This window comes from Citrobacter sp. HN-141 (genome assembly GCF_033341895.1).
Taxonomy (GTDB): domain Bacteria; phylum Pseudomonadota; class Gammaproteobacteria; order Enterobacterales; family Enterobacteriaceae; genus Citrobacter.
This window is the reverse complement of record NZ_JAWPBF010000004.1, coordinates 1-57,671: the sequence shown is the minus strand read 5'-3', so window position 1 is coordinate 57,671 and position 57,671 is coordinate 1. Positions and strand designations below refer to the sequence as shown.

Genomic DNA, 57,671 nt, shown 5'->3' with positions numbered 1-57,671 from the left:
TGGTTTTTATCGACGGTGCCTGCGCCAAAATCCCAGTCGACCTGGCCGGGGCTCAGCAAGTGGGCGACGGAGGCAAAGGGAACGGAAAAGGTATGGATGCTACCGTCTGTCTCTTCAACGGTCACATCAAGATCGCTACCGTTCTGCGCGGCGAAATAATCGCTGATGGCGTACGGCCCCGGTGGTACGGTAACCTGCGTGACGATGCGATCTCGCTGGCGGACGGTAATTTTCGCATTGCTGCTGGCGACGCCGCGAATGGTCGGCACGTAGTTGTTGAACGCCGGATTCATCTGGTTATCGTGGTACAGATGGACGCCGTCTAACGACACCGAATCCAACACGTCGGACGTGGTTCTGACATCGCCCATTTCCAGCTTGCCCTGCAGGGCCGCGATATCGCGCTCGATGAACAGATCGTAGCTGCTGTATTCGCCGCCGTTGTCGTTATCCCAGTTATAGGCGCCGTTGGAACGCAGACGCCACGCGCCCATGTTGATGCCGAACAGCAGACCGGTGTAGAAGGTGTCCTGGGTGCTGCCGTCATTCTCCGCATGCCAGCCGTTGCTGTTATAGGAGAGCATTGCCATCGGGACGCCTTCATCCCAGCGCGACGGCGAGACATAACCTGGCGGGCGGCTAATCAGGTGAATTTGCGGAATGGTGACATCCAACTGCTGGGTGAGCGGATCATAGCGGACATTGCTGTTATCCAGCACCTGCGATAGCACGTAGCAGGTTTCTTCATCATCGGCGATATCAAGCGAGTCGAGGTTGACGTCCATCTGCTCCAGCAGGCTGCGGGTGAAGCAGGGCGTGGCATAGTCGGTGCCATTCTCGTTAAAGGTGACCGCCGTTTTGAGCTTTTCTTTGCCGTTGAGCCATAGGTTGACGTTATAGCGCCCTGGCAGCACCGGGTTACCGCGAGAAAAGCGTTTCAGGTCTAGCTGGCTGCCGGCATCGCCCATCAAAAAGGCGCTGCTGAACTCAACGGCTTCGGGGTCCGTGCTGGCTTCCGGCGCGGGCGTTGACGCACCAGCTACCGCCGCTGGCTCGTCGGCAATGACGTCGGACAGCCAAAACAGACCGACCAGCAATGGCGGTAAATAAAAAGGTCCTGATGAATAGCGCATATATCCCTTTTCCCAAAGATTAATGGGTGGTTTTAACGACCTCGGTGACAGCGCCATAATCGTTCAGACCTGTCCAACTGACTTTGCTGACCGCCGAGGTAGTCAGCTGCGGAACGGCAAAATTCTGCTCGGAAAACGGGCTGAGCATTTTGGCTTTGTAGGTATATTTTTTCTCCCCCACCCAGACGTTGCCGCCGACGATGGATAAATAGTAAGGGGAGGCGTTTTTCAGCGTGATGGCGTTATTGGCAATGCTCCAACTGACGTTATTCAGCGCATCAATAAAACTGCCGGACAAGTTTTTCGGCCGGTAGAAGAATTTAATGCGCGAGCGCAGCGCGAGGTTTAACTTGCTGCTTCCTTCGGCGCTGGTGGTTTTGGGCGGAATTTCTAAGACGTTAAACCAGTAAATTGTTTCCCGGTCCTGCGGTAGGGCCTGGCCGGTCCAGGTAATACGTACGCTCTGGCCTTTTGCCGGGTCAAGGCGGGAAACCGGCGGGGTGACAATAAAGGGTAATTTCATTTTTGCCGGGTCGCCATTTTCATGGCCGTCATCAAGCCAGCATTGCACCAGCAGCGGCGTTTTACCCTGGTTCGTCATTTTGACGGTAATTTCTTTCGCTGATGCGGGATAAATAACCCGGGTTCCCTGTACCACCACGCTGGATAATGCCGGAGTACTGAGCGCACCCGTCGCAAATAGGGTGAAAAATAAATATGAATATTTCATCAATGATTCCTTTCTTTGATTTATTGGAGCGTTTTTTAGAAACAGAAAATCGTTATTGCCAGTCAACGGTCACCGTGGCATCGGCATCGACTAAACCCGGCCCAGGGCTGTCGCCATAGGTGGCATATTCCACGGTATAAGGGAAGGAATACGAACTACAGGTTCCCTTTGTTTCGGCTGCTTCGACATCCTCTGGCGCTGGCTGATATTGCGGACCAATGTGTTCACAAACAACTGAAACGGTGTTAGTTCTCGACGACTCCCAGTCGCTGGGGTCGGTGTCATTTTCGAACTGGACGGCGTTATTGGCGCTGTCTCTAATTAAAAAACCAATATCTTCTGCGCCGTTGGTATTTCGCGCATGATCATTTTTTAAAATCTGCGTCGTGGGGTCTATTTCGCTTCTGGCAGTGAAACGCACAGATAAACGATCGAATCCACCATCCTCATAAATATCCAGAATATTCTGGTAGGAACACTGGAAATTGACTTTGAAAGCTGTTTTGCCGACTCCCGCCTGGGCGGGCTGTAGTTCGCTCAGCGGGACGATCGGCAGTTTTATTACGCTTGTCATAAGGCCCGTGCCGTCTTCAATCCACGTAGCGCAAGCTATGATGGTGACGTCACCAGAAATATCCAGAGCCAGGGTGTCGCTGGTAGGCTGGGAGCGTGCCGGGAAACTGATGCAGAACCACAGCAAAATAAGTAATATGTAGCGCACTCTTATTTCCTTATTCATAGTCGACGTTAAAAACAATGTGCGCATTTATATTCGTATTCATAATTCGAGCGCCGTAACGCACCATACCGACCTGGTAATTAATTTCCGCCTGTGCGCTGTTGCCCTCCTCCGTTGACGAGGTTAGCTCAACCGAGCTGGCGGTGGCGGTGGTAAAGTCAATGTCTTGCTTGTCGTCCTTGTTATAGAGTTTGATGCCGAAATCACCTTGGGTACCGTCACCGTAGCGATTGGTAACTGCCTTAGTCTCGGCATCAACCGTATCGGTGGTGGTAATGGTCACCGTGATCATGGTCCCCGTCATCGAAGCCGAGCATAGCACCGTCAGCCGTAAGTCTGCGGTAGTTAACATCTCTCCCATCGGCGGGACCGTATTTGTGAAAGGGCCATAGCTGTCAGACAGTTGGGTAAAACCAAACCCTACGGTGCCCAGCTTCATTTGTAGCCAGCCATAAGCTGATGTTGTTAAACGGTCTCCTGACAGGGATAAAGTGCAGGCATCCTCCACCACGCGGCCGCTAACCACATAGTCGCGCGAGTTACTTTGCGTGAAAGCGGTATCGCCCCACGTCGGGAGGCTGAAAAGAGCAAGCACCACCGGAATCATTGCTGAGTGCTTCACGCGATATCCCTCATTGATAGGTAGCGATAAACGTCGTTTCGACACGGACGTCGCCCACCTCGGCGGCGCCCAGATTGACGTAGGCAAAGCCAAAATCGAACGTGGCCTGACCCTGATTCAGGGTCAACGTTACGCTGGACTCCTGCGCATTAGGGGTGATGACGGTATGGCTGGCGGGATCGATAATTTGCACGCCGACGTCTTTAGCGCCGCTGGCGTCGGTAATCAGGTTTTTTAGCGCAAGAGTAGCGGGATCGACCGCGCCGTTGGTGGTGAAACGCCCCTCGACGGTTGTAAAGGCGGCCGGGTCATCGCAGGAAACGGTAATGTGCTCGGTGCTGGCGATGTCGCCTGTGCTGGTTCGCATCCGGCCTACCTGGATATCCGGTAAAACGATCTCGCCGTTGTTATCATCATTGATCGCACAGGTGGTTTTATTAATCATACCCGTAACGGTAAATTCGGCGGCAGGGGCAGGTACAATTAATATTAAATAAAGCGCGGGGAATAAAACCGCCTTAATTATTTTCATTATTGCCATCCTTGAGCAACACTTGTGATCAATAACAATCCATCAGTTTCAATATTAAAACGTTCGGGAAAAAGTATATTTCCCGAACAGACGAGCAATTACTGGTAATCGACAACGAAGGTGCTGTTGGCTGCGACCAGGCCCGGCGTTACGCCACTAGCCACTTTCATATAACCGACTTTATAGTCAAATGTATATTTATTATCGCTAGCCGTTAACGGCTTCGCGACTCTATCTGCACTAGTAAAGGTCTGCAGGTTGTCGGCATCATCCTTCACGCCGAAGCCGACGTTCTCCGCACCGGTGGTATCGATGTTTTTCAGCGCCTGAGTGGCAGCATCAACCTCGGTGCCAGAGGCCGCGGTCAGGTAGCCGGTCATCGTGGCAAGCCCTCCATCCGTAATGGCTGTGGTGGCGCCTGAACAGTCGACAGTAATGCTGAACGGTTTCTCATTGATCAAATTGCTGCCTGCCTGTGCTTCAACGGCGCCGGCATCGGTTGAATCTAATGTAACAGTGCTGCCACCATCGACACTAACTGCGCAGAGGTTAGTTAATACTTCACCGGCGAAATGAATATCCGCACTATCCTGATAAGGACCGGCCGCCAGCACGGAGCCTGCAAAAACCAACCCCATAGCAGCTAGTAATACTTTTGCTTTCATTGATTAATCCTTTAATAAATTTAATTTCATCCAGGGCTTAGAGTCCTATCTGAGTACCACAATTTGTGGTGATTGTATTCCTACCAGAGGAGAATACATTAAGATTATATTTCAGGTGAGGATAGACTATCTAGCGAGAAAAAAGCGTCAAGTTTATTTTAGGAAAAAATAAATGCAAAAAATCTATCTATTAAAAATAGATATAAAAATAAATTATACATTTAACATAAATAAGGCAAGATAAGCATTAATCAATCCAATAATTTAATACCCTCTAAATATAAATTGATATTGACACCCGCTTGACGATATTACCGAGCCCTGTAAATAATTCAACTATAATATTTCACCCTGGGCATTCGTACATTTTATTGCGTCAGAATGCCCAGGGCGTGTATTTATCCCCTTCTCGCCAGCGTCGCGCCATCGGCAAAGTAGGCTTTAATCCCTGCCAGAATCGACTCTGCCACTTCCTGCTGGAAGGTCGCAGTCTTCAGCTTACGCTCTTCTTCGACGTTACTGATAAATGCCGTTTCCACGAGGATAGAGGGGATATCCGGCGCTTTCAGCACCGCGAATCCAGCTTGCTCAACCTGGTTCTTATGCAGGTTGTTAATTTTACCCAGCTTATTCAATACCGCTTTACCAAATTTCAGGCTGTCGGCGATGGTCAGCGATTGCACCATATCAAACATGGTGTGGTCGACGTAGCGATCGCCGCTTTTGCTGACGCCACCGATGAGATCCGAGGCGTTCTGGGTTTGTGCCAGATATTTTGCCGCTGTACTGGTCGCGCCTTTGGTTGAGAGTGCAAACACCGACGAACCACTGGGTTGGCGACTGGTAAACGCATCGGCATGAATAGAAACAAACAGGTCAGCGCGCTGTTTCTGGGCTTTCGCCACGCGCACTTTTAACGGAATGAAGATATCTTCATTGCGCGTCATATAGACCTTCATGTTGCCTTCTTTCTCGATAAGCGCTCGCAGGCGACGGGCTATCTGCAATACCACATCTTTTTCACGTGTCTTGTATTTCCCCACGGCACCGGAGTCTTCTCCGCCGTGGCCTGGGTCAAGCATAATAACAATCGGACGATCGCGCCCCGCTTTACCCGGCTGTGGGCCGCTTTGCGCAGGTGGCACCTGTTTATCCAAATCGCCTTTGTTGTAATCTTCCAGCAACGCCAGCAGAGGGTCCTGGACATCCTGCGCATTGGCAGGATAGAGATCCATCACCAGACGTTCTTTGAAGCCTGCAACTGGCGCTAATGCAAAGAGTTGCGGTTTCACATTTTGTTTCAGTTCAAACACCATCCGCACGGTCTGCGGGTCAAACTGCCCGACGCGTGCAGACTTAATGTAGGGATCGTCCGGGCGGATCTGCGTCCCTATGCCCTTGAGCACCGAGTTCAAATTGACGCCTTCAATATCGACAACCACACGCTCAGGATTACTCAGGGCAAACTGTTTGTATTTCAGCAGACGGTTGGATTCCACCGTAACGCGGGTATAACTGGACGCAGGCCAGATACGAACGGCAACGACCTGACTCACGGCAGCCAAACCGACCTGGCTGACGCTTAAAAGCCACATAGCACCCGCACCTTGCAGTAAACGGCGGCGACTGATTGCTGAGTTGGATCCCGACATGCTTCTCCCGAGCAAAAGAAATCTATATTGAGGTAATACGTAAAACGTCCGAATTGACCGGAAACTTTAGCGAATGACGCATAATCTGTCATCTATAAAAGGGTAAACATTGTTTTTATATTCACGGCATTACTGAGAAAAATCTTCGGCAGGGGTAAAAATTACGCTTGCGCATAGCGCCAAAACAGAATAAAAATACACAAATTACGAATAATCATGCAATGAGGGTGTGCCGTGGTGAAGGAGCGTAGAACCGAACTGGTACAGGGATTCCGCCATTCTGTTCCCTATATCAATACCCATCGGGGAAAAACGTTTGTCATTATGCTGGGCGGCGAAGCCATCGAGCATGAAAACTTTTCCAGTATCGTCAATGACATTGGTCTCCTTCATAGCCTCGGCATTCGCCTTGTCGTGGTCTATGGCGCACGGCCGCAGATTGATGCCAATCTGGCCGCGCATCACCATGAACCGGTGTATCACAAAAATACGCGCGTTACCGACGCCAAAACCCTGGAGCTGGTCAAGCAGGCTGCGGGTTTGCTCCAGCTTGATATTACCGCCCACCTGTCGATGAGCCTGAACAATACGCCTTTGCAGGGTGCACACATCAATGTGGTCAGCGGTAATTTTATTATCTCGCAACCGTTGGGTGTGGATGACGGTGTGGATTACTGCCATAGCGGACGTATTCGTCGAATTGATGAAGAAGCGATTCACCGTCAACTGGACAGCGGCGCTATTGTTCTGCTGGGCCCGGTCGCTGTTTCCGTGACCGGTGAGAGCTTTAATCTGACCTCCGAAGAGGTTGCCACCCAGTTGGCGATCAAACTGAAAGCAGAGAAAATGATCGGTTTTTGCTCCTCTCAAGGGGTGACTAACGATCATGGCGATATTGTTTCCGAACTCTTTCCCAACGAAGCGCAAGCGCGTGTTGAGTCACAGGAAGAGAAAGGTGATTACAGCTCCGGTACGGTGCGTTTCCTGCGCGGTGCCGTTAAAGCCTGTCGTAGCGGCGTGCGCCGCTGCCATCTGATCAGCTATCAGGAAGATGGCGCGTTGTTACAAGAACTGTTCTCCCGCGATGGAATCGGTACGCAAATCGTGATGGAAAGCGCCGAGCAGATCCGTCGCGCCACCATTAACGATATTGGCGGCATTCTGGAATTGATTCGTCCTTTGGAGCAGCAAGGTATTCTGGTGCGTCGCTCCCGTGAACAACTGGAAATGGAGATCGACAAGTTCACCATAATTCAGCGCGATAATCTGACCATTGCCTGTGCCGCCCTGTACCCTTTTCCGGAGGAGAAGATTGGTGAAATGGCGTGCGTGGCAGTACATCCGGACTACCGTAGCTCATCCCGCGGTGAAGTTTTGCTGGAGCGGATCGCTGTGCAGGCCAGACAAATGGGGCTCAGCAAGCTGTTCGTGCTGACGACGCGCAGCATTCACTGGTTCCAGGAGCGCGGCTTCACGCCGGTCGATATCGATCTGCTGCCGGAAAGCAAAAAAGAGATGTACAACTATCAGCGGCGGTCAAAAGTATTGATGGCGGATCTGGGATAGTGGTCATTGCCGGATGCGGCATAAATGCCTTATCCGGCCTACCTCGCTGGCACCGTAGGCCTGATAAGAAGCGTTAGCATCGCCATCAGGCACACTGCAGGCCGTCATTAAATAATGCTGACAATCCGCTGCGGCGTTCAGTGCGCGTAGCAATGGCGCTACTCAAAATCCGCTCATCGGCATACAGCGACAAGCGGCGGCGGGCACGGGTCACCGCGGTATAAACCAGCTCGCGGGTAACCACGGGGGAATGCTGGCTGGGTATAATCAACGCCGCATGGTCAAACTCAGAACCCTGAGATTTGTGCACCGTCATCGCCCAGGTCGTTTCATGCTCCGGCAAGCGGCTGGGTTGCACCGACTTAATCGAACCGTCCGGCAGCGCAAACCATACCCTCAGCCCTTGTCCACGATCGAGCGCAATGCCAATATCACCGTTAAATAACCCCAGCGAACTGTCATTGCGCGAAATCATCACCGGCCTTCCCTCATACCAACGACTGTGCGTCGAACGGGGAATTTTACGTTTTTGCACCATCGCCTGCTCAATGCGCTCATTCAATCCGCTAACGCCAAATGGACCTTCGCGCAGTGCGCACAGCAACTGATAATCATTGAAGGCCTGAATAATGGTGTCCGGCGCTGCCCCTTCACGCAGTAAATCCAGGTAGCGACCATACCCCGCCAGCGCTTCATCCAGCATCGCGGCATAATCTTCACTGCTGCGTAACGTGCGTTTTTCGATATCGCTGAATCCCTGCTGGAAAACGGTTTTAACCGCGGTCTTGTCACCCCGATTAATGGCCGCAGCCAGTTGGCCGATGCCAGAATCACTGCCAAAACGGTAACTCTTTTGCAGCAAGCATAAACTGTCACGTAAAGACGCGGCCTGAGTTCCGGCTCCCGCTGGAATGGGACTACCGGTCAGCCGACTGAGTTGTTTGGCACGTTCCGGGGTAAATCCGTCATTCACAAATGCACAAATGTCCCCCAGCACCGCCCCCGCCTCAACGGAGGCAAGCTGGTCACGATCGCCAAGAAAAATCACCCGTCCGTGCGGCGGTAGCGCTTCAATAAGGCGCGACATCATCGGCAAGTCAATCATCGAAGCTTCATCCACCACCAGCACGTCCAGATGCAGTGGATTACCCGCATGGTGGCGCAGACGCTGGCTGCCTGGCTGTGCACCTAACAATCGGTGCAGCGTACTGGCATCATCGGGAATACGTTTCTTTTGCTCATCGGTCAGCGGTAACTCACGCAGTGCAGCCCCCAGCGATGCCGTCAGACGCGCTGCCGCTTTTCCCGTCGGCGCCGCCAGACGGATACGACAACGCTCCCCCTCCGCCATCTGAATCAATGCTGCCAGCAGCCTGGCTACCGTTGTCGTTTTACCGGTGCCTGGTCCCCCGGAGATCACCGATATACGGCGGGTCAACGCCACAGCCGCCGCCACTTTTTGCCAGTTAACGCCCTCCGATGATGGGAAGAGCGCTTCCAGCGTGCGGATCAACCGAGGCTCATCCACCTCAATGGCCTGGTTTACCTCACTGAAAAAACGGGCCACCGTGCGTTCGTTATTCCACATACGGTTCAAATACAGGCGATTGTCATATAACACCAGCGGCGTTGGCTGTTCGCCGTGACTTACCGCAGCGGAGGCCAGCAGACATTCCGCCCAGTCTTCCGGTTCACCGGCCTCGCACAGCCAGGCGCTCAACAGCGGATGGGCATCTTCGCGTAAAGATAGCCGGGAAAGCGGTAAACAAACGTGCCCCTCGCCCGCTTCACGGCTAAGCAGAGCCGCCGCCAGCGTAACGGCTGGGCTGTCGTTTCCGGCAACCGCCAGCGCAAACTGTGCATCCAGAGGACGGAGCTGTTTTTGCTCTACGGCCTCCAGCAATCGTTTCTGGATTGTCATTGCATCTCCTCCAGTACCGCACCGGCAAACATCTCGTCCATCAACGCGATCAATTCTCCGTCTGGTCGGGTGGCGTAAATTCCCTGCTGCGGATCGTCGCCGTCAACGCCGCGCAGGAAAAGATAGATAACGCCGCCAAAATGGCGTTCATAGTCATAATCAGCGATGCGATGGCGCAGATAACGGTGCAGCGCCAGGGTATACAACTGATACTGCAGATCGTAGCGGTGCGCCTGCATGGCTGAGGCCATTGCCTGTTGGGTATACGCAGAACTGTCTTCACCCAGCCAGTTTGACTTGTAGTCGAGCAGGTAATAGCGCCCCTGGTGGCGGAACACCAGGTCAATAAACCCTTTCAGCATGCCGCGTACCTGCATAAAGTCCAGCGGCGGGCAGCCGGCCGAAAGAGGATCGTATTTACGGATCACTGCATCGAGCTGATCGGCCAGCAGCGGTTGCGAAATCGGCAGGTAAAACTCCATCTCCACCTGTTTTTCACGCGCAGAAAGATCGCTCAAACTCACACCGGTTTCATTGAGCGGCGCATGCAAAATAGTATCCAGCCACTGCGTCAGAACGGGCTCCCAGTGCGCGTCATATCCGCCAAGCGCGAGCTTTTCTTGTACCCACACTGGCTCAACCGGCTGGGTGAAATCCAGGTCTTCAAACAAGCTATGCAAAAATGTCCCTGGTGACGCACCGCGAGGAAACTGGTGTGGCGTAAGGCCTGATTCCTCAATGGCTTCACCGACGCCTGCCGCGTCGATATCCAGACGTGGGATCAGATCCTGTGCAATACCATGCCCACGCTGTTGCAGACCGGAATAGCTGGTAACACGCCAACTGTCACCAGGCGTTCGTTGCAGCATTTTTGCATTCAACGTAGAGCTGGCGGGCTGTACAACCTGCCAGCGCTCACCATCCGGTTCATTCGGCGTCAGGCAAGCGATATCCTCACCGCACAGCGCCTCAATAGCGCTACGCAGACCTGCAGCATCCATTGGTTCACCCCGTTGCAACAGGCGACCAAGAGCACTTTGATGCACATCGGTATCCCCTTTTTTATCGCTCCGACGGCGGACCAACGGCGCCACGCCAAGGCTGCAGTGCCAGACCGAGCGGGTAAGCGCGACGTAAAGCAAACGCAAGTCTTCTGCCAGGCGTTCTGCCTCTGCCAGCTCGACGCTTTCGTCCGCTTCGCTGAGATCCAGCACGGCTTCAAACGAACTGCGATCGTGATAGAACGCCTGATCCTGGACGCGGAAATTGGTGATAAATGGCAGCCAGACCAGCGGATATTCCAGCCCTTTTGATTTATGGATAGTGACGATTTTGACCAGATGCTTATCACTTTCCAGCCTGAGCTGCTGGCTGGACGCATTACTGTCGGGCTCCAGAATATGTTGCGATAGCCAGCGTACCAGCGCATGCTCGCTTTCCAGTTGCGATCCCGCTTCCTGGAGCAGTTCGCTGATATGCAAAATGTCGGTCAGACGGCGTTCGCCCCCTGCCGTTGCCAGCAGGTTTTCCGCAATATGGCGAGCGGACATCAACGCGCGCAGCATCGGCATCACGCCGCGTCGATTCCAGATCTGTCGGTAGCTATCAAATTCCTCAACAACCGCATCCCAGGCTTTTTCGTCAGTATTCAGCGCTTCAATATCCTGCGCATTCAATCCCATCATTGAGGTTGCCAGCGCACTACGCAGCGTATTTTCACGCTCCGGCGTCATCACTGCCTGCAGAACCCACAACAGTTCCTGCGCTTCCAGCGTATCAAAGACGCTGTCACGGTTAGAAAGATATACCGATGGGATGGCCAGTTGCGTCAACGCATCGCGTACCAGCGCCGCCTCCTGGCGGCTGCGCACCAGTACGCTGATATCAGATGCGCGTACCGGCCTGGACGTTTTACCGCTGACCAGCAACGCTTCGCCAGAGTGCCCGGCTTTAAGCCAATCGCGAATTTGTGTCGCGCACACCTGGGCCATAAAGCTCTGATAATCCCCCACGCCACAGCTGTCCCCTTCCATCAGCCACATACTCATCGCCGGCTGAGTTTCCCCTTCCAGCACAAACCGTAGCGACTGATTTTTCTCTGCGGATCTCACCGGGCTAAAAGGGATTTCGCGGAACATAAAAGCGTCGCTCATCTGGCTGAACAACGTATTGACACTGTTGACCATGCCTGGGGCCGAACGCCAGTTAGTATCAAGCGTATAGTGCGCGCTGACTTCGCTACGCGCCTTCATGTAGGTAAAAATATCCGCGCCACGAAAGGCGTAAATAGCCTGCTTAGGATCGCCTATCAGCAACAACGCTGTATCCGGTTGATGCTGCCAGATACGACGGAAAATACGGTATTGCTGCGGGTCGGTATCCTGGAATTCATCGATCATCGCCACCGGAAAACGGGTACGAATGGCCGCCGCCAGCGCATCGCCGCTTTCGCTACGCAGCGCCGCGTCCAGGCGACTGAGCATATCGTCAAAACCCAGCTCACCGCGTCGGCGTTTTTCCTGGGCGACCGCCTCGCGGATTTCCGACAATGCCCGGGTGATCACCAGATCGCGGATTGTCAGCGGTTCACTCAGCAATTCATCAATCGCGACAAACAGCGGATGTTGAGGGGTTACACCACCAGCTTTGGTGCGGTCTTCCAGAAAACGCTGAGAGAATTTCTCCAGTGCGTCAGGAAGCTGGTAGCTCCGGGTTTCTTCCTGTGCCCAGGCACTGATCTTTTCGATCCACTTGCCCTGATTACCACGATTAAATTTACGCCGGTCGATCCCGGATGCTTCCAGTAGACCGTCCAGTTCAGCGACGGAATCACGCCATTGTTGCTTAATCTGGTCGATACGCGTCAGAATTTTTTCGTGCCGGGCGGCCAGCGTTTCATCAGCTGGCGGTGGTGCTTTAATCACCGGGGATTCACCCTGCAGGTAGCGATCGATATCCCTTAGCAGCGCCTGTGGACCTTTCCACGTTTCAAAAACAACCTGTGCAATGTCGCGAGACAGCGGGTAACAATGTCGACGCCAGAAGTCTGCGCAGGCCTGATAGCGCAACAGCGATTCATCCTCAATCAACTGCTGTTCAAACAACATGCCTGACTCAAAGGCATTCAGACTGAGCATGCGCTGACAAAAGCCGTGGATGGTAAACACCGCGGCTTCATCCATCTGTCTTTCAGCCAATAACAACCACCATGCGGCCTGCTTTTTATCGGCGATTTCTTCCAACAAACGGGCGTAGAGCGGGTTATCCGTGGTTTCACGCAGGCAGGCGATGCGTAGTTCATGAATGTTGCTACGAATTCGACCTCGCAACTCTTCTGTCGCAGCTTCTGTAAAAGTAACCACAAGCAGCTCTTCGACAGTCAGAGGACGAGGAAAGGCGGCAGAGCCGCCCAGTCCTAGCAGTAAACGTAAATACAGGGCGGCGATGGTAAAGGTCTTACCGGTGCCTGCAGAGGCTTCAATCAGACGCTCACCCGTCAGGGGCAAGCGTAGGGGATCAAGGGGCTCAGCGGCATCATTCATTCTTATCACTCATCAGGGGTAAGGTTTGCTGCAACGCGCTGACGGTCTGCCACACTTTCCAGCCTTCCGGGTGCACATATTCTGCTTTCCCATTCTGGCTACCGGAAACCTGTGACAGTATCGCCATGCCTTGCGGCTCAACCACCGCCTGATGGAAGAAGTCGGCAAGCTTTTGCGGCGTCAGCAGTTTAATCTGAGCCACGATTTTATCACGTGAATCGAAGCGCATATTGCCGCGATCGAAATCTTTGCTTAACTGAGAGGCTTCGGCCCCCAAAGTTTGCGGAGCCTGCAGCATTTGCGCGATGATCGCCTGCTGAATTTGTGCGAACTCATCAGCATTCATCGCCCGCAGCTTCGCTTCCGCCGTCGGGAAAAATGCCTTATAGCGTTCCCAGAGATAGGACGGTTGCTTGTCGCTGCTTTGCAACAGGAAGCCCATTCCCCACTGGCGGCCAACGCTCATTGGGAAAGCAAAGACGGCATAACCTAATTGCTCTTCAGTACGCAGTTGATTATAGAACCACGGTTGAACAATCTGTCCTAGCATCGCGCTGTAAGCCGAGCTGGTGTACTCGTCATAGCCGGTGGGTACAAACACCGCCGCCAGCGCTGAATCCGTACTACTGCCCGCTTTTTCAAAGATGACAGACTGCTGCTTGTCTACCACAACATCTTTGTTTCGGCACCACTGTGAGCCGTTCGCGCCAAGCTGCTTCTGGATATCCCGAGCCATGGTTTTCGCCTGAGTTTCACTCATATTGCCGATCACCAGGAATTCGGGACGCGCACCGGCTTTTAAGGTGTCACGGTAGGCCATCACGTCTTTCAACGTAATAGATGGCAACAGCTCACGACGTTCATCACGTGAGAAGTACGGTACCTGAGACAGCATCTGAACCGGCATGATCGCCTGATCGTAAGCTTTGCCTTTCTCCGCAGAGTCCATCATCTGGGCGTACCAGGATTTCGCCTGTTCCAGCTGTTCATCTGTTGAGGTGTAACTGAAATAACCGCCCAGCAACGCCTGGAAAAGCTGCGGCAAACGTTGGGTGTAGCCGTTAGCGTTAAGCATTAACCCGTTGTTAGCATTGGTAGAGAAACCAATTCCACCAACAGATGCCTGGTTACTTAACTGGTCGAGTGCAATACCCGCCAGATAATCGTTCAGGGCGAATAAGACCTGGTTTCTGGCGCTGTCCATCGCTTTCGGGTTACGCAGTATCACGCTGACATCAACCTTTGGCTCGCTGGCAAAATATTGACTCGGGGCATACACCACGCGTAAATCAGGCTCATCAACGATCAGCTCCGGATGAGCATATTTTTTATCCGTCTTAATCAGCGTGAAATCATCTGGAATATACGGGTTCAGCTCCGGCAACGACAGCGCAATGCCCTGCGCTTTTTGCTGCCAGTCGGCGAATGTTTTCTCACTGATTTTATCTACCTGATAAGGCGCATCGACAAAATAAGCGGTTTTATTGTGTGGCTCTTTCTCACTGATATACCAGATACGCGCATTCTGCGGCGTCATCATTGCCAGGCGTTGCTCAACGGCTTTGCCATCGTACCGGTCGGCAATATTCACTGCATCGAGCGTATGCTCGACAGGCACGCGGATCATGGTATCGGCCAGCCATTCCACATAGTCCATATCACGAGTGATGGAGGGGTAACGGAAGTCGAGATCCAGCACGTGCGCCAGCTCGTCAAAATAGCGTTTATCGACACCTTTTTCACGTAACAAATTGATATAACTAAATATTGCGGCGACAACTTCATCTCGATTTGCCAGCCCTTTGTCGGTTAACGTCGCGGAAATCGCTAACACACCGCTGTTGCCATTAACGACAGGATCGGAGTCCGCACGAATGCCCTCAACTAATCCCTGCTTTTGCAACCAGTCAGACAACGTTCCCGGGCTACGATTACCAATCAGGTAGGTCACCAGCTCATCGGTTTTGCTGCGAAACTGTGCGCTGTTGTTATCGATACGAAACTCAACGCGCAGCACTTTACGCGGCATTGCCGGAACATAGTGGATGATGACGCCCTTTTGCGCGTCAGTGACAACCGGGACGGTTATTTCCGGTTTTTCGATATTTCTGTTCGGTACGCGTCCAAAGGTGTCAGCCGCTATTTTCGCCAACTCTGGCAACGGTTTATTGCTGTAAATCACCGCCTTCATCAGGTTAGCTGAGTAGTACTTTTCATGGAATGTCTGTAACGCTTTCAACACCGGGTTGCCCGGCTTATCGCTCAACGTTTCCAGATTTCCGCCGGAGAAACGCGAGCCTGGGTGCGCCGGGTTTATAGTCTCCGCGCTCACCTGCGCCATACGCATACCATCGCGGGTACGCGCCAGCGTCAGCTCAGAATTAACGGCATTTCGCTCGCGATCGGCATATTTTTTATCCAGCAACGGATCGGCAATCGCATCGGCCAGGCGATCCACCGCCCCGACCAGCGCGTCATTTTCAACTTCAAGATAGAAAGCGGTGCGGTAAGGCGCAGTGCTGGCATTGTGGCTACCACCGTGCATTTTCAGGAACTCGGCCAGGCTGTCCGGCTGTGGATATTTTTTCGACCCCATCAGACACATGTGTTCAAGGTAATGCGCCAGCCCCTGGTGATCGTCCGGATCTTCCAGCGAGCCGACTGGCACCACCAGTGCAGAGAGAGATTTCACGGCCTGAGGATCGGATACCAGCAACACGACCATACCATTATCAAGGCGCACGGCCTGATACTGGCGGGTATCTTTATCGCTTTTACGGATGGTTTCAGCTAAAGGCTGCCAACCAGTATCTGCCTGACTTACGGGCGCCCAAAAGGCGACGAACAACAGTAATGCGCTGAACCAGGTGCTGCGGGGCATTCACAAACCTCATCATTAACGTATTCACCTGTTCACTGCAAACAACGCATTTAGCGTGGTCTGAACAGGGCAAGACTCTGTGCTGAACGCGTCAGCCTCTTCTCTTTGTAAGAATCAGTCCGTGACAGAAAGCGCATCATAGTGGAAGCCATCAAATTGCGCAATTTTTATACAATCGTCACGACTGATTAAATCGAAAAATCGGTAACAGATAACGCTGAGACTGTAAAACAATAGTCTCCAGAGTTTCAGGCTCCAGTTGACGCCACAGGCGTTGATACCAAATATCGTCACCTTCACCACGTACCATCATATTGCCTTCATAGGCTTGCAAAAACTTACTGCGCGCTTTTTGCAACGTATCATCGTCATCTAACATGGCATCATTTACGGCGTCATAACAGGTTTTTATCCACGCCCCACCACTTTCCGGTAATACCAGTAGCGGTGACGACATGCCTTCCCGATATCCCTCAATAAGTTGCGACAGATACTGTAATGCCTGCTCTGCCTCCAGTGGCGGGAAACGCCACTCGCCGTCTTTGCGTAAGAACAACCGGCTTTCTCCCGCGCCGCCACTGGCACAATAGACAAGATGTTCCAGCCAAAGTTGCACTCCCTGCGAAACGCTTATCAGAGATGGGCGCCAGCGCAACAATCCGTCTTCCTGTACCTGCGGGAGCCAACCCGTTATTTGTACGCCATTACAGGTCAGGTCGATTTCCATGCTTTGACCAGGCTGACGACAGGCAATAATGCGCTCAGCCAACGACTGCATCTCCTGGTGTTGTGTATCCCAGAGAATTTCACCAAATGCACCATAGGGAAGCGACCCCGCCGCACGGAAGCGGCGGAACAAACGTTCTGCATCGTGTTCTTCGACTAGCGTATTAAGCAACTGCTGATTAAGCTGATAGCGGCTAAGCCCTTCAAGGATAAAGGGTTCAGTTTCCGGGATCTCGCTCTCTTCAGAGCGGAAATTTACCCTCAGGCGCATCTGGAAAAACGCCCGTACCGGATGAGCCCAAAAGCGTTGCAGCGTTTCCAGCGTCAGGGTTTCAGGCATTTCAAAGGGAAGAGGCTGGACAAAATCCGTGTGCGCTTTGCCTGACAGGCTTGCCGCTGGCAACCACTCGCGGGCATAACTTTGCTGCTCACCTGGCAGATAGTTTTGTGCATCAAAGGGCATACGTGTATGTAAACGGGTAATGTGCGCTTTTACTTTCGCTTCACTTTGATCGCTTGTGAGTAATTCATCGCCCGGCAAATAGTGGCTTTGCCCAATGTAATCCATAAGTTCCTGCACCAGCACCGACGGGAAGCGCTCACTGTTATCCTGAATTGAGCGGCCGATGTAGCTGATATAGAGCGTTTGCTGCGCCGAAATCAGCGCTTCCAGGAACAGATAGCGGTCATCATCACGGCGGCTTCGGTCACCACGCCTCGGTTTTTGGCTCATCAGATCAAAGCCCAGCGGCGCAAGCTGGCGCGGATAAACGCCATCGTTCATCCCAAGCAGACACACCACCTTAAAAGGAATGGAGCGCATCGGCATCAGCGTACAGATATTGACAGGCCCAGCCAGGAAACGCTGGCTGATTCGTTCCTGATCGAGTCGCTGTGCCAGCTCATCACGCAACAACGAAAGCGGTATGGCACCGTCATACTCGGCTCCCAACCCTTCGCCAATAATGGCCTGCCACTGCTGTTCAATCAGCGTCATCGCGGCTTCGGTATCAGCATCCGGCAGGAAGAAATCATTCAGCATTTCGCGACAAACAGGTAGCCACGCCTCCAACGGGCGCTCTACTGCCAGCTCCCGGCGCCAGAGATTAAGCTGCATCAGCAGCGAGGCCAAATGCCCGACTAACTCGGCAATCAAACCACTGGACTCATCATAGGGCAATACCGACTGCCACTCACCCTGTGCGCTTTCCATCGCATAGCCCAGCAGCATACGTGTTAAACCAAATTGCCAGGTATGCTGGCCAGTTGGAGGAAGCGCGAGTTCGCGCACGTTGTCGTCGTCAATGCCCCAGCGAATCCCGGATTCATTGACCCACAAACGAAGATAGCGCAACCCTTCTTCATTGATGTTGAAACGCGCAGCCAGCACAGGCACATCCAGTAATGCCAGCACATCCTCCGAGACAAAGCGGCTGTCCGGTAGCGAAAGCAGGCTAATAAACGCCTGTAAGACAGGATGAGACTGACGCGCCCGACGATCAGAAATAGCATACGGCAGGTAACGATCGGCCGGGGCACTGCCAAAGACAGCCTGAATAAATGGGCTGTAGCTGTCGATATCCGCCACCATCACGATGATGTCGCGCGGCGTCAGCGTTGGGTCCGCTTCCAGCATTGCCAGCAATCGGTCGTGGAGTATTTCCACTTCGCGCTGTGGGCTATGGCAGACATGGAAAGACACGCTGGTATCATTTGGCTCAAGCAACCGTTTATTGTCGCTACGTGAATACTCCTCCAGACTGACTCCCGCCACAGCCCGACTGTCCAGCTCAAGAATATCTGACTGAATATTATGCAAAAGGTTATCAGGGGTGATATCGACAAACGCATCCAGCTCCTGGCTGTTTTCCAGTTCCGAAAGCAGATATATGTAGTCACGTCCGAGTTTTCCCCATGAGGCCAACATCGGATTCCCCACATCCTGCTCGCCATCGCTGTTAAACAGTCCTTCAGCATTCTGACTATCGCGAAACAGCGGTAAATGTCGTTCTTCAAAGCTATGCCGACGCTGACGCGCCAACAGTTTAGCCAGATAAGCGGGGTCTTTAATATCTCCCCAGTAGTAACGACAGGGATTGGTAAAAAGCAGATGAATATCAATGTGCTTACCCAGCGCTTGTAATGCCTGCAGATACACGGGCGGTAGCGCGGAGATACCACAGATAAAGACGCGCGAGGGCAAGCCTTGTGGGCAGTCAGACGTACTTTCCAGAGTCTGAATAAACCGCTGGTATAAATTGGCACGATGCCAGCGTGGCTGTCCCAGTTCAGCCGTGTATTCCACCAGCGCTTTCCACAATGGCGCTTGCCAGGCCTGAGCGTCTCCTAATCCTTCCACCAACTGCCCCGCCTCCCACTGCGTCAGCCATTCAGGACGGTAGACTAAATACTGGTCGAACAAATCCGCGGCGCGTGATGAAAGCTGAAACAGCTTACGTTTGTCTGTGTCGTCGGTGAGATAGTGGCGTAGCAGTGCGAAATCATCGTTATCCAGCAATTGGGGTAGCAGCGTCATCAGCTTCCAGCTCATGCTCTGTTTGCTGAATGCGCTCTCTTTTGGGATATCCGGCAATACGCGCACAAACATATCCCAGATAAAACTCGCTGGCAGCGGGAAATCAATGTTAGCGGCAATACCAAACTTCTGTGCCAGAGTCATTTGCAACCACTGCGCCATACCGGTGCTTTGAACCAGGATCATCTCGGGTTCAAAGGGGTCGTCCAGCCGCTGGCGCTCAACGATATATTCCATCAACGCTTCCAGCACATCCAGACGATTGGAGTGGTAGACCCTTAACATAGCGACTCCTGACTACTGACGATTTGGGCAGTGCAGTCGTGTCATCTGACCCTGCCTGCCCAGAGGGGAAGTAATTTTAACATTGATGCTGACACATCCCGCTACCGTTGTCTGCATTCGGTTAATTTGCCAGTTTAAAGGTGGTGAAAACACATGCAACTGCGTTTGCTGCCAGGCGTGATGCCACAGTTGTTGGTACTGGCTTCTGACTAAAAAACTCTTCATTAGCGCCCGCTGATACCCAGATAGGGCGGTCACGATCATTACCATCAGCACCATTGCCAGCATCACTTCCGGCAGGCTAAAACCACGCTGTCTGTTCAGGGTATCAGACATAGCGCCAGCTCCTTTAACGGACAGAAATCGCTCCAGCCATGCGCTGAGAATTCGATAGTACCCTCGATAATCATCCCCTGACGCCATAGCGATATACCTTCATATTGCGCAATAAGTAGCACAAGATCGTCGTCGAACACACGCAGGCAGACTGCCGCCCCCTGCGTGGAATAGCGTCGACACTGGGTTGCCATCTGCAAGCTCCAGGGCTGCATACGAGCCCATTCCATGGCGGATTGCACCACTGCCTGATGTTGTAGCGACTGGCTTTCTGTTGCCACCCGCGACGCAAAACTCGCCTCCTGTCGGCTCACGCCTTGCAGCAACAGACTGCCGAGTACCAGGAGTAAAAGTACCATTGCAAGCGATGAAACACCTCGCTCGCGGTTCACAGGTTGAACCCTGTGACGCCATAGAATGCCTCAATGACCTTTTGAGGATCGGCGTTGCTTCTCCCGCGCAGGTGCAACGAAAGCACTGGCGCAAATCCGCTGATATTCAGGCGTTCCACCTGAAATACCTCAATCTGAATAGAATCCGGATCGGTCATTTTATCCCAACCTTTTCCCACGCAGGTTGTCGCGCCACGCAAGGTTTCCAGCACCTTATCTTGAACACGAAACCCAACGGCATCGGCCTCCTTTGCCAGAATATCTTCCCAGACACCGTTGCTGTTGGCATCCCAGCGTGCAATGACACAGTCTCCCGCGGCTGATATCATCAGCCCTTCTCCGATACAGTTTCCCCGACAATAGCCAGCCCGCTGGAGATGCTTCGCCACGGTATAGATCCGCTGCCAGAGCTCATCTTCAAGCACCAGCTGACGAGTGTTATGCAAAATCTCGCGCTGCAGCGCAGGTAAAAATCGCGCAGCGCTGAGGAGTAAAATGCTGCTTATCACCATAGCGATAAGCACCTCAAACAGTGAAAAGCCACGTTCACTTACCGACATTGATCCGCCTCACCGCGTTCGCAAAGCCTGATTCGTCCCCAACCAGACACCACCACACGCCATTCACCTGCAGCATTCTTCAGGTAGATATGCCCGGCCCATGCGGTATTACGTAGGCCGAAAAAAGCCAGTGACGGTGTTATCTCTGCCATCTCGACATCAGCCCAGAGTGGCGTAAATATCAACGGTGAAACAGGCTGACACGACGTTTGTGACGCCGCTGAACTTGCCAGACACCATGTTCCCCCTTCGCGGAGCACGTTGATGACGTGATCACGATTGCGCCAGTTAGCATCTTCACGCAATTGCAGCAGGTAATCCCGCACCTGGCTGGCTGTTTGCCATAACCGCTGCTGCTGTTGCCAGCGCTGCCAACCGTACAACCCCGATGCGCCAAGCGCCGCGACAATCAGCATTGCAATCAGGGTTTCGAGAAGCGTGTAGCCTTGTTGTTTTTTCATGCCGTCAGTATGGCGTGAGAGAAATTAATAACGAGGGGGAAATTCAGCTTCTTCGGCAAGCTACGGAGAATATTTATCGCATTGCATCACGTTACAAAATTTCAGGAATCAGCGCCGCAGAATGGAATGTAAGGCAAAAAAAACCGACGCGTAAGGCGCCGGTTGTGACAGGATTAGCCCCGATCAGATAGCGACCGGTGCTTTAATGCCTGGGTGCGGATCGTAACCCTCAATGTCGAAATCGTCGAAACGATAGTCGAAAATTGAATCGGGTTTACGTTTGATAACCAGCTTCGGCAGCGCGCGCGGTTCACGGCTAAGCTGCAGATGTGTTTGATCCATATGGTTGCTGTACAGGTGCGTGTCGCCGCCTGTCCAGACAAAATCACCGACTTCAAGATCGCACTGCTGCGCCATCATGTGAACCAGCAAGGCATAACTGGCAATGTTAAACGGCAAGCCGAGGAACACATCGCATGAACGCTGATACAGCTGGCAAGAGAGTTTGCCATCCGCCACGTAGAACTGGAAAAACGCATGACACGGCGCCAGCGCCATTTTATCCAGTTCGCCGACGTTCCACGCGGAAACGATAATACGACGGGAATCCGGGTCGTTTTTCAACTGGTTCAGCACCGTCGTGATCTGGTCAATATGACGGCCATCCGGTGTTGGCCATGCACGCCACTGTTTGCCGTACACCGGACCTAAATTACCGTTCTCATCAGCCCATTCATCCCAGATTGAGACGTTGTTTTCATGCAGGTAGGCAACGTTGGTGTCGCCCTGCAAAAACCACAACAGCTCATGGATGATCGAGCGTAAATGGCAGCGTTTAGTCGTAACCAGAGGAAACCCTTCCTGCAGATTAAAACGCATCTGATGGCCAAAAATGGAAAGCGTTCCGGTTCCGGTACGGTCGTTTTTCTGTGTGCCTTCATCCAGCACTTTTTGCATCAGTTCTAAATACTGTTTCATGGTTCCTCAGGAAACGTGTTGCTGCGGGCTGCGACGATACGCCCAAACCATCATAATAATACCTGCGACAATCATCGGGATAGACAGGATCTGCCCCATGCTGATGTACTGAACCCATGTGCCGGTAAACTGCGCATCCGGCTGGCGGAAGAATTCGACGATAATACGAAACGCGCCATAGCCAATCAGGAACAGACCGGAAACCGAGCCCATCGGACGAGGTTTGCGAATAAACAGGTTAAGAATGATAAACAGCACAACCCCTTCCAGCGCCATCTCATAAAGCTGTGAGGCATGGCGAGGCAAAGAGCCGTATGTGTCAAAAATAGACTGCCACTGCGGGTTGGTTTGCAGCAATAAAATATCTTCAGTGCGGGAGCCTGGGAACAACATGGCATACTTGAAGTTCGGGTCGACGCGCCCCCACAGTTCACCGTTAATAAAGTTACCCAGACGGCCTGCGCCCAAACCAAACGGAATCAGTGGAGCAATAAAATCAGAGACCTGGAAGAATGTACGCTTGGTGCGTTTGGCGAAGATAATCATCACCAGAATCACCCCGATAAGCCCGCCATGGAAGGACATGCCCCCATCCCAGACGCGGAACAGATACAACGGGTTATCAAGGAACAGCGGGAAGTTATAGAACAGCACGTAGCCAATACGCCCGCCGAGGAAGACCCCGAGGAAGCCTGCATAAAGTAAGTTTTCTACTTCGTTTTTGGTCCAGCCACTGCCCGGGCGATTAGCCCGGCGCGTTGCCAGCCACATCGCGAAAATAAACCCCACCAGATACATCATGCCGTACCAGTGAAGCGCGACGGGTCCAATTGAGAAAATGACCGGATCGAAATCCGGAAAATGCAGATAGCTACTGGTCATCTGTCACCACAAGTTCTTGTTATTTCGCTGAAGTCAGACAGCAATTGATAAGCGCGCCTGCATAATGCAGGCGCTCCAAAGGTGCGAATGATAGCACAAGGGGATCGCAGCGGATGCCGGGAAGATGTAAAAGATCTGTATAGCTAATCTTTACCCCCGTATTGCCTGATGGCGCTACGCTTATCAGGCCTACAATCCTCCGCGAATCAATCCTCCCATGCCACGGCGCTCCATAAAGGCCGCCACCTGATGGCGTACTTCCGTCGCCAGTTGCGCTTCCAGGCTGCGCTGCGCCAGCGTTTGCGCTTCGTCAAAATCGATATGGCGCAGCAGGTATTTCACACGTGCTACAGAACGCCCGTTCATCGATAAATGACGGAAACCAAGCCCAATAAGGATGGTCACGCACATCGGGTCACCCGCCATTTCACCACACAAGCGCAAATCGATGCCGCTTTTCTCCGCCTCCTGCGCAATCATGGCCAGCGCACGTAACATCCCCGGATGCAGGCTGTCATAAATACTGGCAACGCGCGTGTTGTTCCGATCGACAGCCAAAATATACTGGGTCAGATCGTTGGTCCCAACCGAGATAAAATCGATCCTGTTTGCCAAATGCGGCAGCATAAACACCATCGACGGGACTTCCAGCATGATGCCAATGCGTGGTTTTGGGATCTCGTAGCCGATCATCTCTTCCACTTCGCGTCCGGCACGTTCTATCAGGCGTCGCGCTTCATCCACTTCATCAATACTGGTCACCATCGGCAGTAAAATGCTCAGGTTTCCGGTTGCCGCATTCGCACGCAGCATGGCGCGAACCTGGATCAAAAAGATCTCCGGTTGATCGAGCGTTATGCGGATCCCTCGCCAGCCAAGGCATGGATTCTCTTCGCTGATGGGCATGTACGGCAGTTGTTTATCGGCCCCGACATCCAGCGTACGCAGAGTTACGGGCTTATCGTTAAACATCTGCAGCATGCCCTGATACTGCGCAACCTGCTCTTCTTCAGATGGAAAGCCGCTTTGCAGCATGAACGGAATTTCAGTACGATACAGCCCGATACCGTCAATTCGGCTACCCAGCTTCTCTTCATGTTCCGGACTTAGCCCCGCGTTGAGCATCACCTTCACGCGCTCGCCGCTTTTCAACTGTGCCGGTTGATTAACATCATCTTCCGCCAGACGGCTCAGTTCGATCTCTTCACTAATGAGACGCTGGTATTCCTGGATTAATACCGGCTCCGGATCAACCAACAGTTCGCCACGATAGCCATCCACCACCAACGTGCGGCGGTGCAACACAGACGGCTGGATATCAGCCCCCATTACGGTCGGGATCCCCAGCGCACGGACCATAATCGCCGCGTGAGAGTTGGCGGCACCATCCCTGACGACAACCCCTACCAACCGGTCCTGGGGAAGTTCCGCCAGCGTAGTGGCAGACAGCTCATCCGCCACCAGCACGAAACGTTCCGGCCAGGCATTCGGTCCCTGAACAGAGTCATCAAGATGGAACAGCAAACGCTGCCCCAACGCGCGCAAATCCCCGGCGCGTTCTTTAAGATAGTTATCGCTTAGCGCGGCAAACTGTTCGGCAAACTTCTCAATGATCGTTTTAACCGCCCACTCGGCCACCGAGCCGTTATCCACTTCCGCGAACAACTCGCGGCGCAGACGGGTATCGGAGAGCAGGTGCGAATAGAGATCAAAAATTGCCGCCGTCTCTTTCTGTGCCCCGGCAGCAAAACGCTTACTGTAGCGGCGAAATTCATTCGCAGCTTCTTCCAGTGCGCCCGTCAGACGTTCACGCTCAAGCACCGGATCCAACGTTGAAGCCTGATACACCTGCTCCATCAGCGGCAGCGTGGCATCCTGCCAGCCTTCAGCGATTGCCACACCGGGAGCGGCAGGCAACGCACGGATACGCGTTTGCCGGTATTGCCCAAATAGCGCGGTTAACTGCGACTGAGACAGAATAGCGGCCATTTGTGTGGCAAGCGTGACCAGAAAAGATTCTTCGCTTTCGTCGTACTGCCGCAACTCACGTTGCTGTACCACCAGGACGCCTAATAACTGGCGTCGCTGGATGATCGGTACGCCTAAGAACGCACGAAAACGTTCTTCTTTCACCGAAGGAATATACTTAAAGCTGGGGTGTTTTTGCGCATCGGCGAGGTTGATAGGTTCCGCCAGCCTGCCAACCAGGCCAACGATCCCTTCATCAAACGCCAGTGCAACAGTGCGACCGCGTGGTTTTTTAAGCCCTCGGGTCGCCATCAGGTAATAGCAGCGTCGGTCGTGATCGGCCAGGTAGACCGAGCAGACCTCTGTATCCATCGCAAGACAGATGTCAGTAACCAGAATATTCAACGCCTCATTGAGACGTGGGGCACTGGCCACCTTTTCGACTATTTCGCGCAGGCGGGTGAGCATAATTTGCGTAGCTTAACCTCTTTTACGTCTGTACGCAGGTGCGCTTTGCGGCTTAGGAGTGCTCTCCTGAAGCGCCATCACAACACTTGCGAATTCTTTCATCACCCTGCGATAGACATCGCGTTTAAATGACACCACCTGTCGAACCGGATACCAGTAACTCACCCAGCGCCAGCCGTCGAACTCAGGTGTACTGCTGGTTTGCATATTGATTTCAGCATCACTGCTGACCAACTGCAGAAGAAACCATTTTTGTTTCTGGCCGATACAAACTGGCTTTGTGTCCCAACGCACCAAACGTTTCGGTAACTTGTAACGCAACCAGTTACGAGTAGAAGCAAGGATCCGCACATCTTTACGACTCAGACCGACTTCTTCAAAGAGTTCCCGGTACATCGCCTGCTCTGCTGTCTCTCCTGCATTTATCCCGCCTTGCGGGAATTGCCAGGAGTGCTGACCAAATCGCCGGGCCCACATGACCTGCCCCTGGCGGTTACAAATTACTATCCCTACATTCGGGCGGTAGCCATCGTCATCAATCACCGGACTACCTCAACATAAACCTTATATACAAACGATTGTTTCACACTCCAGAGGGGCGGTAAACCATTCTGTTAAGGGGGCGATATTCTAATAACAATTGAATAACTCACAGCAAAGGGCCGAGTTATAAACAGAAGATACGCTACATAGGCGATTTTATTCACCTTTTCTGTGGATATAGTTGTGAAGAAGTACGGAATTACTATGGGAAAACCCGGAACAGTCTGAATAGGACATCCGTCACACTCCAAAAATAGTCTTATATATTCATTAAGTTAAAAGCAACAACTGTAGCTAAACATGCAGAAATGTGATGTGCATCACGCATACGTTCTTCGAGCTGATGAAAGATCGACCAGCGTTGGTTTTATCCACAGATTATGCCAATAAGTTAGGCACAATTTGTGTGAAAATTCGATTTTCGTCGCACGTCAAGGCTGTAAATTGAAACAGTAGTGGGGGTTTTTCACAGTTATCCCATCTTTCTGTGGATAACATGGTGTAAGATCCTGTTCATTGTCAGTGACCAGAATTGGAAAACCCCGTTTTCTGTTGCGCAACACTCTACATCAAAATATAAAAACCACTATAAATCATGCAATTGGATAAAGCATGTGGAAAAAGATAAACTCTGTCCACACGGTATAAAATCATTGCTCATTTTTTAACCCAAGGGTAAACCTGATGCCAGAACTCCATCCATTGCTTTCTCCTCCTGAATCCGAAGCCCAGTTGCTGCACCAGGCACGGCAACTTTCGGGCTACACGTTGGGAGAACTGGCGGCGATGGCAGGACTCGTTGCGCCAAAAGATCTGAAGCGGGACAAAGGCTGGATTGGCGTGCTGCTGGAAATCTGGCTTGGGGCCAGTGCGGGCAGTAAACCGGAGCAGGATTTCGCCGCGCTGGGCGTGGAGTTAAAAACGATCCCTGTGGATAGCCTTGGCAGACCGTTGGAAACGACCTTTGTCTGCGTGGCACCGTTAACCGGCAATACCGGCGTGACCTGGGAAACCAGCCATGTTCGACACAAGCTTAAACGCGTATTGTGGATACCCGTAGAAGGTGAACGCAGCATCCCTGTGGCTGAACGGCGCGTTGGTTCTCCGCTGTTGTGGAGTCCGAACGAAGAGGAAGATCGACAGTTGCGTCTGGACTGGGAAGAGTTAATGGACATGATTGTGTTAGGGCACGTCGAACGTATCACCGCCCGTCATGGTGAAGTTTTACAACTACGCCCAAAAGCCGCCAACGCCCGGGCACTTACCGAAGCAATCGGTGCCCATGGTGAACCGATCCTGACTCTGCCACGCGGGTTTTATCTGAAAAAGAACTTCACCCGCGCACTGCTGGAACGGCATTTTCTATTCCAGGCTCAATAACACACCCTGACCTTTCGCCCGTCGCGTTACGCGCCTATAATTACCGCTTCTTTTTTTTGGCAGGACTTTGTTCGATGTTATTTGCATGGATAACCGATCCTAACGCCTGGCTAGCGCTCGGTACGCTGACGCTGCTGGAGATCGTTCTCGGGATCGACAATATTATTTTCCTTTCTCTGGTTGTAGCAAAACTCCCAACAGCACAACGCAATCATGCCCGACGAATCGGGCTGGCGGCAGCGATGGTGATGCGCCTGGCGCTGCTGGCATCCATCGCCTGGGTAACGCGGCTCACTAATCCGTTATTCGAGCTGTTTGGCGAGGCGATTTCAGCGCGCGATCTGATCCTTCTGCTCGGCGGATTGTTCCTGATCTGGAAAGCGAGTAAAGAGATCCACGAGTCCATTGAGGGCGAAGAGGAAGGGCTGAAAACCCGCGTCTCTTCTTTCCTCGGCGCGATTGTGCAGATCATGTTGTTGGATATTATCTTCAGTCTGGACTCAGTAATCACCGCAGTAGGCTTGTCCGATCATCTGTTTATTATGATGGCAGCCGTCGTGATTGCCGTGGGTGTAATGATGTTTGCAGCCCGCCCAATCGGTGAGTTTGTTGATCGTCACCCTTCGGTAAAAATGCTGGCACTCTCTTTCCTGATACTGGTTGGCTTCACGCTAATCCTGGAAAGCTTCGATGTCCATGTGCCGAAAGGATACATTTACTTCGCGATGTTCTTCTCTATCGCGGTAGAGACCCTGAATCTGTGGCGCAATAAAAAAAATCCGCTCTGACAGATACTATCGCTCCCCGCATGGGGAGCGAATACTCCCCGCACACCTTCCCTCTCTCACAGATTAAGATTTTACTGCTTTCGCCCTGCACAACTTCGCGTTATTACTAAACTAGTGTCAGACGCAGGCCATGTGAGGATAAGCAGATGAAAAAATGGGCAGTTTTAATTTCCGCCGTCGGGCTGGCTTTTGCCGTTTCCGGATGCAGCAGTGATTATGTGATGGCAACAAAAGATGGTCGAATGATCCTGACCGATGGTAAACCAGAAATTGACGATGATACCGGTCTGGTGAGTTATCACGATCAGCAAGGCAATGCGATGCAAATTAACCGCGACGAAGTCTCTCAAATCATTGAGCGTTGATGGTTAAGGTCAGCCGCGCTGCTGGCCTTAACGATTTTGCTTCCCTTTTTCCCTTCCCTCAGCCATTTTTATAATCCTTATGTCGTGATTATAAAAAGGAAACGGCTATGCAATATCACCGTATACCCCACAGCTCGCTGGAAGTCAGTACACTGGGGCTGGGCACAATGACGTTTGGTGAACAAAACAGCGAAGCCGACGCACATGCACAGCTCGACTATGCCGTTGCACAAGGCATAAATTTAATCGACGTTGCCGAGATGTATCCGGTACCGCCTCGCCCAGAAACCCAGGGACTCACCGAAACTTACGTGGGCAACTGGCTCGCCAAGCACGGCAGCCGCGAAAAACTGATCGTTGCCTCTAAAATCAGCGGCCCGGCGCGTAACAATGACAGCGGTATTCGACCGAATCAGGCGCTGGATCGTAAAAACATCCGTGAAGCGCTGCACGACAGTCTGAAAAGACTGCAGACCGATTATCTCGATCTCTATCAGGTCCACTGGCCGCAGCGTCCGACAAACTGCTTTGGTAAGTTGGGATATAGCTGGACGGACTCCGCGCCGGTCGTTTCCCTGCTGGATACGCTGGACGCGCTGGCAGAGTTTCAGCGTGCAGGTAAGATTCGTTACATCGGTGTTTCCAACGAAACGGCTTTTGGCGTAATGCGTTACCTGCACCTGGCAGACAAACATGACCTGCCGCGTATCGCCACTATCCAGAACCCGTACAGCCTGCTGAACCGCAGCTTTGAAGTTGGACTGGCCGAAGTGAGCCAGTATGAAGGCGTTGAGCTCCTGGCCTACTCGTGCCTTGGTTTTGGCACCTTAACCGGTAAATACCTGAACGGTGCGAAACCTGCCGGCGCGCGCAATACGCTGTTTAGCCGTTTTACGCGCTACAGCAGCGAGCAAACGCAAAAAGCGGTAGCTGCCTATGTGGATATCGCCAAACGCCATAACCTCGATCCTGCGCAGATGGCGCTGGCCTTTGTTCGTCGTCAGCCGTTTGTCGCCAGCACACTGCTGGGCGCAACGACGATGGAGCAGCTAAAAACCAACGTTGAAAGCCTGCATCTGCAGTTGAGCGAAGAAGTACTGGCGGAGATTGAAGCGGTGCATCAGGTGTATACCTATCCTGCACCGTAATTTTTAGTGCCTGATGGCGCTGCATTTATCAGGCCTACAAATTGTTCTTCCTGTAGGCCGGATAAGACGCTTGCGTCGCCATCCGGCAATGTTACCGGCGGCGCTGCCAGATCCACAGCGCCGTAATCGCCAGGGCAAACAGCGCACCAAATCCAACGCCGATGGCTACCGCAGGAATACCCACCAACACCGCCAGTGAGTAGATACCGAGCATCAGCAACATCGCGCTGTTTTCACCCAGGTTTTGCACCGCAATAGCGTTGCCCGCCCCCACGCTTTTTTTGCCTCGCTCCTGTAACAACGCATTCAGTGGTACGACAAAAAAACCGCCCAACACGCCGATAAGCATCAGTAAGGCATAGGCTGGCAACAGCGCATGCTGAAGCGAGAAAATCAGGACGACTACGCCTATCAGTATCCCCGCAGGCATACAGCGCGACACCGTTTCCAGCGTCACCAGTTTTGCTGCCGCCCCGGCACCCACAACAATCCCGATAGCCACCATAGCGTTGAGATAGGTCGGCGTGGCGTTATCGGTAATGCCCAGCGCCACCGGCACCCACAGCACCAGCAGAAAACGCAGCGTGACGCCCGCGCCCCAAAACAGGCTGGTTCCTACCAACGAGAAACGTGTTTCGCCGTTGCGCCACAGCGAAGAGGCGGCACAGAAGAAACTGCGCGTCATTTTCCCCAGATGCCACGACTGACCGGGGCGAGCCGCGGCCAGTTTCGGGATATACAGGTTAGCCACCACGGCACCAGCATAGGCCAGGGCGCAGGCGGAAAGCGCAGCAATGACATGCCAGTCGGCCAGCACACCGCCAGCAACAGAACCCAGCAAGATAGCGGCAATGGTTGACGCCTCCATCAGGCCATTCGCTTTCACCAGTTTGTCGCCAGTCGTCAGCTCACCCAGGATGCCATACTTGGCCGGAGAATACGCCGCTGCGCCAATACCCACCAGCGTATACCCGAGAAATGGGTTAACGCCGAAACAGATACTCGCCGCCCCCAGCAGCTTGAGACCGTTGGCGAACATCATCACTCTGCCTTTCGCAAAGCTATCCGCGACCTGCCCGACAAAAGGGGCAAACAGAATGTAAGCGCCCACAAACACCATTTGCAGGATTGGCTGACTCCAGTCCGGGTAGAACTGCGCCTTGAGCAAAGCCAGGGTAGCAAACAACAATGCGTTATCGCCAAACGCGGACAAAAACTGCGCGGCGATAACGGACATCATCCCTTTGGACCAGATTGAAGTGCTAGTGTGTACTGACTCACGCATGTTGTTTTTCCGGTTCATCAACCCAGCTTTTCAGTGTGACAAAATCTGGCTTACCGCTGCCGAGCAGAGGGAGTTGTTTCAGGTGGCGGATATCACGCGGTACGGCAAGCTCTGGAATGCCGTGGATGCGCGCATACTGGAGTAATTTTTCACGGGTCAGCTCGCCGTCGGTAGTAAACAGCACCAGCGCTTCCCCTTTATTGGCATCGCTCTTGATAGCCGTGGCATGCATTTTGTCAGCAGATACCGCCAGCGCCAGCTGTTCAACCATCTCCAGTGACACCATCTCACCGGCGATTTTAGCAAAGCGCTTGGCACGCCCCTGAATCTGTACAAAGCCATTTTCATCAAAGCGCACGACATCACCGGTGTCGTACCAGCCGTGTTCTATCTGACCCTGGGCATTTTCTGCGGTCGGGACTTCCAGTACACCCGGCTTTTCGACGCGCAGATAGCCGCTCATTATATTAGGGCCTTTCAGCTGTAAACGCCCGCCATCCTCAATACCAGGAACGGCCAACAGTCGGGCATCCATACCAGGCAGAATGCGCCCTACCGTTCCCGATTTCGCCGCCATCGGTACGTTAATCGACACCACCGGCGCACACTCCGTCACGCCATAACCTTCAAGGACGCGCAGACCAAATTTCTCCTGCCACAACTGTTTCGTGCTGTCTTGCAGCTTTTCGGCTCCGGCAACAACATAGCGCAGACGGTGGAAATCGTACGGGTGAGCAAACCGCGCATAATTGCCGAGGAACGTTGAGGTACCAAACAACACGGTGCAGTTACGGTCATATACCAGCTCAGGAACGACGCGGTAATGCAGCGGACTGGGGTACAAAAACACTTCAGCGCCGGTTAGCAACGGCGTGAATAACCCTACCGTCAGGCCAAAAGAGTGAAATAGCGGCAATGCTGACATAAAGCGATCGTCGGCGGTGAAATCGGCAATCGTCTTAATCTGCTCGACGTTCGCCAGAATGCTCTTATGGCTGTGAACGACACCTTTCGGGTGGCCTTCTGATCCCGAGGTAAAGAGGATCACCGCGGCCTCTTCCGGCTGCTGTTTCACCTGTGCCAGATGCGGCGCCAGCAGGTGTGAGAAAATCCACAGCTTATCGCTAAACGTCACATCGGCCTTCAAGTCTTCCAGATACACCCAGCGCACTTGCGTGAGTTGTTCCGGTAAATGCCAGAGCTTGCCCTTATCGAGAAACTGCCGGGAGGTAAAAATGGTTTTGATTTCTGACGCGGTAATGGCGCTGGTTAACCCCTTCACACCCGCCGTATAGTTCATCATGGCCGGGATACGTCGACGCGCAATGGCGCCAAAAATAACCGCCGCGCTGATACCCGCATTTGGCAGCATCAGGCCGATTCTTTCACCCTCGGTGCTGTATTTTTCCAGAATACGTGCGACAAACAGCGTTTTCGTCAGCAGTTTGCGATAGCTGTCCGGCGTGAAATTAATATCTTCAATGCAGTTTTTGCCTGCGCCAAACCGGTATTTTGCCGCCAGCAGAGACTCGTATAACGTTTCACGCGGGCGGACGGCCATACGCGCTTCCATCATAATCTGGTGCAGCATTTCACCGGCAATTTTGCGACGATCGCGTGCGCGCGGCGCTTCCGGCATCGGCAATGCCGTTGGCGGTAGGATATGGATGCTGATTTGCGGGAAGAATCGCTGTTTAACCAGACCTTTCAGACGGCTGAAATGGGTCAGTTCCGCGCCTTCAATACGCACAGGCACCACCGTCGCCTTTGATTTTGCGGCAACGAACCCGGCGCCGTCGTAGATTTTCATCAGTGAACCGGTGGTCGAAATACGCCCTTCCGGGAAGATAACCACCGGACGGCCCTGCTCGACCAGACGTACCAGATGTTTAATCGACATCGGTTTGGTTGGGTCTAGCGGTACGAAATCAATCAGTGGAGTGAGCCAGCGCATATACCATTGCTGACTAATAGAGGTGTAAACGGCAAACACAGGGCGAATCGGTAAAAAGAGCGCCAGCAGGATACCATCGATAAATGAGACATGGTTAGGCGTGATTAAGACGCGTTCTCCCCGTAGCACGCTGACATCGCCCGTGACGCGAACACGAAAAAGCACGCGAAACAGGTTACGAAAAAAGCCAAATAGCATCTCAACTCCCTGTACCATTAATTATATGAACATCAATGATGGGAGATTATACGAGTTGGGGAATGGGCGCGACAGATAACGGGTAAATAGAGTCCGAAAAAAAACCTGCGCATCCGCGCAGGTCGGTGCAAGAGACAGGTACGAAGTGCGTACCGAATAATCTCACCAATCAATACCTCTGGGATCTTGATTGTGGCCGTCACTGCGCCGTTCCGCCAGTTGGAAAACGCAAAGGAATGAACCCAAGTGCAACGAGTTGTGTAAATTATCGGTTACTGTTACAGGTACGCTGGACGCAAAAAAAACCTGCGCATCTGCGCAGGCTGGTGTAAATTTTGTGATCAACCCGAAAGTTGATTTCACCTATCAATACCTCTGGGATCTCAACTCTATCAATCCGCTCTCTCCCCTCACCAGCGAACAATCGCAACAGCACATCGCAAAGTGTAAGCAAAGGTTTTCATTTTCTATTTTCTGTCTTACTTCGCTCGTGTCCGCTCACATTTGCGACGTCCTGACGGGCAATCTGCTTGAACAGACAGCCGTTTTCCGTAACACTGGCGGGATGTAAGCGTTTACCCACAACAGGTACTATCATGGCGACCATAAAGGATGTAGCCCGACTAGCTGGTGTATCAGTCGCCACCGTTTCTCGAGTGATCAATGACTCCCCCAAAGCCAGCGAAGCATCGCGTCTGGCTGTAATGAGTGCAATGGAATCACTCAGCTACCACCCCAACGCCAATGCGCGTGCGCTGGCACAACAATCGACTGAAACCGTCGGTCTGGTAGTCGGTGATGTGTCCGATCCGTTCTTTGGGGCAATGGTTAAAGCTGTCGAGCAGGTGGCCTATAACACCGGTAACTTTTTACTGATTGGCAACGGCTACCATAACGAGCAAAAGGAACGTCAGGCGATTGAGCAGCTTATTCGCCACCGCTGTGCAGCCCTCGTGGTCCACGCTAAAATTATCCCGGATGCCGAGCTGACATCATTGATGAAACAGATCCCCGGTATGGTACTGATCAACCGAATCTTACCGGGATTCGAACAACGCTGCGTTGCGTTGGACGACCGTTACGGTGCCTGGCTGGCAACCCGTCATCTTATTCAGCAGGGCCATACGCGCATCGGTTATCTGTGTTCCAACCACAGCATTTCAGATGCGGAAGACCGTTTGCAAGGCTATTACGACGCGCTGGCGGAAAGCAATATTCCGGTAAACGATCGACTGGTCACGTTTGGCGAGCCCGATGAAAGCGGCGGCGAGCAGGCAATGACTGAGCTGCTCGGTCGCGGCAAAAACTTCACGGCTATCGCCTGCTATAACGACTCAATGGCGGCGGGCGCTATGGGTGTGTTAAACGATAATGGCATTGATGTACCAGGCGAAATCTCGCTGATTGGCTTTGATGATGTACTGGTTTCACGCTACGTGCGTCCGCGGCTGACGACGGTACGTTACCCTATCGTGACGATGGCAACCCAGGCCGCCGAACTGGCGCTGGCGCTGGCCGAAAAACGCCCGGTCCCGGAAATCACTCACGTATTTAACCCAACGCTGGTACGTCGGCATTCCGTTTCGGCGCTGACTGAGCCGGGAAATTCTTCGTCAAACGATTAATCAGGATTGCGTCATGACAACGATGTTAGACGTTTCACGACATGCTGGCGTATCGAAAGCGACCGTTTCACGCGTACTTAATGGTACGGGGCAGGTTAAAGAAAGCACGCGCCAGAAAGTCTTCAACGCCATGCAGGCATTAGATTATCGACCTAATTTTTTAGCGCGTTCACTGGCAAACCGCACCAGCAACAGCATTGGTTTGGTGGTGTCTACATTTGATGGATTCTACTTTGGTCGTTTGCTGCAACAGGCATCACGCCAGACGGAGTCTCACGGCAAACAGCTGATTGTCACCGACGGACATGACACACCAGAGCGTGAGCAGGAAGCCGTTCAAATGCTGGCCGACCGACAGTGCGACGCCATTATTCTCTACACCCGCTACATGAGCGAAAAGGCGATTCTGTCGCTGATGACCCGCATTGATATGCCATTGCTGGTCATTAACCGCGACGTCAGCCAGGCCCGCGACCGCGCGATTTTCTTTGAACAGGAAAACGCGGCGTTTCAGGCCGTCGATTACCTCATCTCGCAAGGACATCGTGATATTGCATGCATCACCGTCCCCGGCCATACGCCAACCGGTAAATCCCGGTTGATGGGATATCGTAAGGCGCTGGAAAAAAATGGTATTCCCTGGGAACCCACCAAGGTCAAATACGGCGATTCAACGATGACCAGGGGCTATGAAGCCTGTCGTGAACTGTTGGATGAAGGGGTGAAATTCAGCGCACTGTTCGCCTGTAACGATGACATGGCGTTAGGTGCATCGAAAGCATTACATCAGGCTGGACTAAAGATCCCCGAGGATGTTTCGTTGTTTGGTTTTGATGATGCGCCCAGCGCGAAGTGGCTGGAGCCAGGACTCTCCACCGTCTATCTGCCGATTGATACCATGATAACCACCGCAATCGATCAGGCTATTCGTCTGGCTAATGACGAAGACGTAGAACCCATTCCACCGTTTACGGGTACCCTGGTGTTGCGTGACTCCGTAACGCTCGGACCGTACTTTAAGTAATCAGATGCCGGATGCCGGCTTCACCTTATCCGGCCTGCAGGCCCCACCGTTAACTTCGTAGGCCGGATAAGCGTAGCACCATCCGGCATGCAATCAGATAAGCTCCAGCGTCAGTAGCTCTTCAATGGTCTGGCGACGACGAATCAGTCGCGCCACGCCGTTATCAAACAGCACTTCCGGTAGCAGCGGGCGGCTATTGTAGTTCGACGACATCGATGCGCCATACGCCCCTGTATCATGCAATACCAGGTAATCTCCCGGCACTACCGCAGGTAATAGACGGGTTTCGACTTTGCCGCCTTCCTGTTGGGTAAAAACATCGCCCGATTCGCACAGTGGACCGGCAACCACCGTCTCAATCTGCGCCGCATTATCCAGCGAGCGGCCATCCCCGGCCAATGCGGAGATATGGTGATAGCTGCCGTACATTGCCGGTCGCATCAGATCGTTAAAGCCCGCGTCGATCAGCACGAAGTGACGACTGCCCATCTCTTTCACACTGCGCACTTGCGCCACCAGCACACCCGCTTCCGCCACCAGAAAGCGTCCTGGCTCGATCTCAAGCTTCACCGGATGCCCCAGATGTTTGGCTATTTGATCGCGTGCCGCGCTCCATAAACCAACGTAGTGATCGGTGTTGATCACCTCTTCTCCTTCGCGATATGGGATCGACAACCCTCCGCCCGCAGATATAGCGTCCAGATCCTGACCGAATTCAACAACCTGACGCACCATCGCGCCACACACTTGCTCCAGATGGCCGTAGTCCACACCGGAGCCGATATGCATGTGAATGCCCACCAGTTTCAGCTGGTAACGTTGAATAACTTCCAGCGCCGCCGGAAGGTCGCTATACCAGATACCGTGCTTGCTGTTCTCGCCGCCGGTATTGGTTTTCTGGCTATGCCCGTGACCAAAACCTGGGTTGACGCGCAGCCATACACGATGCCCTAGCGAAACCTGGCCCAGCTGTTCCAGCATATCAACCGACCCGGCGTTTACAGGAATACGTAGCTCATGCACCCGGGCCAGCGTCGCCTGGTCAATCATATCGGCGGTAAAGACGATTTCATCATTCTCCGGCACAAAACCTGCCGCCAGCGCACGTTCAATCTCACCCAACGAGACTGAATCCACCTTCACGCCCTGCTCACGCATCAGACGCAAAATATGGATATTCGAGCAGGCCTTTTGGGCAAAACGCACCACGTCAAACTGACTCAGTTTGGCTATCTGCGCGCGGATAATCTGCGCATCGTAAACCCATACCGGACAGCCGAATTCGGCGGGCAGACGCAGTAGGTTATCTGCGGTCAGGTCAGTATCAGTGCTGTTGAGTGGACGTGGCATGCTGTGCTCCGGTATTGGCTTTTTTATGATTACGCCACAGCACGAAGAGAATAAAAAATATCGTTTTATCGCGAGTCTATGCAAAAATGATATGGGATGTATATTTGAGGATCGCCAATGCCCGCCGTTAACTTGCGCCACATTGAAATTTTTCACGCCATTATGACAGCAGGCAACCTAACGGAAGCCGCACAGATGCTGCACACCTCGCAGCCTACCGTCAGTCGCGAGCTGGCAAGATTTGAAAAAGTTCTGGGGTTAACACTGTTCGAACGTACGCGAGGCCGGCTGCATCCTACAGTGCAAGGGCTACGCCTGTTTGAAGAGGTGCAACGTTCGTGGTACGGCCTGGACAGAATTGTGAGCGCCGCCGAAAGCCTGCGCGAGTTTCGTCAGGGCGAGCTGTCGATTGTCTGCCTGCCCGTGTTCTCGCAGTCCTTTTTACCGCCGTTGCTGCAACCCTTCCTCACCCGCTACCCGCAGGTTAACATTCAGATTGTGCCGCAGGAGTCGCCGCTGCTGGAAGAGTGGCTATCAGCACAACGTCACGATCTCGGGTTTACTGAGACCCTGCATACCCCCGCCGGGACTAAACGCACTGAATTACTGTCGCTGGATGAAGTTTGCGTGCTGCCGCAGGGACATCCGCTGACCGGGAAAGCGGTATTAACACCGCAAGATTTTCAGGGGGAAAACTATATCAGCCTGTCGCGCACCGACAGCTATCGCCAGTTGCTGGATACCCTGTTTAATGATCATCAGGTCAAGCGCCGAATGGTCATAGAAACGCACAGTGCCGCATCAATTTGTGCGATGGTACGTGCCGGCGTGGGGATCTCAGTAGTAAACCCGCTGACCGCTCTGGATTACGCAGGCAGCGGGATTGCCATCCGGCGTTTTAGTGTTTCAGTACCTTTTACCGTCAGCCTGATTCATCCACTGCATCGCCCGGCATCCGCGCTGGTTGATGCTTTTACGGCACATCTACAGGCCCATCTCCACCGGATTACCGACCCGCTGGAGGCTATTTTGCAGTCTCAGGTGAAAGCATAAACGTCACGGCATCCTGCGCATGGATCGCCGCGGTATCGAAGACCGGCAACGGGCTCATTTCAGTGGGAACCAGCAGGCCAATTTCGGTGCAGCCGAAGATCACCCCTTGTGCCCCCTGACGAGCCAGTTGCTCAATCACGCTCAGGTAATAGTCGCGGGACGTTTCGCTAAATTCACCAAGGCACAGCTCCTCGAAAATAATCTGGTTTATTTTCTGTCGGTCGTCAGCGTCAGGGATTAGCGTGCTAATGCCAAATTCCGTCTGTAAACGCCCACGATAGAAATCCTGTTCCATGGTGTAACGCGTGCCCAACAGCGCGACGTTACTCATCTTCTGCTGTTGTATAGCCCGCCCTGTTGCATCGGCAATGTGCAAAAACGGGACATCGCAGGCCGTTTCAATGGCCTCGGCCACTTTATGCATGGTGTTGGTACACAGCACAATTCCCTCAGCACCCGCTTGCTGTAACCCCAGCGCAGCCTGCGCCAGGATCTCCCCTGCCCGCTGCCAGTCACCGTTCGACTGGCAGGCTTCAATCTCATGGAAATCGACGCTGTGCAGCAGAATTTTCGCAGAATGCAGACCGCCCAGATTCTGCTTAACCCCTTCATTAATCAGACGATAATAGGGAATAGTGGATTCCCAGCTCATTCCGCCTAACAGACCGATCGTTTTCATCATTTTCCCTTATTCGTGGTGGTCCTCCCAGTGAACCAAAGATGTGATCAACTTTCCACATCTGTCGGCCCGCATTTCCTTTTTTTATTTTCTGATATAAATTTAATGAAATAATGTTTCATTTTATTGTGGGAGTATCGAATGTTTATTTTTCATAAAGAAACCACGCTTGAAGATCTGGGTAACGGCGTTACCCGGCGTATTCTGGCTCACGATGGCAAAATGATGGCCGTGGAAGTTAATTTCGAGCAGGGCGCAGTTGGCCCGATGCACAACCACCCGCATGAACAACTCACCTACGTTTTATCGGGTGAGTTTGAATTTACGATTGGGGAAGAAAAGCATGTCGTCAGTGCAGGAGACACCCTGTACAAGCAACCCAATATCACGCACGGCTGCGTCTGTTTACAGCCGGGAACATTGCTCGATACCTTCACTCCGGTGCGCGAAGACTTCCTGCAGGCGTAATTTCGCTGTTCTCAAGCCGTGCTACTGAACGGTTTGAGAACACGCTAAAATGCGTACTCAGTTCCCTAAAAATGAATGCGTTACAAGGTGGGGCATTTTCCTTCGATACCAGTTCGCATAAGCGTTAATCACCCAATGCGCCTCGCCATGTGGGCGATTACAGTCACGTTATCTTAATTAACGGTGACGGATCGCCATGACAAAAATGACAACAGCCACTCCACATGACGCAGTCTTCAAACAGTTCTTGTACCATCCCGATACCGCAAGAGATTTTCTGGATATCTATCTTCCATCAACCTTGCGGGAGCTATGTGATCTGCAAACGCTAAAACTGGAATCAGGCAGTTTTATTGAGGATAGCCTGCGAGCCAGCTACTCCGACGTGCTGTGGTCATTAAAAACAAACGAAGGCGATGGGTATATCTATGTTGTTATCGAGCATCAGAGTTCGCCAGACGCTCACATGGCATTTCGGCTGATGCGCTATGCCATGGCTGCAATGCAACGCCATTTGGATGCTGGCCATAAAACATTACCTTTGGTGATACCGATGCTGTTTTATCATGGCGCTCTCAGCCCCTACCCCTTTTCACTCTGCTGGCTGGATGAGTTTGACGATCCCGCATTGGCACGACAGCTTTACTCAGCAACATTTCCGCTGGTGGATATCACAGTAATACCCGATGACGAAATTATGCAACATCGCCGTATAGCACTGCTGGAATTGATGCAAAAACATATCCGCAAGCGTGATTTAATGGGATTAGTGGAACAACTAGTCTCGTTGCTGGCTACGGGATACGCTAATGACAGCCAGCTCAAAACGCTATTTAATTACATGATGCAGTTTGGAAATACGCCTCACGTTGATAAATTTATCCGTGAGGTTGCCCATCGGGTACCACAGCAAAAGGAACGTCTGATGACTATCGCGGAAGTATTGCAACAGGAAGCCAAACAACAAGAGGCATTACGCATTGCCCAGATGATGTTAGCGAATGGTATTAGTCATGAAATTATACTAAAGATAACCGGGCTGTCTGCTAAGGATCTCCTCGCCAGGCAGGCCGCTCCACATTGAAATAGGTAGCAATGGGAGCCCGATAATCAATTGATCTATCGGGCTTCCTGCTCACTTACACCCCAATATCTCTTAACTTCTCGCCAGCCATCAGCTTACGTTCGATATGCTCAAGCGTAACATTTTTGGTTTCAGGAATAAGCCAGAAGGTAATACCAATAAATACGACGTTCAGTGCGGTATAAAGCCAGAACGTACCCGCGGCGCCAATACTGTCGAGCAACGTCAGGAAGGTTGCGCCGATAATCATGTTCGACACCCAATTCGTGGTAGTGGAACAGGTGATGCCAAAATCGCGACATTTCAGCGGCTGAATCTCAGAACACAGGATCCACACCACCGGTGCGGCGCTCATTGCATAACCGGCGATACACATCATGGTCATGCCGACTGACAGCCAGGAAAGCCCACTGGATGCGGTGCCGTTATCAAACTGCATCAGGCAATAGCCGAGGACCAGGGTCCCAATGGCCATCACGCTGAAACCAATTTTCAGCGCCGGTTTGCGCCCGGCTTTATCTACTGTAAAAACAGCAATAAAAGTCGCGAACATAAAGGTTAAGCCTACAACCAACGTCGCAATCATCTGCTGTTCAGTGGTGGTAAAACCGGCCATTTTAAAAATGCGCGGCGCGTAGTACATAATGATGTTCATCCCGGTAAACTGCTGCATTGCCTGCAACAACATCCCGAGGAAAACCGCGCGCCGTACGTTTCGGTTAATTTTAAACAGTGCCCAACCGCCCTGCTTCAGCTTCAGACTTTCACGAATTTCGTTCAGCTCATCACGGGCCTTTTCTGACGTATCACGCAACATGCGTAATACTTCTTCTGCTTCAATATGGCGACCTTTCTCTGCCAGCCAGCGCGGGCTGTTAGGCAGGAAAACGACCAGAACAATCAGCAATACTGCCGGGAGCGCCAATACGCCCAGCATAGCGCGCCAGTTACCGCTGTAGCTAAACGCGGTATCGGATAAAAAGGCCAGCACAATGCCCAACGTAACCATCAGTTGATACATACTGATCATCTTGCCACGCACATTCTCACTGGCCATTTCAGACAAGTAGAGTGGCGCAGTGTAGGAGGCGATACCTACGGCAACGCCCAGTACCACGCGGGCAACAATGAGCATTTCCACGCTGGAAGCCAATGCCGACCCCAGGGAACCAACGACAAACAGGATCGCCCCGGCCATCAGGCTGTATTTGCGCCCCAGTCGGAATGACAACCAGCCGTTAAACAGCGCACCAATTGCCGCACCCAGCATCATACTGCTCACCACCCACTCCTGCAGACGGCTGGTCAATACAAAGTGATCGGTGATAAAAGGCAACGCGCCGGCAATTACGCCGATATCGAGACCAAATAACAACCCTGCGACAGCCGCAGAAATAGAGACAAACAAATTCATACGTCGCGTATCGCGCTGCGTACGCGGTGTTAAAGCAGCTTCATGATTAATTGAGACCATTTTTTCCTGCCAGATACAGAGTAAGCCATGTCGATGAAAGTAAGGGATCCCTTGCAGGAAGCGTCAGGCGGGAAACGGCAAAAACATGGATGAAATTGCTGCACCACATCGTTATGTGATGGATATTCCAATTTTAAAATTTACCGCTAATTACTCAATTAAATTTAATACACTGATATTAAAGAGTATTAATTATTACCAATCCATACATATATAATTATGTATGGATTAATTTATAAACAGAATATGGATTAAAATAACTTAAAACCAAAAAAAACCCTGCCATTGGCAGGGTTTGTTGATGCTGGACGATAAATTAACGCGCCAGCCAGCCACCGTCGACCGCAACGGTATAACCGTTAATGTAGTCAGACGCGCTGGAGGCTAGGAACACAACAGGCCCCATCAGATCGCTTGGCAGACCCCAACGACCCGCCGGGATACGATCGAGAATTTCGGCGCTACGCTGCTCATCAGCACGCAGCTGCTGCGTGTTATTGGTCGCCATGTAACCCGGTGCGATCGCATTCACGTTGATGTTATGTTTTGCCCACTCGTTGGCCATCAGACGCGTCACGCCCATTACGCCGCTTTTCGATGCGGTGTAAGACGGAACGCGAATGCCGCCCTGGAAGGAGAGCATAGAGGCGATATTAATAATTTTACCGCCGTTACCCTGGGCAATGAAGTGCTTCGCCGCCGCCTGAGACATGAAGAACACGCTCTTAATGTTCAGGTTCATCACGTCGTCCCAGTCTTTTTCGCTGAAATCGATCGCATCGTCACGACGGATAAGACCCGCGTTGTTGACCAGAATATCGATATGGCCGAATTCTGCCACTGCGCGCTCCAGCAGCGCCGGAATACCGTCGATTTGACGCAGATCGGCGGTCAGGCTTAAAAAACGACGGCCCAGTGCGGTCACGCGTTCGATGGTTTCAGTCGGCTCAACAATGTTGATACCGACGATATCGCAGCCCGCTTCAGCCAGACCCAGCGCCATACCCTGCCCCAAACCTGTGTCACAACCCGTCACAACGGCGACTTTACCTTCAAGAGAGAATGCATTCAAAATCATTGTAAATCCTTAATTTTTTATAATGCCCGCCGCAGCAGGCACGGCTGTCGCCCGCTACTAGCGCAGATCTTTGACTGCAACGTGGTCCATATCATCAAAGACCTGATTTTCGCCAACCATACCCCAGATGAAGGTATAGGCTTTCGTACCCACGCCAGAATGGATAGACCAGCTAGGGGAAATGACCGCCTGCTCATTGTGCATCACGATATGACGCGTTTCCTGAGGCTGCCCCATCATGTGGAAGACACAGGTGTCTTCTTCCATATTGAAGTAGAAATAGACTTCCATACGGCGTTCATGGGTATGGCACGGCATGGTGTTCCACAGGTTGCCAGGCGCCAGTTCGGTCAGGCCCATGCTCAGCTGGCAGGTTTCCAGTACGTCCGGCACAAAATACTTGTTGATGGTACGGCGGTTACTCGTGAGATCATCACCCAACGTCACTGGTGCAACGTCGGCTGGGGTCACTTTTTTGGTTGGATAAGTCATGTGTGCCGGCGCGCAGTTATAATAGAACTTGGCGGGTTTTGCAGGGTCAATGCTGGCAAAAACAACTTCTTTTGCCCCTTTACCGACATACAGCGCATCGCGATGACCAATTTCATAGCACTGGCCGTCAACGGTAATCGTGCCCGGTCCACCGATGTTGATCACGCCTAACTCACGACGCTCCAGGAAGTAGGTTACGCCCAATTGCTTACCCACTTCGCCACCCACGGATACGGTTTTGCCCACTGGCATAATGCCGCCAACAATAATGCGGTCAATGTGGCTGTAGACCATGGTGTATTCGTCAGCAACAAACACTTCTTCTACCAAAAACTCATTACGCAGCGCCTGGGTATCCAGGGTTTTAGCATGCGCACTATGGATGCTTTGTCTTACGTCCACATTTACCTCCAGTGATAAATTGACCGTGAATTCTTGAGCGATAGCAAAACGCCGTTCCGTTTTACCTAATGCGTTCATGATATCCCTCCCCGAACGGGTTTTCAATTATAACTAAAACGATGTTTCACTTTTTCCGCATCTTATTATCAAAAGTGTAATTGCGATCACGCTAGCCTGGATAAACGACCAAACCCGCACCAAAGACAATAAATAAACTACATATAAAACAGATAATTATGAAAAATCAGTAGAGCATAGCTAATAAGAGGTAAAAGTAGCGCGGTGAAAAAACAGCCCTGCTGAAGAGGAATTCACACACCTTTTCTTACAAAGTGCGTTGTGAATCACACGAAATGAAACGATGTTTTGATAAGTTAGCGTTGTTTTAGAGTGGATGTTTCTGTAACTGGCCTTGCCCTCCTTGTGGAGGGCTTTTTTACATGAAGCGGGACTGCGCGGTGGTGGTGTATCTGACGGGGGATTTTAAAGACTTAATCACGTTCGATGGCCAGTGCGACGCCCTGGCCACCACCAATACATAACGTTGCCAGCCCTTTATGCGCCCGGCGTTTAACCATCTCGTGGACCAACGACACCAGAATACGGCAACCAGAGGCACCAATTGGGTGGCCGAGCGCAATGGCCCCACCGTTCACATTCACCCGCCGCTCGTCCCATTCCAGCATTTTCCCAACGGATAATGCCTGCGCGGCGAATGCTTCATTGGCTTCAATCAAATCGACATCCGCCAGTTGCCAGCCGACGCGCTCAAGGCAGCGACGCGTCGCGTACACTGGCGCAATCCCCATGAGTGCGGGGTCAACGCCGACGCTGGCAAACGCGCGAATACGGGCCAGTACCGGTAAATTCAACGCCTGCGCTTTGGACTCGCTCATCATCATCACGGCGGCAGCACCATCGTTTATCGATGACGCATTACCCGCCGTTACCGACCCAAGCCTGTCAAAAGTAGGGTCCAGACGCGCCAGCCCTTCGGCGCTGGCATCGGTGCGCGGTTGCTCATCGGTATCCACCACAAAGGATTGCCCGTTTCGCTGGGTCACCACGGGCACGATTTCATCTTTAAAGCGTCCAGCGTCGATTGCCATCCGCGCTTTGTGCTGCGAGTGCAGCGCGTAGGCGTCCTGTAATTCGCGGCTGATACCGTATTCCCGCGCCAGGTTTTCCGCGGTAACGCCCATATGGTAGTCGTTGAAAGCATCCCACAGACCGTCGTGCACCAGGCTGTCAACCAGTTGACTATTACCCAGTTGTGCCCCGGTGCGGCTGTCGGTGAGGACATGCGGGGCGCGGCTCATATTCTCTTGCCCGCCTGCTATCACGATATCAGCTTCACCACACTGGATAGCCTGAGTCGCCAGGTGCAGCGCTTTCAAACCTGAACCACACACATCATTGATGGTAATAGCGGAAACGGTGTTGGGTAATCCACCATTGATAGCAGACTGACGGGCCGGGTTCTGTCCGGCCCCCGCAGTGAGGACCTGACCCAGGATCACTTCATCAACAGCGTGAACATCCACGCCAGTGCGTTCCAGTAACGCCCTGACCACCATGCTGCCGAGTTCAACAGCAGAGTGGCGCGCCAGCGTCCCCTGGAAGCAGCCAATCGGTGTCCGTAACGCCCCGACTATCACAACCTCTTTCATCACCACCTCAGCGCAAAATAACATCGCAATAGTAGATGATTGTTAAAGATAGTTATCAAGGTTGTTTAAAAACGGTGATTTTTATCACAAAGGAAATAGGTATCATTTATTCGCCATCGCGACGCCACTTTGCTGTAAATGGTCACGCAACCAGCTTCCCGCCACCCCGGGAGGAGATTTCTTATTCCATAACAGATCGATTGAGATAGCTTTTGGCCAACCCGGTATCTTCAGCTGAACCAGTGGTTTTTCTGCCGCAAACTCTTCCACCAGCGCACAAGGTAGTGCGCACCAGCCAAATCCCTGTACCGCCATACTCAGCAACAACAGATAGTTGGGAGCAGACCAGACAGGGCCACGTGCGACGTTGGTCCCACTTTCCAGATAAGTATTCAGACGCAGTTCGCGCCAGGTGTGGAGCTGCTCCCATTGCAGACTTTTTTGCGTCGCCAGCGGATGCGTGGCCGCAACGTACAGTCCCATCCAGGTTTGCATCGGCAAACGCGTGACGCCCATATCTGTCGGATAATTTTCTCGCGCTTCGATCAGCCCAACCTGCGCACGTCCTTTTTGCAGCAAATCAATCACATCTTCATCTTCACCAATCAGACATTCAAATTCAGTGTGGGGGAACTTGCGGTCAAACTGCACCATCAATTCTTCCAGTACATCCGGATGCAGCGTGTCAGAAAGAACAAAAGTCAGACGCGCTTCCGTATTACCCGACAGCGAAATCGCCGCTTCATCCAGGCGCTCGCTGGCTGACAAAATCGCCTGTACGTAACCAAGCACCCGCTTGCCTTGCTCGGTAAGCGTTGGCTGACGTGACGAACGGTCAAACAGCGCAAAGCCAAGATCGGCCTCCAGATGTGCAATCGCCGTGCTGATGGTGGACTGGCTTTTACGTAGCCGCCGGGCCGCCGCAGAAAATGAACCGCAGGACACCGTCTCAACAAATGCCGTTAATGCTTCAGGAGAGTAACGCATGAACTATCTACTTTATCGATGGATACTATCTTTTAGATATCACATAAAACGATAAAATTGCCACCATTCCGTTATCCGGGCATCAAAGAAGGTTTGTAGGTTATGCAACACGATACTGTCCAACGTCGCTCGTTAGTGGAGCGCATTTTTCATGCTGTCTGTTTTGAGGGCATTGCGACCGCGATTCTCGCACCAACCACCGCATGGTTGATGCAGCGCTCGGTACTGGAAATGGGCGGGTTGACCATTCTGCTGGCAACGACAGCAATGATCTGGAATATCATTTATAACGCCCTGTTTGACCGGCTGTGGCCATCACACCTGGTAAAACGGACGGCGAAAGTGCGGGCATTTCACGCCTTAGGTTTCGAGAGTGGTTTTATCGTCATCGGGGTGAGCATCGTGGCGTATGTGCTAAACGTTAGCCTGCTTCAGGCATTCACGCTGGAAATAGGTTTCTTCCTGTTCTTCCTGCCATACACCATGTTCTATAACTGGGCTTATGACACATTGCGCGAGCGCGTAATGAAGCGTCGTCAGCAGCGCGTTACTGCCTGATAATTCAAAGAATAGTCGGAATTTTCTCAATTCCGGCTATTCATCCATTCACCAGCCCACTTGTTCACACCTCCCCCAGCCCCTCTCATTTGTGGTAAATTGCGCTTCTTTTTGTTTATTTTATAGTTGATACGTTCAAATAATGTCGAAATTTTGGTCAAAAGAAGAGACTCTCTGGAGCTTCGCACTATATGGGACTGCCGTCGGCGCAGGAACCCTCTTCCTCCCCATACAGCTGGGTTCTGCAGGCGCGGTGGTACTTTTTATCACCGCACTCGTCGCTTGGCCTTTAACCTACTGGCCGCACAAGGCGCTATGCCAGTTTATCCTGTCATCAAAAACGTCGGCTGGTGAAGGGATCACCGGTGCAGTCACCCACTACTATGGCAAGAAGATAGGCAGCCTGATCACGACGCTTTATTTTATCGCCTTCTTTGTGGTGGTACTGATCTACGCTGTCGCGATCACCAACTCACTCACCGAACAGTTGGCAAAACATATCACGATCGATCTTCGCGTACGTATGCTGGTCAGTCTCGGCGTGGTGCTGGTGCTGAATTTAATTTTCCTGATGGGTCGCCAGGCTACCATCCGGGTGATGGGCTTTCTGGTATTCCCACTGATCGCATACTTTTTGTTTCTCTCGCTGTACCTGACCGGAAGCTGGCAGCCGACGCTACTCACCGGCCAGATGTCTTTCGATCAGCACACGCTGCATCAGGTATGGATCTCTATCCCCGTGATGGTTTTCGCTTTTAGCCATACGCCCATTATCTCCACGTTTGCCATCGACAGACGCGAGAAATACGGCGAGCAGGCCATGGGTAAATGCAAAAAAATCATGAAGGTCGCCTACGTCATCATCTGCCTGAGCGTGCTGTTTTTCGTCTTTAGCTGTCTGCTTTCTATTCCGGCAAACTACATTGAAGATGCCAAACATGAAGGTGTAACCATCCTGTCGGCGCTGTCGATGATGCCCAACGCTCCGGCGTGGTTGTCGATTTCCGGGATTATCGTTGCCGTGGTGGCGATGTCAAAATCGTTCCTCGGCACCTACTTTGGCGTGATTGAAGGGGCGACAGAAGTCGTAAAAACGTCGCTGCATCAGGTAGGCGTGAAGAAAAGCCGGGCCTTTAACCGCGCTCTGTCCATTATGTTGGTTTCGGCTATTACGTTTATCATCTGCTGCATTAACCCTAATGCCATTTCAATGATTTACGCGATCAGTGGTCCGCTCATCGCCATGATTTTGTTTATCATGCCGACATTATCGACCTATCTGATCCCGGCGCTGAAGCCGTACCGTTCAGTGGGTAATCTGATCACCCTGATTGTCGGTCTGTTGTGCGTATCGGTGATGTTTTTTGGCTAAATGACGTTATCAACGGCTCATTCTCCTGAACGGGGGGCAATGTCGTTCAGCTAACGACCCAGTTTCAGAAAGTATCAACCTGTGTTGGCGGAAGTAATGAACATGCTATCTCAGAGAAAAGGTTCCGTTCACTCATGTTCATCGCGTCTCTGAAGCACCGATTCATGTGAACGTGCAAGGGAGGCTCACCGCCGCCTCCCTTGCATCCCTGGCTCCCGGCACGGAAAATCGTCGCTGCGCGATTCATTCGTCTTATGCCGTCTGCCTGTCGGGTCGGGGCCGAGCCTGCGTCCCTGCAGGCCGTCCCCTCTGCCCGCATCCCTGCGGGCAGCCCCGGTCAGCCGTCAACGCCTTATCGATTTTCAGCCGGATATGGGCCATCGCTTCAACTCTCTGATTTTCAGTTAAATCTGTTTTGCTGTTCAGATATATTCAAATAAAAATACAGATGGTCAGGCGTGGCTGGTCCGGCTGAAAATTGCCGACGTGTTTCCGTAAGGCCGGGAGAGCCAGCATGGATGCTGGCTCAGGGCGCGCTTTGCAGGGACGCTACCTCGCGCCCGGCCCGATAGCCTGGAGGAATAAGCGGAGGGTATTGCGCAGCAACAATTTTCCCGCCGGGAGCCGGGATTGTAAAGGGCGTGGCGGAAAACGCCCTTTACACGTTCACGGGTATCGGTGCTTCAGATAAATGACACTGCTGAGGTGAACGGAACCCTGAACAAGAATCACATGTTCACCCGACATGCTTAGCTGGACGGTATTGAACGTGGATGAGCCGCACTCCGCCTTATTTGATGTAAGAATCCAATACCTTCAGGACCACGTCCAAATCCTCTTCACGTTTTATTTCATCGCCCTGATGCACAATATGCTCGGTCAGATGACCTTTAATCACCTCACGCATTAATCCGTTTACCGCGCCGCGGATCGCCGCAATCTGCTGCAACACAGCCGCGCATTCATGCGGTTCATCAAGCATGGTTTTCAGCGCCACTACCTGGCCCTGAATCTTACTGGCACGGGCTTTGAGCTTCTGTTTGTCGCGGATCGTATGTGACATAGCATTACCTTAATTAACGTAAATCCGTAGCGACAATACCATCGACATTCTACTGGGGGGTAGTATTTGATACTGGGGGGGAGTAGAATCAGGCAAAATTAGACAACTAAGAATCATTCTCATGGGTGAATTTTCTACGCTTCTTCAGCAAGGCAACGCCTGGTTCTTCATTCCCAGTGCAATTTTATTGGGGGTGTTACACGGCCTGGAACCGGGTCATTCAAAGACAATGATGGCGGCGTTTATTATTGCCATAAAGGGGACTATCAAGCAGGCGGTGATGCTGGGGCTGGCGGCTACCCTGTCGCATACGGCCATAGTATGGTTGATTGCACTTGGCGGAATGTATATCAGCAAAGCGTTTACTGCCCAGGCCGTTGAGCCCTGGCTGCAATTTGTCTCAGCGATAATTATTCTCGGGACCGCATTCTGGATGTTCTGGCGAACCTGGCAAGGCGAGCAGAACTGGCTGACTCAGACACATCACGACCATCATCATGATCACGATCATAACCACGATCACCATCACGAACATGACCACCACCACGACCACGATCATAACCATGCCGCGTTGGCAGGGCTGAGCGAGGGTTCGAAAGAGTATCAGGACGCGCACGAACGCGCACATGCCAACGATATCCAGCGCCGTTTTCAGGGTAAAGAGGTAACCAACGGGCAAATTTTACTGTTTGGTCTGACCGGTGGCCTGATCCCGTGCCCTGCGGCTATTACCGTCTTACTGATTTGTATCCAGCTCAAAGCCTTTACGCTGGGGGCAACGATGGTGCTGTGCTTTAGCCTCGGACTGGCGATAACGCTGGTAACGGTAGGGGTTGGCGCGGCTATCAGCGTACAACAGGCGGCGAAGCGCTGGAGCGGATTTAACACACTGGCGCGTAAAGCGCCCTATTTTTCCAGCGCACTCATCGGCATGGTCGGACTCTACATGGGGATTCACGGCTATCTGGGGATCGTCGGTTAACAGCCAACAGAGGGAAACGCGCAGCAACCTGTGCCGCTGCGCGTGTAGCAGGACTAGCTGGCGACGCTTCCCCACACTAATTGCCCTTTGTGGAAGGTCGCGGTGCGAGGGGAAATCCTCGCGACCGCTTCCGCAGAGCAGGACGCATCGACCAGCACAAAACTTGCATCATCCTGTGCTTTCGGCCACACACGTTCGCCTTTATCGTTCAGCGGCAGCACATCGCCGGTGGCGATGAACAGCGCCCGCGACAGGTTGAGTTCGTTCGGGCGAATATACAGCTGAGCATACAGATTGGCTTTCTCCAGCATATCCCCCAGCCCATACGGCGACCAGTGGTCAATCACGCTGTCGGTGCCGGTAATCACCTCCACGCCTTTATCACGCAGCTGTTTCAGCGGCATGTGCAAGGTGCCGATAGGTACCGTCGAGGCAATGGTAATCTGCTGCGCCGCCATACGGTTTGCCAACGCATCAACCTGCTGTTCGTTCAGCGTTGCCAATGCGAAAGCATGGCTGATGGTCAGTTTGCCCTTCAGCTGTGGCGTTTTCTCCACCGTTTCCACCATGTAATTTACCGCCGCCACACCTGCCGGGCTGGTTTCATGCAAATGGATATCCACACCTTTATTGTAATCGAGCGCAATCTGGAACATGGTGTCGAGGGATTTTTCCATGGCCCCATCGACGCTGGTCGGGTCCAGACCGCCGACGTAATGCGCTCCCGCCTGCATCGCTTCACGCATCAGCGGTTCAGATTTTGATAACAGCAGACCATGCTGGGGAAACGCCACGATTTCACAAGCGAAACCGGGCTGACGACGCGCCAGCACCGCCTGCAGGTTCTCCAGATTTTTCAACCCGGAAACTGGCTCAATATTGCAGTGGCTGCGGGCGATCGAGGTGCCTTTTGATTGCAGCAGATCGATAAGCTTTTCCGCCCGCTCCTGAATATAAGGCTGGAGTTCAGGCAGCAGCTTTTGTTCCAGGCGGATCATATCCTGAATAGTGGTGCCCGCCGGACGGTTCAATGAGCGCCACGGGCCACCGTAAAAGGTTTTATCCAGATGAATGTGCATATCGCGCATCGCGGGTAGCATGAGCTTTCCGCCCGCATCGTAATGCGGCAGCGCCGCATCCGGATGCTGCTTATTCTCGCGTAGCGCAACAATCTTCCCATCCTGAATTTCAACGGTTTGCAGTGCAGTACGGGTATGTACCACCGCGGCATTTTCGTAATCAAATCCCGCTTCCAGCAGAACGTTATCGAGGTAGTAGTGTTTATCGTTAATCGTCATGGTGTTCTTCGCCCCGCAGGCTGTCCCGACAGGATTAGCAGCATACGCGACTGGCGCCACTGCGCCAAACAGCGCAGCAGCAGTGACCATTTTTCCGCTCTGACTTAAAAATTCGCGGCGGCTGTTACTTTCCTTCATTCGCATCTCCTCTCAGGAATGGACAATATGGGTACCCGTTTCACCGCGCAGTGCGGCAGGCAGGCATTCCGGCGTGGTGATGATCACCCGCTTACCGCCACGAATCAGGAACGTCAGGCTGGCGATAATTTTGGGCAACATGCTGCCTGGCGGGAAGTGACCTTCCTGCATGTAGCGGGTCATTGTCGCAATATCCACCGTATCCAGCGCCTGCTGGTTGGGCTTGCCGAAGTGAATACACACTTTCTCTACACCAGTGGTGATAACCAGAATGTCGGCGCGGATCTCCTGCGCCAGCAGCGCAGTAGATAGATCTTTATCAATCACTGCGTCCACGCTGTGATAATCCCCGTGCTCGCTACGCACCACCGGGATCCCGCCGCCGCCTGCGCCAATCACCACAAAACCTTGCTGAGTCAGCGTTTTGATAGCCTCTGCTTCAACAATACGTTTGGGTTCAGGGGAAGCCACAACCCGCCGGTAACCGCGCCCGGAATCCTCTACAAAACGCCAGCCTGGATTAATCCGCTGCAGCTCGTCACGCTGAGCTTCACTAAAGAATGCGCCGATAGGCTTGGTTGGATTCGCAAACCCGGGATCGTTCTTATCGACCTCTACCTGCGTGACTACCGTCACCGCTTTCTGCTCACCGCGTCGCGCCAGACGGTTATTCAGCGCCTGTTGGATCAGGTAGCCAATACCGCCCTGAGTATCAGCGACGCAGTTTGCCAGCGGAGTCAGCGGCAAACCTTCGCGTTCGTGCGCGATTTCAGCCCGCCGTAGATCCAGCCCCACCTGCGGTCCGTTACCGTGTGTCAGCACAATGTTGTAGTCCGATGCCAACATCTCCAGCACCGTGTCCGCCACCGCTTTTACCGCTTCAGCCTGGTGCTCAATCGACTGGCTGGCGTTATCTTTGATAATGCTGTTGCCGCCAATGGCAACGACCACAAGTTCTTTCATCGTATTTTCTTCCGCTTGCAGGCGATTCAGGTTGTTTTCGTCGGTTCCTGCTCAGGCGCAGTAGCCGCTTCACGACTGTCGAGAATATGTTTGACGACGAACATGCCGCTCATCATCAGGTAGGCCACAACAAACATCATCGAGCTGCCTTCGGCAAAACCCACTGCCGGGGAGTGAATTACACCAAACAACGACAACAGTGCACCGAAGGCAGCGGCAATCGCCCCACGTAACGGCTTGTTCATGATGGCGAAGATAGCGACACAGCCCCACAGCATACTGGCCAGCGGCGCGCCGCTTCCCAGATGCACCAGCCCGTCGTAGTACACGCCTTTACTGTGCAGCAGGTCACTGCCCAGTTTCCCCGCAGAGGTTCCGGCAGCGCCCATCACGCTGTTGACGATGGTCAATGCCCAGTTGGCGATCCACGGGAACAGACAGATGAAAATGACGGGAACCTCGACTTTGGGCGTTTCTCGCACCACCTGGTTGGCGGTCACTACGCCGATAAACACCAGAATCGGCACTATCGCAGTCATCGGAATAATGGCGAGCATAAACGCGCCCAGCCCAAACAGCGGTACCAGGAACATGGTGATACCAGATGCCAGGGTATAACCGATGCTGGCGCCCATTGCTTTCCAGCCCGCATGTCCGACATACACAGTCACCGGGAACGGGTTACCCAACATGCAGCCAAGCATGGAGGCAAAACCGTTCGCCATCATAACTTTACGGGTGTTGTACTCATCGCCCGCGGCGTGCGCACTTTCAATGTTCTCGAGGTCAAAAATATAGTTCGCCAGGCCCAGCGGAACTGCAGAAGCCAGATACGGCAACGCATGCGGTAATCCTTGCAGGAAGCTGTCGACATGGATTTCTGGCGGGTTAAAGCCAAAAGACGACATCGAGGCTTTAATCGCTTCCGGGCTTTGCAAACCAGAGATCCATGCCAGGGCCGTACCGGCAATCAGCAGCAGCAAACCGGTCGGAATGCGGGCAAAAATCGGTTTCTTACCGAACCAGTTGATGAAAATCAGCAACAGGACGATGAAAGAAACGGTCGGCGCTTCAAACGCCTGCAGCATGGGGTTCATCGCCAACAACAGCAGACCCAGACCGGATAAACAGGAGAGCAGTACCGTACGCGGGATCATCTTGCGGATGGTCTCGCCCAGGAAGGAGCCGCCCACCAGGATCAACGCTTCCACAAAGCACCATACCAGTGCTATCTGGATGGCGAAGTTCGCATCTTTGGTTTGCTGATAAACCGGCATCAGCACCAGGAACGTCACGGTAAAGATTGACGGTGCGCTGGGTCCGGACGGCAGCGCCGTCACATCATTACGGCCGGTGTGTTTTGCCATCTGCAAACCAAACCAGGCGTAACAGATACTGGCCACCAGCACCGCCAGACCAAAGGCTGGCGCAATGCGGCCATAAACTATTTCAGTCGGGATGCCGACAACAAAAATGAGCAGCCCCATCATTGTCAGCAGGTTAGTCAGGTTGTTGGTCATCAGCCCGAAGTAAGCCGCCCAGTCACCACGTTTCCACTCTAGTTTTATGCTGTTCATGGAATATCCTTAACAGGTTAAGCATCGTTTGCGATCGCGGAGATCGCCCAGCCCTGCAGGTAAGCAACGTTTTTCGCTTCGCTACCGTGGGGCTAACGGCGTTAGCCCCGGTTATTGTTATGAGCAGTAGCGGTCACGCCAGTTGAGGATCGCCTTTTCAAAACAGGCGAACGGCGGGTGTACAATTCCGGCGCCGATCATGCCGATCCCTGCATCTTTATGCGCAATCGCGGTATTGATCACCGGCAGAATGCCGGTGCTGCCCACGCGCGTAATATCGATAGCCGTTGGTACACCCATAAAACCGAGCAACGGAATGGTGACGTTCGGGTTTTCGCCCAACGTGATTTCACGCATCTGGCGAGAGAAGTCGACGGCTTCTTCAACCGTACCGCCCACCAGCGCCACAATGGCCGGTGCCGTCGCCATCGCGAAACCGCCAATACCGTAGGTTTCGGTAATCGCGCTATCGCCGATATCGCGTCCGGAGTCTTCCGGCTTATAGCCCGCAAACATCGGGCCAATCACCTGCTGCGCCGGACCGGTAAACCATTGACCCGGTAAACCACTGATGCGCAGACCGAATTCAACACCGTTACGCGCCATCGTCGTCACTACGGTGCTGTACTCGATACCGTGTGCAGCGTCCATCGCCGCTTTACACATCGCCATCCAGGTCGGGCCGGAGAAGTAATCACTGCTGAGGACAAACTCAAACACTTCCCGCTGTTGCTCAACCGGATAACCGGTCTGAATGATCCACGGCGTCAGCGCCTGAATCAGTAGCGCAGTCCCGGCATTGTTGCGGTTATGGCATTCATCCCCCATGTGCAGCGCCTGCGCCAACATCAGACGCAGATCGATTTCACCCGCCAGCTTCATGGCATCACGCAGCATTGGGCCCATCACATCGCGCATCCAGTTCAGACGATCGATAACGCTCTGATCGTTCGCCCCCATACGCAGGATCTTCGCCATCTGCTCGCTCATATTGGTATATGCGCGGTTGCCGTAGGTTTTGTTCTCAACGATGTGCATGAACATTGAGGCAGAGGTGACGCCCGCCATCGATCCCACACAGTCATGTTCGTGGCATGGGGAGAAGATAATTTCGCCAGAAGCCGCCAGTTCTGCGGCTGCATCCAGATCTTTTGCCAGCCCTTCAAATACCAGCGCCCCGGTGACCGCCCCTTTCATCGCACCGCACATTTTTTCCCAACGGATTGGCGGCCCGGCGTGCAGGATGGTGTTACGGGTCATACCCGGCACCACGTTAATGGCCTGGTCATACCCCACCAGCACCGGATGTGACTGGATAATGCGTTCCAGCGCCAGCTGATTAGCGGCAGTAATTTTGTCTGCCAGCGGAGAATCGGCAATCTGATCCAGCGCCGCGACCACCTGCATGTTGCCCTGCCCTGGCGGAGTCCAGTCGAGTTGGGTCACAGGTACGTTCTGCTTTTTCAGGTCATCGCTGAACATCGCGATGCCGACGTTAATCACGTTCAGCGGCTGGTTAAACAGTGTCTGGCTCATCAGGCTTCCTCCCCTTTACAGATAAATTCACGCGCCAGCAATCCGGTGTTGGTGCTACTGCTCGCCCAGATAACCCCGGCATCGGTCAGCATCTGGCACTGTTTTTCCAGTGACGGCGTATCCTGATCGGTTCCCAGCACATAGCCAAGAATTTCAAGCGGACGCCCCTCTGCAGCAGCGATCGCTTTGGCTTCAACGATCGCCTCAAGCATCACGCCAACCGGATCTTCATGCGATCCAAAGCCGAGGACGAAATCCATCACGATCACGCCCACTTCAGGATCGCGCGCTTCCTGCAACAGACGACTAATGCGGTTGGTCGGATCGATCATCGGGTGCGGTTTGCCGTTGGTAAAATCGTCATCACCGAAATCGAGGAAGGTATGTGCAATACTGCGGTTGAGATCCTGTAGACGGAATGCCGGGTCCGGATGAATGTTGCTGTACACTTCGGCATGTTTTTCCATTGCGGCAAACATCGCTTCACCGCACAGCGTGCCGCCGCAGAACAGCCCACGAATGTACTTTTGCTGTGGCGTCAGACGGGCGCGAACCTCTTCAATCAGCGGCCAGTTCAGCGGATGCAGGTCCAGACTCTCTTTTTTCACACCCGTCAGCAGTACCGCTTTCAGCGCAGCTTCTTTTGTGCCACGTGCGAACTGCAGCCCCGCTTCATCCGCAGGAGCGGCATCACGTCCGAGGAAACAGACCACGACCGGTTTGCGGCAGGCGCGTGCGCGTTCCAGTACCTTACGGGCCACCGCAGGCGCAGGCGGTTTGGAGATCAGTGCAATGATTTCGGTTTGCGGATCGGCTTCCAACATGCCAATCGCGTCAAGCATCATCAGACCACCAATTTTCTCGCTTAGATCGCGTCCACCCGTGCCGATCAGTTGGGAAACACCGCCGCCAAACTCATGAATACGCACGCTCAGTTCCTGGCTACCAGTACCGGATGCCCCCACAATACCAATGTTGCCGCGACGTACTGCATTACCAAAACACAGCGCCGCGCCGTTAATAATGGCGGTCCCGCAGTCTGGCCCCATCATCAACAGTCCTTTTTCGTGTGCCAGCTGCTTAAGCGCCAGTTCGTCCTCAAGAGAAACGTTGTCCGAGAACAGCATCACATTGAGGTTATTTTGCAGTGCCTGACGTGCCTCACGTGCGGCAAACAGACCGTTAACCGAGATAACCGCCAGGTTACTGTCAGGTACGTGCTTTTTAGCACTGGCGAGCGTGGCGTAGCGCGCTTCATGCTGGCCGCCCTGCTCTTTATGCGTGAACAGATCTTCAATCGCTACCAGCGTCTGCTCGTTCGCCGCTTCACTCGCGCCTTTAATGACAATCATCAGATCGCCACTCTTCGCGTCTTCCAGCTCAGGCGTAAGCAAGCCAAGATTCTTCAACACACCCTTGTTCATTTCTGTCGCCATTGCCACGAACGCCTGCTCCACACCATCGAGCTTATTTGCGCGTGTTGAAGGTAATGACTCCAACTTATTGATAGTGTTTTATGTTCAGATAATGCCCGATGACTTTGTCATGCAGCTCCACCGATT

48 protein-coding genes and 1 pseudogene (1 of these 49 running past the window's edge) are annotated in these 57,671 nt (G+C 52.8%); 14 read left to right on the top strand and 35 right to left on the bottom strand.

Annotated elements, in window-relative coordinates; all coding sequences use genetic code 11:
- From RYZ59_RS06330 to amiC, 7 genes are all read right to left on the bottom strand, one after another.
- Positions 1–1,133: the 5' portion of an outer membrane usher protein gene (locus RYZ59_RS06330; protein ID WP_318045707.1), read on the bottom strand. It extends 1,510 nt beyond the left edge of the window; the window shows 1,133 of its 2,643 coding nt (coding positions 1–1,133); the start codon lies at positions 1,131–1,133; the stop codon falls past the left edge of the window.
- Positions 1,134–1,152: 19 nt separating this feature from the next.
- Complete coding sequence (locus RYZ59_RS06325) at positions 1,153–1,863, bottom strand: fimbria/pilus periplasmic chaperone (RefSeq protein ID WP_318045706.1); 711 nt, start codon at positions 1,861–1,863, stop codon at positions 1,153–1,155.
- Between the two features lie 52 nt (positions 1,864–1,915).
- Positions 1,916–2,584: a fimbrial protein gene (locus RYZ59_RS06320; RefSeq protein WP_318045705.1), complete on the bottom strand. Its 669-nt coding sequence runs from the start codon at positions 2,582–2,584 to the stop codon at positions 1,916–1,918.
- A gap of 10 nt (positions 2,585–2,594) precedes the next feature.
- The gene (locus RYZ59_RS06315; RefSeq protein WP_318045704.1) at positions 2,595–3,224 is read right to left on the bottom strand and encodes a fimbrial protein; all 630 of its coding nucleotides are present in this window, start codon (positions 3,222–3,224) and stop codon (positions 2,595–2,597) included.
- Between the two features lie 10 nt (positions 3,225–3,234).
- Positions 3,235–3,756, bottom strand: coding sequence for a fimbrial protein (locus RYZ59_RS06310; RefSeq protein ID WP_318045703.1), 522 nt, complete (start codon positions 3,754–3,756; stop codon positions 3,235–3,237).
- A gap of 98 nt (positions 3,757–3,854) precedes the next feature.
- Positions 3,855–4,421: a fimbrial protein gene (locus tag RYZ59_RS06305; RefSeq protein ID WP_318045702.1), complete on the bottom strand. Its 567-nt coding sequence runs from the start codon at positions 4,419–4,421 to the stop codon at positions 3,855–3,857.
- Positions 4,422–4,819: 398 nt separating this feature from the next.
- A complete protein-coding gene (gene amiC, locus RYZ59_RS06300) occupies positions 4,820–6,073 on the bottom strand; it encodes an N-acetylmuramoyl-L-alanine amidase AmiC (RefSeq protein ID WP_137382705.1) in 1,254 nt (417 codons plus the stop codon).
- 234 nt (positions 6,074–6,307) lie between these two features.
- Between amiC and argA the strand changes: the two genes are divergently transcribed.
- A complete protein-coding gene (gene argA, locus RYZ59_RS06295; protein WP_318045701.1) occupies positions 6,308–7,639 on the top strand; it encodes an amino-acid N-acetyltransferase in 1,332 nt (443 codons plus the stop codon).
- An 85-nt stretch (positions 7,640–7,724) separates the two neighbouring features.
- On the opposite strand, the gene recD is transcribed toward argA, so the two are convergent.
- The 12 genes from recD to rppH all read right to left on the bottom strand — a co-directional run bounded on the left by recD (position 7,725) and on the right by rppH (position 26,118).
- Entirely contained in the window at positions 7,725–9,560 is a 1,836-nt protein-coding gene (gene recD, locus RYZ59_RS06290) for an exodeoxyribonuclease V subunit alpha (RefSeq protein WP_318045700.1), read from the bottom strand.
- A complete protein-coding gene (recB, locus tag RYZ59_RS06285; RefSeq protein ID WP_318045699.1) occupies positions 9,557–13,102 on the bottom strand; it encodes an exodeoxyribonuclease V subunit beta in 3,546 nt (1,181 codons plus the stop codon). Before recB ends, recD begins: the two co-directional genes overlap by 4 nt.
- On the bottom strand, positions 13,095–15,983 hold the full coding sequence (ptrA, locus tag RYZ59_RS06280) for a pitrilysin (RefSeq protein WP_318045698.1): 2,889 nt from the start codon (positions 15,981–15,983) through the stop codon (positions 13,095–13,097). The genes recB and ptrA overlap by 8 nt, the downstream gene beginning before the upstream one ends.
- Positions 15,984–16,161: 178 nt before the next feature.
- Positions 16,162–19,530 carry an exodeoxyribonuclease V subunit gamma gene (gene recC / locus RYZ59_RS06275; RefSeq protein ID WP_318045697.1) on the bottom strand — a complete coding sequence of 1,123 codons (3,369 nt, stop codon included), beginning with the start codon at positions 19,528–19,530 and terminating at the stop codon, positions 16,162–16,164.
- A 12-nt stretch (positions 19,531–19,542) separates the two neighbouring features.
- The gene (locus RYZ59_RS06270) at positions 19,543–19,866 is read right to left on the bottom strand and encodes a prepilin-type N-terminal cleavage/methylation domain-containing protein (RefSeq protein WP_318045696.1); all 324 of its coding nucleotides are present in this window, start codon (positions 19,864–19,866) and stop codon (positions 19,543–19,545) included.
- Complete coding sequence (locus RYZ59_RS06265; RefSeq protein WP_318045695.1) at positions 19,851–20,258, bottom strand: DUF2509 family protein; 408 nt, start codon at positions 20,256–20,258, stop codon at positions 19,851–19,853. The genes RYZ59_RS06270 and RYZ59_RS06265 overlap by 16 nt, the downstream gene beginning before the upstream one ends.
- The gene (locus RYZ59_RS06260; protein ID WP_318045694.1) at positions 20,255–20,818 is read right to left on the bottom strand and encodes a prepilin peptidase-dependent protein; all 564 of its coding nucleotides are present in this window, start codon (positions 20,816–20,818) and stop codon (positions 20,255–20,257) included. Before RYZ59_RS06260 ends, RYZ59_RS06265 begins: the two co-directional genes overlap by 4 nt.
- Entirely contained in the window at positions 20,809–21,279 is a 471-nt protein-coding gene (locus RYZ59_RS06255; protein WP_318045693.1) for a prepilin peptidase-dependent protein, read from the bottom strand. Before RYZ59_RS06255 ends, RYZ59_RS06260 begins: the two co-directional genes overlap by 10 nt.
- Positions 21,280–21,462: 183 nt before the next feature.
- A complete protein-coding gene (gene thyA / locus RYZ59_RS06250) occupies positions 21,463–22,257 on the bottom strand; it encodes a thymidylate synthase (RefSeq protein WP_137382695.1) in 795 nt (264 codons plus the stop codon).
- Between the two features lie 6 nt (positions 22,258–22,263).
- On the bottom strand, positions 22,264–23,139 hold the full coding sequence (gene lgt, locus RYZ59_RS06245) for a prolipoprotein diacylglyceryl transferase (RefSeq protein WP_048213109.1): 876 nt from the start codon (positions 23,137–23,139) through the stop codon (positions 22,264–22,266).
- Between the two features lie 189 nt (positions 23,140–23,328).
- On the bottom strand, positions 23,329–25,575 hold the full coding sequence (gene ptsP / locus RYZ59_RS06240) for a phosphoenolpyruvate--protein phosphotransferase (protein WP_115642935.1): 2,247 nt from the start codon (positions 25,573–25,575) through the stop codon (positions 23,329–23,331).
- 12 nt (positions 25,576–25,587) lie between these two features.
- The gene (rppH, locus tag RYZ59_RS06235; RefSeq protein ID WP_003825602.1) at positions 25,588–26,118 is read right to left on the bottom strand and encodes an RNA pyrophosphohydrolase; all 531 of its coding nucleotides are present in this window, start codon (positions 26,116–26,118) and stop codon (positions 25,588–25,590) included.
- A 684-nt stretch (positions 26,119–26,802) separates the two neighbouring features.
- Between rppH and mutH the strand changes: the two genes are divergently transcribed.
- The 4 genes from mutH to RYZ59_RS06215 all read left to right on the top strand — a co-directional run bounded on the left by mutH (position 26,803) and on the right by RYZ59_RS06215 (position 29,799).
- Positions 26,803–27,498 carry a DNA mismatch repair endonuclease MutH gene (mutH, locus tag RYZ59_RS06230; RefSeq protein ID WP_137382693.1) on the top strand — a complete coding sequence of 232 codons (696 nt, stop codon included), beginning with the start codon at positions 26,803–26,805 and terminating at the stop codon, positions 27,496–27,498.
- A gap of 74 nt (positions 27,499–27,572) precedes the next feature.
- Positions 27,573–28,286 carry a TerC family protein gene (locus RYZ59_RS06225; RefSeq protein WP_040232169.1) on the top strand — a complete coding sequence of 238 codons (714 nt, stop codon included), beginning with the start codon at positions 27,573–27,575 and terminating at the stop codon, positions 28,284–28,286.
- Between the two features lie 146 nt (positions 28,287–28,432).
- Positions 28,433–28,651 (top strand): lipoprotein YgdR, encoded by a 219-nt coding sequence (gene ygdR, locus RYZ59_RS06220; RefSeq protein WP_005123410.1) that lies wholly within the window; start codon positions 28,433–28,435, stop codon positions 28,649–28,651.
- 107 nt (positions 28,652–28,758) lie between these two features.
- Positions 28,759–29,799: an NADP(H)-dependent aldo-keto reductase gene (locus RYZ59_RS06215; RefSeq protein WP_318045692.1), complete on the top strand. Its 1,041-nt coding sequence runs from the start codon at positions 28,759–28,761 to the stop codon at positions 29,797–29,799.
- Between the two features lie 91 nt (positions 29,800–29,890).
- Here RYZ59_RS06215 and lplT read toward each other — a convergent pair whose 3' ends face one another.
- Together lplT and aas are read right to left on the bottom strand one after the other, a co-directional pair.
- Complete coding sequence (lplT, locus tag RYZ59_RS06210; protein ID WP_318045691.1) at positions 29,891–31,084, bottom strand: lysophospholipid transporter LplT; 1,194 nt, start codon at positions 31,082–31,084, stop codon at positions 29,891–29,893.
- Complete coding sequence (aas, locus tag RYZ59_RS06205) at positions 31,077–33,236, bottom strand: bifunctional acyl-ACP--phospholipid O-acyltransferase/long-chain-fatty-acid--ACP ligase (RefSeq protein ID WP_318045690.1); 2,160 nt, start codon at positions 33,234–33,236, stop codon at positions 31,077–31,079. Before aas ends, lplT begins: the two co-directional genes overlap by 8 nt.
- A gap of 190 nt (positions 33,237–33,426) precedes the next feature.
- Here aas and RYZ59_RS06200 point away from each other — a divergent pair, with 190 nt between their 5' ends.
- From RYZ59_RS06200 to RYZ59_RS06190, 3 genes are read left to right on the top strand one after another with little or no spacing between them, the layout of a single operon-like run.
- Positions 33,427–33,807, top strand: coding sequence for a hypothetical protein (locus RYZ59_RS06200; RefSeq protein ID WP_318045689.1), 381 nt, complete (start codon positions 33,427–33,429; stop codon positions 33,805–33,807).
- Positions 33,808–33,832: 25 nt separating this feature from the next.
- Positions 33,833–34,861, top strand: a complete 1,029-nt coding sequence (gene galR / locus RYZ59_RS06195; RefSeq protein ID WP_318045688.1) for an HTH-type transcriptional regulator GalR — start codon at positions 33,833–33,835, stop codon at positions 34,859–34,861.
- 13 nt (positions 34,862–34,874) lie between these two features.
- Positions 34,875–35,885 (top strand): LacI family DNA-binding transcriptional regulator, encoded by a 1,011-nt coding sequence (locus RYZ59_RS06190; protein ID WP_318045687.1) that lies wholly within the window; start codon positions 34,875–34,877, stop codon positions 35,883–35,885.
- Positions 35,886–35,978: 93 nt separating this feature from the next.
- Here RYZ59_RS06190 and lysA read toward each other — a convergent pair whose 3' ends face one another.
- Complete coding sequence (gene lysA / locus RYZ59_RS06185; protein WP_318045686.1) at positions 35,979–37,235, bottom strand: diaminopimelate decarboxylase; 1,257 nt, start codon at positions 37,233–37,235, stop codon at positions 35,979–35,981.
- A gap of 117 nt (positions 37,236–37,352) precedes the next feature.
- Between lysA and RYZ59_RS06180 the strand changes: the two genes are divergently transcribed.
- Complete coding sequence (locus RYZ59_RS06180) at positions 37,353–38,288, top strand: LysR family transcriptional regulator (protein WP_318045685.1); 936 nt, start codon at positions 37,353–37,355, stop codon at positions 38,286–38,288.
- Here the strand turns inward: RYZ59_RS06180 and RYZ59_RS06175 are convergent.
- Positions 38,260–38,967, bottom strand: coding sequence for an aspartate/glutamate racemase (locus tag RYZ59_RS06175; RefSeq protein ID WP_318045875.1), 708 nt, complete (start codon positions 38,965–38,967; stop codon positions 38,260–38,262). The two genes, RYZ59_RS06180 and RYZ59_RS06175, sit on opposite strands and share 29 nt — an antisense overlap.
- Before the next feature lie 141 nt (positions 38,968–39,108).
- Between RYZ59_RS06175 and RYZ59_RS06170 the strand changes: the two genes are divergently transcribed.
- Entirely contained in the window at positions 39,109–39,435 is a 327-nt protein-coding gene (locus RYZ59_RS06170) for a cupin domain-containing protein (protein ID WP_318045684.1), read from the top strand.
- A gap of 196 nt (positions 39,436–39,631) precedes the next feature.
- The gene (locus RYZ59_RS06165; RefSeq protein ID WP_048213121.1) at positions 39,632–40,519 is read left to right on the top strand and encodes an Rpn family recombination-promoting nuclease/putative transposase; all 888 of its coding nucleotides are present in this window, start codon (positions 39,632–39,634) and stop codon (positions 40,517–40,519) included.
- Positions 40,520–40,574: 55 nt separating this feature from the next.
- On the opposite strand, the gene araE is transcribed toward RYZ59_RS06165, so the two are convergent.
- The 5 genes from araE to RYZ59_RS06140 form a co-directional block, all read right to left on the bottom strand.
- Positions 40,575–41,993 carry an arabinose-proton symporter AraE gene (gene araE / locus RYZ59_RS06160; protein WP_202037846.1) on the bottom strand — a complete coding sequence of 473 codons (1,419 nt, stop codon included), beginning with the start codon at positions 41,991–41,993 and terminating at the stop codon, positions 40,575–40,577.
- A 316-nt stretch (positions 41,994–42,309) separates the two neighbouring features.
- Complete coding sequence (kduD, locus tag RYZ59_RS06155) at positions 42,310–43,071, bottom strand: 2-dehydro-3-deoxy-D-gluconate 5-dehydrogenase KduD (RefSeq protein WP_003033923.1); 762 nt, start codon at positions 43,069–43,071, stop codon at positions 42,310–42,312.
- A 57-nt stretch (positions 43,072–43,128) separates the two neighbouring features.
- On the bottom strand, positions 43,129–43,965 hold the full coding sequence (gene kduI, locus RYZ59_RS06150; protein WP_005123391.1) for a 5-dehydro-4-deoxy-D-glucuronate isomerase: 837 nt from the start codon (positions 43,963–43,965) through the stop codon (positions 43,129–43,131).
- Positions 43,966–44,456: 491 nt separating this feature from the next.
- The gene (locus tag RYZ59_RS06145) at positions 44,457–45,635 is read right to left on the bottom strand and encodes an acetyl-CoA C-acetyltransferase (protein ID WP_137382683.1); all 1,179 of its coding nucleotides are present in this window, start codon (positions 45,633–45,635) and stop codon (positions 44,457–44,459) included.
- Between the two features lie 102 nt (positions 45,636–45,737).
- Positions 45,738–46,622 carry a LysR family transcriptional regulator gene (locus RYZ59_RS06140; protein WP_318045678.1) on the bottom strand — a complete coding sequence of 295 codons (885 nt, stop codon included), beginning with the start codon at positions 46,620–46,622 and terminating at the stop codon, positions 45,738–45,740.
- 102 nt (positions 46,623–46,724) lie between these two features.
- On the opposite strand from RYZ59_RS06140, the gene RYZ59_RS06135 reads away from it, so the two are divergent.
- Together RYZ59_RS06135 and RYZ59_RS06130 are read left to right on the top strand one after the other, a co-directional pair.
- Positions 46,725–47,180, top strand: coding sequence for a multidrug/biocide efflux PACE transporter (locus RYZ59_RS06135; protein ID WP_079938616.1), 456 nt, complete (start codon positions 46,725–46,727; stop codon positions 47,178–47,180).
- A gap of 142 nt (positions 47,181–47,322) precedes the next feature.
- Positions 47,323–48,552: an amino acid permease gene (locus RYZ59_RS06130; protein WP_137382681.1), complete on the top strand. Its 1,230-nt coding sequence runs from the start codon at positions 47,323–47,325 to the stop codon at positions 48,550–48,552.
- Between the two features lie 790 nt (positions 48,553–49,342).
- Here the strand turns inward: RYZ59_RS06130 and rcnR are convergent.
- Positions 49,343–49,615 (bottom strand): Ni(II)/Co(II)-binding transcriptional repressor RcnR, encoded by a 273-nt coding sequence (rcnR, locus tag RYZ59_RS06125; protein ID WP_005123385.1) that lies wholly within the window; start codon positions 49,613–49,615, stop codon positions 49,343–49,345.
- 121 nt (positions 49,616–49,736) lie between these two features.
- On the opposite strand from rcnR, the gene RYZ59_RS06120 reads away from it, so the two are divergent.
- A complete protein-coding gene (locus tag RYZ59_RS06120) occupies positions 49,737–50,597 on the top strand; it encodes a nickel/cobalt efflux protein RcnA (RefSeq protein ID WP_318045673.1) in 861 nt (286 codons plus the stop codon).
- A gap of 53 nt (positions 50,598–50,650) precedes the next feature.
- Here RYZ59_RS06120 and RYZ59_RS06115 read toward each other — a convergent pair whose 3' ends face one another.
- The 6 genes and pseudogenes from RYZ59_RS06115 to RYZ59_RS24705 all read right to left on the bottom strand — a co-directional run.
- Entirely contained in the window at positions 50,651–52,033 is a 1,383-nt protein-coding gene (locus tag RYZ59_RS06115; RefSeq protein ID WP_318045671.1) for an amidohydrolase family protein, read from the bottom strand.
- Positions 52,034–52,045: 12 nt separating this feature from the next.
- Positions 52,046–52,996 (bottom strand): carbamate kinase family protein, encoded by a 951-nt coding sequence (locus RYZ59_RS06110; protein ID WP_137382678.1) that lies wholly within the window; start codon positions 52,994–52,996, stop codon positions 52,046–52,048.
- Positions 52,997–53,022: 26 nt separating this feature from the next.
- Complete coding sequence (locus tag RYZ59_RS06105; RefSeq protein WP_137382677.1) at positions 53,023–54,573, bottom strand: xanthine permease; 1,551 nt, start codon at positions 54,571–54,573, stop codon at positions 53,023–53,025.
- 117 nt (positions 54,574–54,690) lie between these two features.
- Entirely contained in the window at positions 54,691–56,109 is a 1,419-nt protein-coding gene (locus RYZ59_RS06100) for a DUF1116 domain-containing protein (protein ID WP_202037840.1), read from the bottom strand.
- Positions 56,109–57,593: pseudogene (gene fdrA / locus RYZ59_RS06095) on the bottom strand (acyl-CoA synthetase FdrA); the annotation flags it as partial. The gene RYZ59_RS06100 and the pseudogene fdrA, both read right to left, overlap by 1 nt.
- Before the next feature lie 16 nt (positions 57,594–57,609).
- Positions 57,610–57,671, bottom strand: a 62-nt coding sequence (locus RYZ59_RS24705) for an IS1 family transposase (protein ID WP_071528444.1), incomplete at its 5' end; no start/stop codon positions are given.

What these genes read in the sequence shown, in the direction of transcription:
- RYZ59_RS06325 (WP_318045706.1), bottom strand. Translation starts at nt 1,863, where the DNA reads ATGAAATATTCATATTTATTTTTCACCCTATTTGCGACGGGTGCGCTC.
- RYZ59_RS06310 (WP_318045703.1), bottom strand. Translation starts at nt 3,756, where the DNA reads ATGAAAATAATTAAGGCGGTTTTATTCCCCGCGCTTTATTTAATATTA.
- RYZ59_RS06305 (WP_318045702.1), bottom strand. Translation starts at nt 4,421, where the DNA reads ATGAAAGCAAAAGTATTACTAGCTGCTATGGGGTTGGTTTTTGCAGGC.
- amiC (WP_137382705.1), bottom strand. Translation starts at nt 6,073, where the DNA reads ATGTCGGGATCCAACTCAGCAATCAGTCGCCGCCGTTTACTGCAAGGT.
- recD (WP_318045700.1), bottom strand. Translation starts at nt 9,560, where the DNA reads ATGACAATCCAGAAACGATTGCTGGAGGCCGTAGAGCAAAAACAGCTC.
- recB (WP_318045699.1), bottom strand. Translation starts at nt 13,102, where the DNA reads ATGAATGATGCCGCTGAGCCCCTTGATCCCCTACGCTTGCCCCTGACG.
- ptrA (WP_318045698.1), bottom strand. Translation starts at nt 15,983, where the DNA reads ATGCCCCGCAGCACCTGGTTCAGCGCATTACTGTTGTTCGTCGCCTTT.
- recC (WP_318045697.1), bottom strand. Translation starts at nt 19,530, where the DNA reads ATGTTAAGGGTCTACCACTCCAATCGTCTGGATGTGCTGGAAGCGTTG.
- RYZ59_RS06270 (WP_318045696.1), bottom strand. Translation starts at nt 19,866, where the DNA reads ATGTCTGATACCCTGAACAGACAGCGTGGTTTTAGCCTGCCGGAAGTG.
- RYZ59_RS06260 (WP_318045694.1), bottom strand. Translation starts at nt 20,818, where the DNA reads ATGTCGGTAAGTGAACGTGGCTTTTCACTGTTTGAGGTGCTTATCGCT.
- RYZ59_RS06255 (WP_318045693.1), bottom strand. Translation starts at nt 21,279, where the DNA reads ATGAAAAAACAACAAGGCTACACGCTTCTCGAAACCCTGATTGCAATG.
- thyA (WP_137382695.1), bottom strand. Translation starts at nt 22,257, where the DNA reads ATGAAACAGTATTTAGAACTGATGCAAAAAGTGCTGGATGAAGGCACA.
- lgt (WP_048213109.1), bottom strand. Translation starts at nt 23,139, where the DNA reads ATGACCAGTAGCTATCTGCATTTTCCGGATTTCGATCCGGTCATTTTC.
- ptsP (WP_115642935.1), bottom strand. Translation starts at nt 25,575, where the DNA reads ATGCTCACCCGCCTGCGCGAAATAGTCGAAAAGGTGGCCAGTGCCCCA.
- mutH (WP_137382693.1), top strand. Translation starts at nt 26,803, where the DNA reads ATGCCAGAACTCCATCCATTGCTTTCTCCTCCTGAATCCGAAGCCCAG.
- RYZ59_RS06225 (WP_040232169.1), top strand. Translation starts at nt 27,573, where the DNA reads ATGTTATTTGCATGGATAACCGATCCTAACGCCTGGCTAGCGCTCGGT.
- ygdR (WP_005123410.1), top strand. Translation starts at nt 28,433, where the DNA reads ATGAAAAAATGGGCAGTTTTAATTTCCGCCGTCGGGCTGGCTTTTGCC.
- RYZ59_RS06215 (WP_318045692.1), top strand. Translation starts at nt 28,759, where the DNA reads ATGCAATATCACCGTATACCCCACAGCTCGCTGGAAGTCAGTACACTG.
- lplT (WP_318045691.1), bottom strand. Translation starts at nt 31,084, where the DNA reads ATGCGTGAGTCAGTACACACTAGCACTTCAATCTGGTCCAAAGGGATG.
- aas (WP_318045690.1), bottom strand. Translation starts at nt 33,236, where the DNA reads ATGCTATTTGGCTTTTTTCGTAACCTGTTTCGCGTGCTTTTTCGTGTT.
- galR (WP_318045688.1), top strand. Translation starts at nt 33,833, where the DNA reads ATGGCGACCATAAAGGATGTAGCCCGACTAGCTGGTGTATCAGTCGCC.
- RYZ59_RS06190 (WP_318045687.1), top strand. Translation starts at nt 34,875, where the DNA reads ATGACAACGATGTTAGACGTTTCACGACATGCTGGCGTATCGAAAGCG.
- lysA (WP_318045686.1), bottom strand. Translation starts at nt 37,235, where the DNA reads ATGCCACGTCCACTCAACAGCACTGATACTGACCTGACCGCAGATAAC.
- RYZ59_RS06180 (WP_318045685.1), top strand. Translation starts at nt 37,353, where the DNA reads ATGCCCGCCGTTAACTTGCGCCACATTGAAATTTTTCACGCCATTATG.
- RYZ59_RS06175 (WP_318045875.1), bottom strand. Translation starts at nt 38,967, where the DNA reads ATGAAAACGATCGGTCTGTTAGGCGGAATGAGCTGGGAATCCACTATT.
- RYZ59_RS06170 (WP_318045684.1), top strand. Translation starts at nt 39,109, where the DNA reads ATGTTTATTTTTCATAAAGAAACCACGCTTGAAGATCTGGGTAACGGC.
- RYZ59_RS06165 (WP_048213121.1), top strand. Translation starts at nt 39,632, where the DNA reads ATGACAAAAATGACAACAGCCACTCCACATGACGCAGTCTTCAAACAG.
- araE (WP_202037846.1), bottom strand. Translation starts at nt 41,993, where the DNA reads ATGGTCTCAATTAATCATGAAGCTGCTTTAACACCGCGTACGCAGCGC.
- kduD (WP_003033923.1), bottom strand. Translation starts at nt 43,071, where the DNA reads ATGATTTTGAATGCATTCTCTCTTGAAGGTAAAGTCGCCGTTGTGACG.
- RYZ59_RS06145 (WP_137382683.1), bottom strand. Translation starts at nt 45,635, where the DNA reads ATGAAAGAGGTTGTGATAGTCGGGGCGTTACGGACACCGATTGGCTGC.
- RYZ59_RS06140 (WP_318045678.1), bottom strand. Translation starts at nt 46,622, where the DNA reads ATGCGTTACTCTCCTGAAGCATTAACGGCATTTGTTGAGACGGTGTCC.
- RYZ59_RS06135 (WP_079938616.1), top strand. Translation starts at nt 46,725, where the DNA reads ATGCAACACGATACTGTCCAACGTCGCTCGTTAGTGGAGCGCATTTTT.
- RYZ59_RS06130 (WP_137382681.1), top strand. Translation starts at nt 47,323, where the DNA reads ATGTCGAAATTTTGGTCAAAAGAAGAGACTCTCTGGAGCTTCGCACTA.
- rcnR (WP_005123385.1), bottom strand. Translation starts at nt 49,615, where the DNA reads ATGTCACATACGATCCGCGACAAACAGAAGCTCAAAGCCCGTGCCAGT.
- RYZ59_RS06120 (WP_318045673.1), top strand. Translation starts at nt 49,737, where the DNA reads ATGGGTGAATTTTCTACGCTTCTTCAGCAAGGCAACGCCTGGTTCTTC.
- RYZ59_RS06115 (WP_318045671.1), bottom strand. Translation starts at nt 52,033, where the DNA reads ATGAAGGAAAGTAACAGCCGCCGCGAATTTTTAAGTCAGAGCGGAAAA.
- RYZ59_RS06110 (WP_137382678.1), bottom strand. Translation starts at nt 52,996, where the DNA reads ATGAAAGAACTTGTGGTCGTTGCCATTGGCGGCAACAGCATTATCAAA.
- RYZ59_RS06105 (WP_137382677.1), bottom strand. Translation starts at nt 54,573, where the DNA reads ATGAACAGCATAAAACTAGAGTGGAAACGTGGTGACTGGGCGGCTTAC.
- RYZ59_RS06100 (WP_202037840.1), bottom strand. Translation starts at nt 56,109, where the DNA reads ATGAGCCAGACACTGTTTAACCAGCCGCTGAACGTGATTAACGTCGGC.